The following is a 54,737-nucleotide window of genomic DNA, read 5'->3' on the forward strand; positions in this document are numbered from 1 at the left end:
TTGCGGTCTGAGAGGCGCTTCCGATGTCCCGCTTGCCCGCAAAATCAAACCCAGCGCCTCACCCTCTGCCGCCGCATTTTCAAGTTGACGGCGCTCATCTTCGTCAAGGTCATAAGGAATCCATGCCAGAACGACACTGTAATTTCCTGTGCGTAGTGCCTTGACCATCGCCTCCACCGCATTCAGACGTTCAGAATCGGCGATATGCATACTTTTATCCAGCGGTAATCCCGACTCCTGCATCCAGGTGCGATTCAGTTTATGTGCCGGTGTTAGCCACAACTGCCAGCGTGATTGCTGACTCAGCTGTTGTAATAATGGCAACAACAGCATCTGCATCATACCGGGCTGCTCACTGCAGCGTAACTCAGTAATTCCACCGCCCTGAGAGGCCGGAACGGAAGAGGACGCGTAATGATGAGCATAGCGTGCATTATCAGGATGTTGGGTTCGCATAAGTTAATCACCAGCAGTTGACTGTATGAATATACAGTACTGTCATCCTGGATAAAGATCAACCCAAATTTCTGAAAACGCCTCGCAAAAACGCGACAAGATTAGTTGAAGCACTATTTATTCATTGAACCAGCTGACACTTTTTTCTATCTTCTAATTACCTGATACTCAAGGTAATTTAAGAAATATTTCTGACATGGAGGTGGTGCAATGAAAAAGGTGAACCCAGTCGTAGAGCGCTCCAGAACGCGTCTGGCCCCGTTGGGACCGATAGAGTCCCGCACCCAGTTTGGGGGGTACGCTCTGGCTGTCGAAAGTGTGGTTTTTGCCTTAATTAATAAAGACGAACTCTATCTGCGGGCCAGTGAACCCCTGCGCGAGTATATTGCCGATCGCCCGCTGCAACCCTTAATTTTTCGCAAGCGGGGAAAACTGGTCAGCCTCAATTACTTTCGGGTTGATGAGGCATTATGGCGCGATTCTGACCATCTGCTGGCGCTCTCTGCCGCCTCTTTAGAGACGGCGCAGCTGGAGTTGCAGGACAGGCAAGCCTCTCCGCGGCTGAAAGATTTGCCTAATCTCAGCGTGCGCTTGGAAATGATGCTCTTTGAAGCGGGCGTGATGAGCGTCAATCATCTCTATCAGATAGGGGCCAAACAGTGCTGGCTGAAGCTAAAAGCGATCAACCAGCACGTGGGGTTTCAGACATTACTGGCACTGCAGGGGGCTATTATGGGCCACCATGCGGCTGCGCTGCCGCAGGCAACCCGGGCGGAGCTGAATGCATGGTTCCAGCGCACGCTTTTATCAAACCCGGACTTCAGAAGCAGTGACAGCTAGTCAGTAATAAGCGTGCGGCGCAGGCGAGCCACATCGGGCATTAATGCCACCAGCAGACCGAGTTGCTGGAGCACCAGCGGCGCACGCGTATCTGCATCTGCAGCCAGCTGGCTGATTCGCTGAGCCAGTTGCTGGCGCATCGCTTCAACATGTTCATCGCTGACCACGTCCGTCTGGAGCACATCTTCGACATAGCAAACCGTATCATCCAGTAAGGTGAGCAGGTCCGGCGCAGTAATTTTATCGCGGTGAGCGCCCAGCGCGGAAATGTAGCTCAGAAATGAGTGATTGGAGCAGAGCAACTGAAAAGCTGACTCACGCAGCTTCTGGCTGGTGCGACTTTCACTGCTCATGTTTGAGACGACAGAGGCGAGTTCAGCATCCGCATTATGCGCATCACGGCGGGCGATACGATAGGCAAGCCGGTTATCTTTACCCTGGTGATATTGCTCCATGATTGCATCCAGATAGCGACAGTTCGCTTTCAGAGTTCGCTCTGCCACCGCTGGCAGTTGACGAAAGCGCCAGTCAGGCCAGATAAAGGCGACAGCCAGCCAGGCCAGACCACAACCGAGTAAGGTATCCACGACGCGGGGCAGGGCGACTTCAAACCCTTCACCCAACAGGTTAAAGCAAAGCAGCACCAGCAGAGTGATAAACAGCGTAGCCTGCGCATACTGCACCTGTCTGAAAGCGAAGAACAGCACGCCGGTAATCACAATCAGGATTAACTGCCCTTCAATGGAGGGTACCAGCCATAAAACGGGTAAACCAATCGCAATCCCCGCCAGCGTTCCGCCGATGCGCAAGGCAAGACGTCGCTGCGTTGCGTTATAGTTGGGCTGGCAGACAAACAGGCTGGTCAGCAAAATCCAGTATCCCCGCTCCAGTCCGGTTATCTGAATGAAGCCGTATCCAATACAGAGCACCACTGACATGCGAACCGCATGCCGGAACAGCGCCGACGCGGGAGAGAGATGACGGCTGAAGCGCAGCCGGATATCACTCCAGCCACTTAACCCTTCGCGCGACAGCAAATTGTCACTGTGCTGTGGATCTTCCCCGGCCAGCGTCTGCTCTGATTCAATGGAAGCAAGCTGTGCGTCAATGGCGCGCAGGTTACGCAACAGCCAGAACAGCGCGCGGGTATGCGGGGCCTCAGGCTCATGCTGCTCAAGCCGTTCAATCGCTTTCTGCAAACGTTCGAACGCGCGCTCAAAGCGGCTGTCATGTACCCATCTTTCACGCATCAGGATGCAATGAGCCAACTGGCGACAGGCCTGTGCCTGCATATTCAGCAGGCGCTGAAAGCGAAACAGAATTTCGTTATAGCGCCAGTCGCCGCGCAGCAGGTGATATTGCAGATGAGAAGAGCTGGCGCGTTCATGAATATCCTGCGCTACAAAATAGTAGTGCAGACTGCGACGGGTGCCGCGCGACCCGCGATCGCCGCGCAGGCGACTCTGCAATGTCGTTTTGGTGAGGTTGAGCTGCGCCACCAACTGGCTGTTCACCATCGCTGCATCGATAAACGCCGCATCATCCTGCTCGCCCGCATCGGGATCGAACAGATTCGCCTTGGCATCAAGGTAGCGCGCCAGTTGTGAAAAGCTTCCTGCCAACTGTTCCTGGACCGGCCGGACCGGGAACATCAGATGACCCAGCAGGGTCAGTAGGTTGTACCACAGCGCACCGACCAGCAGCAGCATCGGCTGCATGTACCACTGGCTGAACAGCCCAATGCCGAGCATGGTATAGACCGCAATCAGCAGCGCACCAAAAGCGATAGTGGCGTAGCGCTGCCCCAGGGCACCCAGCAAAATAAAGCCCCAGGTCGAAATCGCCAGACCGATAATAAAAGCGAACGGCCAGGGAAACAGCAGCTCTACGGAAACCGAGGCGAAGCAGAAGCAGAGCAGGGTAATCAGCAGATTCTTCAGACGACCGGCCAGGCGATCATCAAGATCGGCCAGCGCAGCCGCGACCACCCCCAGCGTCAGGGGGATCGTCCACTCAATCTGATGCAGCCACCAGGGGATGGCAGCGCAGCCACTCAGCGCAAACAGGATCCGCAGCAGATAGCGCCAGGTACTGTTAAACAGATATTTCCGCCAGCCTGGCACGGCATCTGACATCGTATTAATAGCGACGGGCATTGGCTTCGCGCGCAGCACGCGCCTCTTCCACTGACACCACCCGGCGGCCAACCGGCCAGAGCGCGATGGCGGCGATCTTAAAGTTCGCAATCCCCACCGGAATACCAATGATGCTGATGCACTGCACAATCCCGACGGAGATATGCGAAAGGCAGAGCCACCAGCCGAAGAAAATCAGCCAGAAGATATTCAGGAAGGTCCCGCCGGTATTCATTATGTGGCTCTTACTTTCAGGGCGCAGCACATCAACATGTACCGCCTCGTTGCCAAATGGCAGCAGTGAAAGTTTGGTAATTTCCCAGCATGAGCGGGTCAGCGGCAGGGTAAAAACCAGCACGATGCTGATTAGGGTGGCAAACAGCCAGCTCAGGGTGGTGAAAAAGCCGCCCAGGACAAAGTTAAGAATATTTAAAACGGTGCGCATGATCTTCTTTTCCTTTTGCATTCCGCAAGATGTGACGCCAAGTTTAGCCTGTTTTAAGGCTGGAGCGCCAAGGGTCTGACAGGTAAACTCCCCCTAATCCTGTTATCTGACGTTGGTGTCGGCGTGGAACTGAAAGCAACCTCAATGGGCAAACGGCTTGCCCAGCATCCTTATAACCGTGTTCGTCTGCTGACAGCGGGTGTCGAAGTCAGTGGCGATAAGCATGAGTATCTGATCCCCTTTAACCAGTTACTGGATATTGCCTGCAAGCGCGGGCTGGTATGGGGCGAGCTGGAATTTTTGCTGGCCGATGAAAAGGTGGTCCGGCTGCACGGAACGGAATGGCAGGAGACGCAGCGCTTTCATCACTATCTGCTGCAGGCCTGGCAGAACTGGAGTCTGGAGATGAGTGCGGTGTGCCGCGAGGTGCTCCAGTCACTGCGCGACGAAATCGGAACGTTTAGCGCGCAGGATCGCTGGCTGAATCGCCACGAGCTGCAGGCGCTGAAGACAAAGATTCTCAAACAGTTCGACGCGTTACCGATGCCGCTCACCCGCTTAAACGATTTTCCTGACTGCCGCGATAATCTGGCATTTTGCCAGCGCTGGCTGGATCAGGGTGAGTCGGCCCTGAGGCAGCGAAACCGCGACTGGACTGCCGCCATGCTGACCCGCTATCAGTCGTTCTTCGCCAGCGTCGAGAGCACACCACTCAATCAGTCGCAGTGTGAGGCGGTGGTTAATGGCGAGGATTCTCTGCTGGTGCTGGCCGGTGCGGGCAGCGGTAAAACCTCTGTGCTGGTGGCCCGTGCAGGCTGGTTAATGGAGCGCAGACTGGCCAGCGCCGATCAAATTCTGTTGCTGGCGTTTGGCCGCCAGGCGGCTGAAGAGATGAACGCACGTATTCAGTCCCGGCTCTCTGCGGGTGACATCCAGGCACGGACTTTCCATTCTCTGGCTCTGCATATTATTCGTGAAGGCAGCAATAAGCAGCCGGTTATCAGTAAGCTCGAGAGCGATGCGGATGCGCGTCGTACGCTGCTACTCAGGGAGTGGCGGCAGCAGTGCCATGAGAAAAAGGCGATGGCAAACGGCTGGCGTCAGTGGCTCCGTGACGAACTGGAGTGGGAGGTACCGGAAGGGCCATTCTGGGAGGACGAGAGGCTGGCAAACCGGCTGGCGTCACGTCTGGAGCGCTGGCTCGGTCTGATGCGCATGCATGGCGGCGCACAGGCGGCCATGATCGCAGATGTGCCGGTAGAGATTCGGGATCACTTCAGTAAACGCATCAAACTGATGGCACCCCTGCTGAAAGCGTGGAAAAGCGCGCTGAAAGAGGAGGGCGCGGTCGATTTTTCAGGACTGATTCACCAGGCCATTGCGATTCTGGAAAAAGGACGGTTTATCAGTCCGTGGAAACACATTCTGGTGGATGAATTCCAGGATATCTCGCCTCAACGTGCCGCATTGCTCAGCGCACTACGCCAGCAAAATAAGCGCACCGCGCTGTTTGCGGTTGGCGATGACTGGCAGGCTATTTATCGCTTCAGTGGTGCAGAGATGACGCTGACCACCGCATTTCATCATTACTTCGGTGAGGGCGATCGGTGCGTGCTGGACACCACCTACCGCTTTAACGACCGCATTGGTGACATTGCTAACCGGTTTATCCAGCAGAATCCGCAGCAGCTGGCAAAACCGCTGAACAGCGTCACCAAGGGCAATAAAAAGTCGATTTCGCTGCTGGCGGAGGATCAGCTGGAAGCCCTGCTCAACAAACTCAGCGGTTACGCGAAGCCTGATGAGCGGATTCTGCTACTGGCGCGCTATCACTATCTGCGACCGGAATTACTGGATAAAGCCAGAACCCGCTGGCCGAAACTTAATCTGGAATTTATGACAATCCATGCCAGCAAAGGTCAGCAGGCGGATTACGTTATTCTGGTGGGATTGCAGCAGGGTAAAGAGGGCTTCCCGGCGGAAGTACGCGAGTCGATTATCGAACAGGGCCTGTTACCACAGCCCGAAGCATTTCCGGATGCGGAAGAGCGCCGTCTGGCCTATGTGGCGCTGACGCGCGCGCGTCAGCAGGTCTTTCTGATGTTTGATAAGGCCGCGCCGTCCTCGTTTGTCGATCACTTCCGCGAACTGGGCGTATCCGTACTGCGTAAAGCCTGAGTTATTTCAGACGATCGGCCAGATAGCGCTGATAGTCGGGGATCATAATCTCAACGTTTTGCGCAAACAGTGGCGACTGAATAATAAAATCCGCTGTGGAGCGGTTCGTGGCGACCGGGATATTCCAGACGGTCGCCAGACGCAGCAGAGCTTTCACATCCGGATCGTGCGGCACGGCGTTGAGCGGATCCCAGAAAAAAATCAGCACATCAATTTTTCCTTCCGAGATCAGCGCGCCGACCTGCTGATCGCCACCCATCGGGCCGCTCAGCATGGCTGTCACATTCAGACCGGTATGACGATTGATCAGATTTCCGGTGGTGCCGGTCGCATAGAGGATGTGTGGTTCAAGTGCGGGCTGGTTTTGTTTAACCCAGTCAAGCAGGGCAGTTTTGCAGTGGTCATGGGCGACCAGCGCAATATGTTTTGTGGTGCCAAGGGTACGAAAGGTCTGTTCCATAAAAGCGTCCTGATAAGGCTCATGCGCAAGAAGAGAAAGCACGAGTTTACCTCTGGCCCTTTAATGCTATCAACTCGTACGCAGCATTTTGACCAGTGTCAGAAATTGCTGACGCGTAGCTTCATCGAAGCGGTGAAACCAGCGATGCAGCGAATGCAGTTCGGCCTGGGTTGTCCAGTCCAGATCGGCGGTGAGGCGGGAAGAAGAGGGCGTAGCAGAAGCGGAATTTGCAAACCGGGGTACAGAGGCAATCTGATGGGTGCGATTGTAACTCAGCATCGCTTTTTCCATATCCGCTGTCGCGGTGGCCGGCAGGTGGTCACGCACGCTGGTGATCTCATTGCCTTTCTCATCCACCAGCTGAAAATTCAGACTGCGGTCAAAATGATAACGCTCACGTTTTGTCTCCAGCGCAGGCAACCGGATGGTGATGGTTTTGGCCACGGCAGTAAAGGTGACGATCATCGGCGCAGACTGATAAGCGATCACACTCTCTTTCTGCCCTTTGCGCTGCTGCTCTACCCGGAACAGAAACTGATGCTGACCGCGATCCAGCTCTAAGCTATCTGCTCCTTTGAGGAGCGAGCCTGAAATTTTTCGACCATCCAGCACCAACAGATCGATTTGGGGATCGAGCTTTAATGTGATGGCAGAACAGGACGCCGAAACAAGGAGTGTAAGTAACCCCGTTACGGCCAGCGACAGCTTCATTTCAACTCCGGTAAGTGGTGACGCAATGATGATGTGTAGCAAATTCTTACATTATGGCAGTTAATTTACATTTAAACATATTTATTCGTGCGCGGGTTCAATTAATTTCGTCAGGGACTTAACGGTTAAAGCATGCGCCAAACTACACTCAACACTGACCTGAAAGGAGATAAAGATGAACGACCAGACAATTCGCGATGTGCTGACGCGCACCCAACGTATCGCCTTAGTAGGGGCAAGCGATCGTCCCGACCGTCCCAGTTATGGTGTGATGAAATATCTGCTCGATCAGGGCTATGAGGTGATCCCGGTCAGCCCAAAACTGGCCGGCCAAACCCTGCTGGGACAGCAGGCTTACGCCAGCCTGGCGGAAGTACCGGGCGAGATTGATATGGTAGATGTCTTTCGAAATTCAGAAGCCGCGTGGGGCGTGGCGCAGGAAGCCATTGCCGCAGGGGCAAAAACATTGTGGCTGCAGCTGGGTGTGATTAATGAGCAGGCGGCGGTACTGGCACAGGATGCAGGCATGACGGTGATTATGGATCGCTGCCCGAAGATTGAGATTCCGCGTCTGGGGATAACGCGTTAAAAATTAGCGTGGCGGCAGAGCGTGCCGCCACAGATTAATGCCGCAGATGAGGTGCCTGTAATTGCTGACGTACTGATGCTGCCAGCTCATCCATTGATGGCTGCTCAGGATGCTCAATGCTGGTTTCACCAGAAAGCTGAATTTCGGCAACATAGGTATGCACCTGATCGCCTTCCTCATCTTCCATCACCACATGGTACCAGGGCGCAGTGCGCATTTTCTCTTCCGCGCCAACCTCTTCAATTTTAGGCTCATCTAACGAGTATTCAGGATCGACATCCACAATAACGCCCAGAACGCCGGACAAACGATGACGAACCTGCTGACCAATACCAAATTTACTGGCAATCATAGTGACCTCCGAAAAAAGCTCTCTTTCCAATATGGGGGCAGGAGCTGATTTTTCAAGTCACATCACGCGGCAGGCGAAACCTTTCAGATAGAGACCTTCCGGATAGCTGGCGATGACCGGATGATCTGCTGCCTGCCGGAACTGCTCAATAAACTGCACTTCGCGGCCCGCATCCAGCGCCGCATCGGCGATGATCTTCTGGAACAGATCGGTGGCCATCAGACCGGAACAGGAGAAAGTCAGCAGCACGCCACCTGGGTTCAGCAGCTGAATGGCAAGCATATTGATGTCTTTATAGCCGCGACAGGCACCCATTAACTGGCTTTTGTTTTCGACGAACTTTGGCGGATCCATAATGATCAGATCAAATTTCTCACCGCTGTCACGGTAGCGGCGCAGCAGTTTGAACACATCATCACGCTCAAAGCGTGCACGGGAAAGATCCAGCTCATTCAGTTCAACGTTCTGACGGGCAACGTCCAGCGCTTCCTGTGAGGTATCGACGCTGATCACTTCTTTACTGCCGCCCATCAGCGCAGAAACTGCGAACCCGCCGGTATAAGAGAAGCAGTTAAGCACGCGGGCATCCTGCGCGTAACGACGCGTGGCAAGACGGCTGTCACGCTGATCGAGGTAATAACCGGTTTTGTGGCCGCCCTGGATATCAACCAGCAGCTTCATGCCATGCTCGGTAATCGGCAGCAGTGGCGGGGGCAGTTCACCGGTGACGGTGCCCTGCGTCAGCTCCAGCCCCTCTTTCTTACGCACAGCGACGTCAGACCGGTCATAGATGGCACAATCAGGGAAGCACTGTTGCAGGGCAGTGATGATCGCCGCGCGCTGATATTCCGCGCCTGCCGAGAGCAGCTGAAGCACTAAAAAGTTGCCAAAGCGATCGATGGTGACGCCCGGTAAACCATCTGATTCACCAGCGATCAGGCGATAGCTATCCAGACCATCGCGGGCCGCCAGCCATTTGCGCCACTGTTGCGCCTGTTCAAAACGGCGCACAAAGAAGGCGATATCGATGGATTCATTGGCCTGCCAGCTCCAGACGCGGGCGCGGATCTGCGACTCGGGCGAATAAGCGGCACGCGCCAGCCATTTACCGTTGCTGTCACACACGTCAATGGTTTCACCCAGTTGCGCTTTACCTTCCAGACGTGCAACGGCACCTGAAAAGACCCATGGATGGCGACGGAGCAGGGACTTTTCACGTCCCTTTGCGAGAATCAATCTGACTGTCATAGTTTGCTATGCTTACCTGAAAAAATGAGGCGCCATTGTCCGGTGGATAACGGGAAATTGCAACGAACAGCAGCAGGAGAGAATAATGTCAGCAGCCTGTTTTAAAGCATGGGTTCATGGCCGCGTCCAGGGCGTCGGGTTTCGTTACAGTACGCAGGCCGAAGCCAGAACCCTGGGCGTACTGGGCTACGCGCGAAATCTGGATGACGGCTGCGTTGAGGTGCTGGCCTGGGGCGAGGCGGAGCAGGTCGAGGCACTGATTGCCTGGCTTAAAGCGGGCGGACCCCGCAGTGCGCGCGTGGATAAGGTGCTGGTGGAGCCACACCAGCCCGCAGAACCGCCCCGCGATTTTAAAACCGGTTAACTACAGGCATTTCGCCGGTTTAGGCAGACCGGCGATTTTCGTCGCCTGTTTAGCGGGGCCTTCCGGGAAGAGGCGAAACAGGTAGCGGCTGTTGCCTTTCTCTTCCCCATACTTCTGTGCCATTGCCTTTACCAGCATCCGCACGGCAGGTGAGGTGTTAAATTCCAGATAAAAGGCGCGCACGAAATGGACCACTTCCCAGTGTGCTTCAGTCATGGTAAGCCCTTCCTGTTCCGCGATGTGCGCCGCCAGCGCCTCACTCCAGTCGTCGATACTCTTCAGATAGCCTTCGGCATCGACGGCGATTTCGTTACCGTTAAAATTCACGTGACGTCCTCTCTATAAATGACGGCGCAGTTTAGCAAACCTGGCGGACAGTAAAAGCAAAAACCCCGCCGAAGCGGGGTTTTACAGGCTGACTGTCACTGCTGGTTAGTTGCTGCGGGCAAAACCCAGCAGGCTCAGCAGGCTGACGAAGATGTTATAGAGCGAAACATAGAGGCTGACCGTCGCCCGAATGTAGTTGGTTTCGCCACCATGAATGATGTTGCTGGTTTCCCACAAAATGGCACCTGCGGAGAACAGGATGAACAGGGCGCTGATAGCCAGATGCAGCGCAGGCAGCTGCAGGAAGATATTCGCGACCACCGCCACCAGCAGCACCACAAAGCCAGCCATCATCATGCCGCCCAGGAAGGACATGTCACGACGGGTCGTCAGCACGTAGGCAGAACAGCAGAAGAACACCAGCGCCGTACCGCCCAGTGCCAGCGCTATCACGTCGCCCATGCCTGCGGTCAGGAATGAACTCAGGATAGGACCCAGGCAATATCCCAGGAAGCCGGTAAACGCAAACGCGGCCAGAATACCCATCGGGCTGTTCGCCAGACGGTAGGTTAAAAACATCAAGCCATAAAAGCCGACCAGCATCAGAATCAGACCCGGCGCAGGCAGGGCCAGAAGGGTACTGGCTGTCGCCGTCATCGCGGAAAAGGCCAGGGTCAGTCCCAGCAGAAAATAGGTATTACGCAGAACTCTGTGCGTTGACAGCAGTGAGGACTGCGATGAGGTGACAATTCTTTCCATGTTGCGCTCCTTTAAGCAGAACACTAATCAGCAGAACACTAAATATGTGCCGAGAATACGCAGGCCATTAAAGAGGGAAAAGGCGTTTTACCCTTCTTTACGCGCTATTCTGCTAATTGTTTGAGCAGAGTGGCGATTTTCACAGCGAAAAATCACAATCTGGCTGTTTTTCAGGCGAATAAACAGATAGACGCTTTACATCGCTAAACGGGATGTTTATAGTGCGCGTCATTGCGGAGGGGTGGCCGAGCGGCTTAAGGCAGCGGTCTTGAAAACCGCCGATGGGAAACCATCCGAGAGTTCGAATCTCTCCTCCTCCGCCACTTTATCTGCCACGGGCAATAAAGCGGTAAAATCAGTAAGTTTACCGAAGCAGTACCGTTTCAAAACGGAGGGGTGGCCGAGCGGCTTAAGGCAGCGGTCTTGAAAACCGCCGATGGGAAACCATCCGAGAGTTCGAATCTCTCCTCCTCCGCCACATTTTACAGGCCAGCACATAGTGCTGGCCTGTTTCGTTTCTGCCATCCCTGTTTTTTCCTCCAGTCCGAAAAAAGCACGCCTCTTCAGATGACGCGTGGCTGCGCATTCATCTGCCCGATGCATCTCTGCTATAGTCCACTCACTGTTTTTGCAAACATCTGGCGCTTTTCTGAGGCGAGCTGAGTTACACTGTTAAATACATCGCTCTGAGGCGAGCTAATCGGTTGATAGCCAGAGTGTTTCTTTACTGAATGAATGGAATAGGCACAATGATCAAGAAACTGAGTCTTTGCGCATTGTCAGTGCTCGCTGCATTGCCGGTCGGAACGGTAGCATTTGCTGCTGATGGCGATATGCAGCTGCAACAGGTGCTGATGTTAAGCCGTCACAATCTGCGTGCGCCGCTGGCCGATAATGGCAGCGTGCTGGAGCAGTCGACCAAAAAGAGCTGGCCGCAGTGGGATGTTCCCGGCGGACAGCTGACCACCAAAGGTGGCGTGCTGGAAGTCTACATGGGTAACTACACCCGTCAGTGGCTGGCACAGCAGGGCCTGGTGAAGAACGGCAGCTGCCCTGACAGCAATAACGTCTTTGTTTACGCGAACAGCCTGCAGCGCACTGTCGCTACCGCGCAGTTCTTCGTGAATGGTGCCTTCCCTGGCTGTGACGTTGCCGTCACGCATCAGGATGAAATGGGCGCCATGGATCCCGTATTCAATCCCGTCATCACCGATGACAGTGAAGCCTTCAATAAAAAAGCGCTGGCCGCCATGGCCGCCGCCAATGAGAAACTGTCACTGAAGCCCGCCTTCCAGCGGCTGGAAAAGATTGTCGACTACAAAGCTTCGCCTGCCTGTAACAATAAAAAGCAGTGCGACCTCAGCAGTGGTCAGAACACCTTCAGCGCTGAAAACGGTAAAGAGCCAACGGTCAGTGGCCCGCTGAAAGTGGGTAATTCGCTGATGGATGCCTTTACGCTGCAATATTACGAAGGTTTCCCGCTGGACCAGGTTGCCTGGGGCCAGATCAAAACGCCTGAACAGTGGAAAGAGCTGTCAGCGATTAAAAATGGTTATCAGGACACGCTGTTTACCAGTCCGGACGTTTCCCGTGAAGTGGCAGCACCGCTGGTGGATTACATCCGCAGTCAGTTAGTGGATCAGGACAAAGCCAACGCGCCGAAAATTACGCTGATGGTCGGCCATGACTCGAACATCGCCTCGCTGCTGAGTGCGTTACAGGTCAAGCCTTATGAGCTGCCTGACACCTATGAAAAAACGCCAATTGGCGGTCAGGTTGTTTTCGAACGCTGGCATGATGCGAAAAACGATAAAGACCTGCTCAAGGTGGAGTATGTTTATCAGACCGCCGATCAGCTGCGCAATGCGGATGTACTGAGCCTGAAGAACCCACCGAAGCGCGTGACGCTGCAGCTGGCGGGTTGTGAGGCCGATGCGAATGGCTATTGCAGCTGGGATCAGTTCTCTCAGGTGCTGAATGCGGCACTGCAGGGTACACCGATGCAGCCTGCTGCGGCACCACAACCGGCAGCTCAGGCTGACGATGACAGTGCGAAAGCCGCCGCGACGCAGGATGCTGCAGCCGATAAAGCTGAAGCGGACAAAACGACCGCAGCCAAAGAGAAATCTGACGCAGATAAAGCTGCCGCTGAGAAGTCAGAGGCGGACAAAGCCGCAGCTGAAAAAGCGAAAGCGGACAAAGCCGCAGCCGATAAAGCTGCTGCAGAAAAAGCAAAAGCAGAAAAGGCAAAAGCGGATAAGGCTGCAGCTGATAAAGCCGCGGCTGAAAAGGCAAAAGCTGACAAAGCAGCAGCAGAAGAAAAAGCCGCCGCTGAGAAAGCAAAAGCCGACAATGCAGCAGAATCAGCCAGTGACAATAAAGCCACGACTGACAAAGCTGACGCCGCGAACGCGCCTGCAACGGCACACAATGACAATTCAACGTCAGCAGCTGTGGCCACACAGTAATTACGCTTTCCGGCCGATAATAAAAAACCCCGTCGCGACGGGGTTTTTTTATGGCTGCAGGACGATTAACCCGCCACGACCACCAGCTTCTGGTTAGCAAACTCTTTGATGCCAAGATCAGAAAGCTCACGGCCATAGCCTGAACGTTTCACACCACCAAATGGCAGCTCAGCAGAGGTATCGCTCTGGGAGTTGATAAACACCATGCCGGTTTCAATGGCAGACGCCAGTTTACGACCGCGTGCAATATCACGAGTCCAGACCGATCCACCCAGACCATAGTGCGAGTCGTTCGCCAGCGCCACAGCCGCCTAATCATCACCCACGACATAAACCTGCGCCACCGGGCCGAAGAACTCCTGATAATAGGCAGGATTATCCGGGGTAATGCCGGTCAGAATGGTGGGCTGATAGAAGCAACCTTCACCGTCAACGGCTTTACCGCCTGTCACCAGTTTTGCGCCATTAGCCACCGCTTCGTCTACCTGTTTCACCAGACGGTCGCGTGCGTCAGCGGAAGAGAGCGGGCCAAGCGTGGTTTTCTCATCCAGCGGATCGCCCAGCGTGGCGGCACTCAGCGCGGCACTGAACTGGCTGATAAAGCGATTGGCAATCTTCTCATGCAGAATAAAACGTTTTGCGGCGGTACAGACCTGGCCGCAGTTGCTGAGACGCGCCTGCACGCCCTGGCGGACGGCTTCGTCAAGATCGGCATCGTCCAGCACCACAAACACGTCATTGCCGCCCAGTTCCAGCGTCGATTTCTTAAGATGCTTACCGGCCTGCTCAGCCACGGCGCTGCCTGCGCGCTCGGAACCAGTCAGAGCAACACCCTGAACCCGGTCGTCAGCAATCAGATCGGCGACCTGATCGGTTGAGATGAACAGGTTAGTCCAGGCACCTTCAGGTGCACCCGCTTCACGTACCAGCTTTTCAAAGACATCGGCACAGTGCGGCACGATATTGGCATGTTTCGCCAGCACCGGGTTACCCAGCGCCAGGTTAGGGGCCAGCACGCGCATCAGCTGATAGTAAGGGAAGTTCCACGGCTCGACGGCGACTAACACGCCAATCGGATGATACTCAACCCAGGCTTCGCCCAGCTCGCTGGGATAGGACTGCGGCTGAAGAATACGTTCTGCATTCTCTGCGTAGTAGCGGGCAATCTGTGAACAGATTTTCACTTCGCCACGGCTCTGACCAATCAGTTTCCCCATCTCTTTACTGGCGATGGTGGCCAGTTCTTCCGCGCGGCTATCAATCAGGTCAGCCAGTTTTTTCAGTACCTGCAGACGTGGCTGGATCTCACCTTTGCTCCATGATGAATGAAACAGGCGATCGGCAACGTCCAGGGCATGGCTGACAGCGGCCTCATCATGCGACGGCCAGCTTTTCAGCAACTGGTTATTGGCGGGATTAATGCTTTGATAGGAAGACATAGCGTACTCCTTGGTGAGCTAAAAATGAGGGCGGGAAGGTCCCGCCACTGAATCAGACGTTCTTACGTTCTACGGGCTTGTCATCCCAGGTCAGGAGATCTTTATCGGTTTTTTCAAAGGCACGAATCAGCACGTCATCGCTGCCTTGCTGACGCCAGATCTCTTCTGCCAGTCTCTCATCGTAATTCGCCACTTCGAAAATGGCCTCGGCAATTTCAGGGGAGGTATGACGCAGACTGGCCCACTCGCCAACGTGGTGTGCTTTCGATTGTTCAGTAGACATACTTTTCTCCTTTGTTTAAATCAGTCCTGCAGTTTCACTGTCAGTCCGGCAACATGTTCACCCTGGAAACGGGCAATATTCAGTTCCGCTTCTGTCGGCTGACGCGAACCATCGCCGCCCGCCAGCGTGGTCGCACCATAAGGCGTGCCACCGCGAACCTGAGAAATATCGAACAGCTCTTTGGTGCCGTAGCCGATAGGCACAATGACCATGCCGTGATGCGCCAGCGTGGTCCAGACCGAGGTAATGGTCTGTTCCTGACCGCCGCCGGTGCCGGTTGAGGTAAAGACGCTCGCAACCTTGCCAAACAGCGCGCCTGACGCCCAGAGACCGCCGGTGCGGTCCCAGAACGTCCGCATCTGTCCGGACATATTGCCAAAGCGGGTCGGGGTGCCGACGATAATCGCGTCATACTGCGGCAGTACCTCAGGCGTCGCTTCTGCTGCCTGCTGATTGGTTTTGCCGCCTACCTGTGCAAAGCGATCGGCCTCCATCGTTTCTGGTACCCGCAGGATATCCACTTCCGCGCCGGGAACCCGACGAGCGCCTTCTGCAACCGCGTTCGCCATCGTTTCAATATGTCCGTACATCGAGTAATAGAGCACCAGAATTTTGGCCATAAATCTCTCCAGGTGGTTTTGACGTCCAGAAAAAGTATAGAAGAGCTTTCGTTTTACGCAGGCAATACGGAAACGGGGACGAGCCAGTCGGGCAATAAATCCGCAGCTAATCGGTTGTAAGTCGGCAGAATGTTCGTTGTTTAATCAAATTGCTGGTGATTACTCTGTTGCTAAATGTGACTGTCGGGCGAGTAAAAGAAGAATCTGGCTATTATTTAAGCATGAGTTGAACTCAGGCTTAAGGCCGTCAGCTCTCCGCTATTTCATTCTTATTTATCGCACTACGCGACAGGAGCTAATCATGACAACACATCGTGGAGGTTCAGGTAATTTTGCTGAGAACCGTGAACGTGCCGCAGAAGCGGGGCGTAAAGGAGGAAAAAACAGCGGCGGTAATTTCAAAAACGATCCGCAGCGCGCCGCGCGCGCCGGTGAGAAGGGCGGGCGCAGCAGTCCTAAAAAAGCGGACGCATAAACCCACTCTGCCGCCGGTTAAGGCCGGCGGTTAACGCCGTTGCTTTTCCCCCTCGCTCTCACCACAATATCGTCCGGACACATCATCAGGTGAATTATGTCGGACACACCTCGCGGTTTTACCCTGCGCCTGACGCGGCAGGAGCTGGTATTACTTTTTATCACCATGATCTGGGGCGGCACCTTCCTGGTGGTGCATCGTGCGATGCAGCATTCCGGCCCGTTCTTCTTTGTCGGACTGCGTTTCGCCACCGCCGCGCTGCTGCTGGCCCTGTTTTTCCGCCGTTATCTGGCCAGCATGACCTGGCTGGAGGTGAAAGCGGGTACGCTGATCGGCCTGTCTATCGCCGGGGGTTATGGTCTTCAGACCTGGGGCATGCAGACTATCTCCAGCAGCCAGTCTGCGTTTCTTACTGCGCTTTATGTTCCGGTGGTGCCGCTGCTGCAGTGGCTGTTTTTACGCCGTCCTCCGGGATTGATGTCGTGGCTGGGGATTGTGCTGGCATTTACCGGCTTGTTGCTGGTGGCCGGACCGCAGGATGGCCGCATCAACCTGAATGCAGGTGAAATAGCCACGCTGCTCAGCACCCTGGCGATTGCCGCCGAGATCATCTTAATCAGCCGCTATGCCGGTCAGGTTGATGTACGCCGCGTGACGCTAATCCAGCTGGCGGTGGCGTCGCTGTGTGCCTTTGTGCTGATGATCCCCAATGGGGAAACGGTGCCTGTAATCTCAACGCCGCTGCTGCTCAGCGCGCTGGGGCTGGGCGCGGCCAGCGCACTGATTCAGGTCACCATGAACTGGGCGCAACGCAGCGTTTCGCCAACCCGCGCCACGGTAATCTATGCCGGAGAACCTGTCTGGGCGGGCGTCGTGGGGCGTATTGCCGGTGAGCGCCTGCCTGCGCTGGCGTTGCTGGGTGGGGCGCTGATCGTCTGCGGCGTGATCGTCAGTGAGCTGCGGCTGAAACGGAAAAAAGCGGTGCAGCCAGCTGCCACACCGCTGGAGTAATTAACCCTGCTGTCGCGCCAGCGGTTTGTCCTGCTGCGCGCTGCGACGGCGCAGAATGGCATTGAGGATAATCGCGCCAAAGGTGGCAGTACCGATCCCGCCCAGCGTGAAAGAGCCGATCTTCAGCGCGAAATCCCCTGCGCCGAGCACCAAAGTGGTGGCGACCATAATCAGATTACTGTTCTGACCTAAATCGACATGGTTCTGCACCCAGATGCGTGCGCCCGCCACCGCAATCAGCCCGAAGACCACAATGGATGCGCCGCCAATCACCGGAGCCGGAATGGTGTGGATCAGCGCACCAAACTTCGGTGAGAAACCGGCGAGGATGGCAATGATGGCTGCAGCGACAAACGCCAGCGTGGAGTAGACCTTAGTCACGGCCATCACCCCAATATTCTCGGCATAGGTGGTTACGCCACTGCCGCCCATCGAGCCGGAAAGCATCGTGGCCAGTCCATCGCCCACAAAGGCACGTCCCATGTAAGGATCGAGGTTACGGCCGGTCATGCCCGCCACGGCTTTCAGGTGTCCCAGATTTTCCGCCACCAGAATGATCGCCACCGGGGCGATCAGTACCATTGCCTGCAGATCAAAGGTCGGTGCGGTGGTGTGCGGCAGGCCAAACCAGGCTGCCTGTGACAGCAGGGTAAAATCGACCGGCTTGCCCAGTCCCAGAACATTGGTCAGCAGCGCATAGATCGCCCAGGCCAGAATCAGGCCGACCAGAATCAGCAGGCGCTGTACCATCCCGCGGGTAAACACGGCAACCAGACCGATACAGAGCACGGTCATCACCGCAACCCAGCTGTCGAAGGAAGAGGCGGAGACGCTATGAACCGCAATCGGTGCCAGATTCAGCCCGATCGCCATCACCACCGCACCGGTCACTACCGGCGGCATCAAATTTTCAATCCAGCGCGTGCCTGACTTCATGACCACCAGCCCAATCAGCGTGTAGAGCAGGCCGCAGGCGATCACGCCGCCCAGCGCCACGCTGAGGTTGGGATTCAGTCCCTGACCACTGAAGCCGGTCACCGCAATCACTACGCCAACAAAGGCGGCGCTCGACCCGAGATAGCTGGGCACGCGACCACCGGTGATAAAGAAGAACAGCAGGGTGCCAATACCCGAGACCAGAATCGCCAGATTGGGATCCAGCCCCATCAGCAGCGGCATCAGCACCGTTGCGCCAAACATCGCCACCGCATGCTGCAAACCCAGCACCAGCGTCTGCCCCAGCGGCAGTGTTTCATCCGGGGCGATAATGCCGTTTTCTGTCAGTGCCGACTTCTTTTGCCATTGCGGAAACCAGGATCGTGCCATCGTCTACTCCAGAGCGTGATGAATGCCGGTAAGTTTCAGGGAAGAGTGATCAGGCATCCTGCCGCAACAGGGGATGGTAGCCCCGGTCAAACCACATAAGGCCATGGGTATCATCATTTCGCACTATGCCCACGACTTCACAGAACAGGGTGTCATGCGTACCGACGCTGACAGTCTGCGTAATGCGGCAGTCAAAGGAGGCAACCGCGCCGCTCAGTACCGGCGAGCCGGTGACGGCCGTCGACCACTCAGCGGCACTAAACCGCTCGGCCATCGTCGTTTTCCCGCCGAAAAGAGTAGAGAGCGCTTCGTGTCCCGCCGCCAGCGTATTGACGCAAAGCTGCATGTTGTCGCGAAACACCGGATAAACTGAGGCAGAACGGTTAAGGCAGACCAGCAGCGTCGGCGGCGAATCGGTGACGCTGCACACCGCCGAGGCGGTAAAGCCTGCACGTCCGGCCGGACCTTCTGTGGTGATGATGTTGACCGCCGCACCCAGCCGCGACATCGCATGACGAAATTCAGTTTTCTCAACGGCTGGGGTAAGGGTTTCCAGGCTCATAGTGTTCTCCACGAAAGGGTTATCCTGCGACGCGCTGCAGCGGCTGCACGTCATCCGTCTGATCCAGCCACTGCAGCAGCAGGGCATTAAATTTTTCGGGGTCGGTGACGCTCATGGCGTGGCCACCCCAGGCCATCATCTTTTCAGTGGCGTTCGGAAGCGCCCCGGCCAGCGCCACTGAGCAGCTCCATGGCACCAGCAGATCGTCCTGGCTGGCGATGACCAGCACCGGTTGTGGAATGGCGGCAGCCCGTGCGCTGAAGTCAGCGCTCATCAGGGCGTGCAGTCGTCGCATCAGGTTTTCCATCCCCTGAAAATGCGTCACATGATGGCTATCTTCCTGCTCCAGCCGTATCTGATGCTCTGCCATCCATTCAGCAGGATAGAGAAACAGCGGCTGAGCACGGACGAAGGCCTCGACGCCGACATTGAGCAGCAGATCCTGCCGGACCTGAAAGCAGCGACGGGTATGCTGATGCAGCGTCAGCCAGCCGTTGATCACCACGATCCGTTCGATCCGATCCGGATAATCCAGCGCCAGCTGCATCCCCATCAGACCGCCCAGCGCGTGACCGATCACGCTGAAGCGCAGGATGCCGTGTTGCGCCAGCGCGTCGGCCAGCTCTGCCGCCATCATCGCCATGCTATAGCCTTCCGGTAAGCTGTCCGCGCTGCGACCGGTGCCGCGCTGGTCATAGAGCACGACCCGATAGCGTGCCGTCAGCGTCGCCAGCTGTGGCTGCCAGAAACCCGCCACGCCGCCCAGACCGGAAGAGAGCACCAGCGTCGGTGCCTCAGGATTCTGAAGACCCAGAATATCGAGCTGCATCAGACCTCCGGCTTGCCGATATGCGCCACGCTGGCGATTTCAATCAGCGCGTCAGGCTTGACCAGGCCGCACTGAATGCAGAAGCGGGCAGGCTTTTCACCGGGAAAGTATTCGGCGTAAACCTGATTCACCACGGCGTAATTCGACCAGTCGGTGATAAAGATCGAGTTAAATGTCACATCGGCCATCGTGCCACCGGCGGTCTCAATCACCTTTTTAATCGTTTCCAGCACGTGACGGGTCTGCGCGGCGGCATCACCGACATGGACCACGTTGTTGTCACCATCAAACGGCAGCGTACCCGAGACATAGACCACACCATCCGCCAGCGTGCCGGGGACAAACGGGGCGATGGGTGTGGTGGTGCCTGGCGGCACAATAATACTTTTCGGCATAACGACGTCCTCTTCGTGGGTTAGCGGGCATTCAGGCTTTCGCAGAAGGTATCGACATCCGATACCCAGCCAAAAAAGGTTTCGATATTGAACAGCGCCGCCTGCTGAGCAAAGGGCGGGCCAGCCTGATAAGTGGCGTCTTCCAGCACCACGCCGAAGTACTCCAGAAAGAAGCCGTCACGCAGCGTCGATTCCACACAGACGTTGGTGGCGATGCCGGTGAAAATCAGATGACGGATCCCGCGACTGCGCAGCATGCTGTCGAGCGGGGTGTTGTAGAAGCCGCTGTAACGCGATTTTGGCAGTACGATGTCACCGGCCTGTGGCACCAGCTCATCGACCAGCGCGTAATCCCAGCCGCCTTTCGACAGCAGCGAGCCCTGCAGTTCGGGCCGTTTACGCATGGTTTTCAGCGCATTCGATTTGTGGAAGTTGGGGGAACCGGCATCACCGGCTTCAACGTAGTCACTGTCCCAGCCATTCTGGAACCAGATGATCTGCACGCCGGCCGCACGCGCCGCCGTTACCGCCTGATGGATCTTTGCAATCACCGGTTTCGTCGCGGAAACATCGAAGCCCGCCAGGTCGAGGTAACCCCCTTCGGTGGCGTAGGCGTTCTGCATATCCACGACAATCAGTGCCGTCTGGCCTGGCGGAAAGGCGATTGGCTCAGGACGAGCAGGCAGTTCAACCTGTGGAACATCCGGCGTGTGGGCACAATAAACGGTATTCATCATGCCACCTCCTGCTGTGCGTCGAGCAGGGCGCTGCGACAGGCCATCAGTGGCTGAATGTGCTGACCGAAGTTCTCAATACCTTCCAGGAAATCATCAAAGGTCAGCAGCACGCCGTGCGTGCCTTCGACCTGCGCCACTTCATCCAGCATCCGCGCTACATTGGCGTACGAACCTACCAGGGTGCCCATATTGATATTGACGGCTGAGGTCGGATCCGCCATCTGACGCACATTGGCGTCGCTGCCTGATTTAGTGTCCTGCTGACTCTGGGTAGTGAGCCACGAGAGCGCCTCTTCATCCGCACCGGCTTTGTAGTGTTCCCACTTAGCCCGTGCCTCTTCATCTGTTTCGGCGGCAATGATCATAAACAGCACATAGGAGCCGACATCACGGCCCGCTTTTTCGGCGGCCTGCTTCATGCGAATTGAAGTCGAACTGAACGCAGCAGGCGTATTCACCCCTTTGCCGAAGCAGAAGTTGTAATCGGCGTGCTGAGCGGAGAAGGCCATACCGGCATCGCTCTGTCCGGCGCAGATCACCTTCATCGCACGCTGCGGCTGTGGGCTGACGCGGCAGTCATTCATCGTGAAGAACTCACCTTTGAAGTCCGATTTTCCGGTGCCCCACAGGTCGCGCAGCACGGTAACGTACTCGGTCAGATAAGAATAACGGCTGCCGAAGTACTCGTCGCCCGGCCACATTCCCATCTGCTCATATTCGGGTTTCTGCCAGCCGGTCACCAGATTAACGCCGAAACGACCGCCTGAAATGGAATCAATCGTGGATGCCATGCGCGCCACAATCGCCGGAGGCAGCGTCAGGGTGGCCGCGGTGGCGTAGATTTCGATGCGTGAGGTGACGGCCGCCAGGCCCGCCATCAGGGTGAATGACTCCAGGTTATGATCCCAGAACTCTGTTTTTCCGCCGAAGCCGCGCAGTTTGATCATCGAGAGCGCAAAGTCGAAGTGGTAATGCTCTGCTTTCAGCACGATGGCTTTGTTCAGTTCAAAGGTCGGCATGTACTGCGGCGCGTTGGACGAAATCAGCCAGCCATTGTTACCAATCGGAATAAAGACGCCTATCTTCATGTGAAACCTCGTTGTGATGGGGGAAAGGTGTTTCACGCGCTGCACTGCATCCTGCTACGTCCGTATAAGCTGCGCTCAGTTACAATTCTGCAAATGGTGTGCCACATTTTTTATTGTTATAAATAACAAACAGTTAAAATTAACCCGGAAGAGGCAAGTGGAGTAACTGGTCCATTTCGGACCATCTGGTCAAAATTCACTGCACATTTTGCATGCAGGCTGAGCAAAAAAGGTGCAGGGCGCGGATTGGGCAGCGACTCATCCCTTTGCTATGATGCGCTGACACCAGAAGGATGAGGTAAACGTGTGAATAGCGATGAAAAAAAGCCAACGCGTCGTTCGCGTGCGGTGGCAGCGAAGCGGGCTGCCATACTGGAAGCGGCGTTAACCTTCTTCTCACAGTTTGGTATTCACGGCACCAGCCTTGATAAGGTGGCCGAGCTGGCCGATGTCTCTAAAACCAACCTGCTCTACTATTTTCCCTCTAAAGAAGTGCTCTACGTGGCGGTGCTGAAACAGATTCTGGATGTCTGGCTGGCACCATTGCGCGCGCTGGCGCACGATCAGGATCCGCTGGTGGCCATCCGGCGTTACATCCGGCTAAAGCTGGAAGTGTCACGCGATCATCCTCAGGCTTCCCGGCTGTTCTGCCTGGAGATGCTGCAGGGCGCACCCTTGCTGAAAGGGGAACTGGCGGGCGATCTCAAGCAACTGGTGGATGACAAAGCGGCTATTATTGAACGCTGGATTGATGAAGGACGGCTGGCGGGCGTACAGCCACAGCACCTGATCTTTATGCTGTGGGCCACCACGCAACATTACGCCGACTTTGCCACCCAGGTTGAGGCCGTGACTGGTCAGACGCTCAGCGATCCGGCGTTTTTCGATCAGACCGTCGAAAACGTCCAGCGCATGATCATTGAAGGGATTCGCGTACGCTAATTCAGGACACATTCACAGTTCGGTGACGGAGTGAATCAATGGATTCTGTTTCGCAGTTGGTGTTGGGTGCTTCGGTCAGCGTGGCGGTGATGGGACGTCGGGTGCCGATCTGGCAGGCTGTGCTGGTGGGTGGCGTCTGCGGCACCTTACCCGATCTGGATGTGTTTATTGACCATGGTGATGCGATACGCAACATGACGCTGCATCGCACGGAAACACATGCGCTGCTCTGGCTTACGCTGATCTCACCTCTGATGGCATGGGGGATTGCAGAACTCTTTCGTCAGCGGGTGAAGTGGGCGGTGTGGTGGCCCGCGATCTGGCTGGCGCTGATTACCCATCCGCTGCTTGATTTAATGACGGTGTACGGCACCCAGCTTGGTCTGCCAGTCACCGATTATCCCTATGCCATTGGCAGTATTTATATCGTCGATCCCCTCTATACGCTGCCGTTGCTGATAGGGCTGGGTGTGGCGTTGTGGCGTCGTGGTGACAAAGGCATGCGTGGGAACCGGATCGGCCTGGCACTGAGTACGCTTTATCTGGTCTGGAGTGTGGTGATTCAGGGCGTCGCAGGCTGGCAGATTCGTGATTCGCTGACGGCGCAGGGCATTGCGGCCAATAAAGTTCTGGTGACGCCCACTGCCTTTAATACGCTGGTCTGGCGCAGTGTGATCATCACGCCGGATCGCTACGGCGAAGCCTACTGGTCGCTGTTGTCGCCCTCGCGTCCGCTGCATGTGGCGTGGTATCCGCGACATCCTGAACTGTTCGACGCCTTCCGGGGCAGCTGGTATGCAGAACGTGTCGCCTGGTTCAGCCACGGCTTCTACGCTTTGCGCGAGCAGGATGGGCAGACCACGATAGCCGACCTGCGCATGGGCGAAGGCGATAACTATACCTTCACCTTTGGACTGGGCACGCCTCAGCAGCCCGATTCGCGGCCGCAGCGCTTACCTTATGAACGCCCCACGTTGTCCGCCATTTTCTCTGCGCTGGGTGAACGGCTGTAAAAAAAGCCCGGTCAGGTGACCGGGCTTTTTACATGCCGTCAGCGATTAGCGGCTGCGGCGATGACGCAACGTCCAGCCCACACCCAACAGCGCAAACCAGAGTGGCGTGACCATCAGCGCCTGGCGTGTATCTTCCTGCAGCGTCAGCAGCACCAGCACAAACGCAAAGAATGCCATGCAGACCCAGCACATGAATTTGCCCAGTGGCATCTTAAAGGCCGATTTGGCATGGCGCTCAGGATGCTTTTTACGGTAAGCCAGATAGCTGCACAGAATGATGGTCCAGACGAACATAAACAGAATGGCTGAAATGGTAGTCACCAGCGTAAAGACCTTCATCACATCCGGGATCAGGTAGATCAACGCCACACCGAGCAGCAGACACAGGCAGGAGAAGAACAGGCCGGTAGTCGGGACCGCTCGGGCAGAGAGACGACCAAACGCACGGCTCGCGACGCCCTGCTGCGACAGGCCATAGAGCATACGGCTGGTGGAGAAGATGCCGCTGTTGGCTGAAGAGGCAGCAGAGGTCAGCACCACAAAGTTAACGATACTCGCCGCAGCAGGCAGGCCAATCAGCACGAACATCTCAACAAACGGGCTGCGGTCGGCCATGACCTGGGTCCACGGCGTCACCGCCATAATCACCATCAGCGCCAGCACATAAAACATAATGACGCGCAGCGGAATCGCGTTAATCGCGCGCGGTAAGACTTTATGTGGATCGTGGGTTTCAGCCGCTGCCGTTCCGACCAGTTCAATGCCGACAAAGGCAAACACCGCAATCTGGAATCCGGCAAAGAAGCCGCTGAGTCCTTTCGGGAACATCCCGCCGTGATCCCAGATGTTGCTCAGCGCCGCGGTGCCACCGCCGGGTGAAGGGTAGTGAATCGAGACCAGTACAATCCCGGTGACGATCAGCGCGACAATGGCGACGATTTTGATTATCGCGAACCAGAACTCCATCTCACCAAACAGCTTAACCGTGGCGATGTTCAGTGCCAGAAAAACCACCACGCAGAGCAGGGCGCTCATCCAGATCGAGAAGCCCGGAAACCAGAGCTGGAAATAGGCGCTGATGGCCACGACGTCAGCGATGCCGGTTACCACCCAGCAGAACCAGTAAGTCCAGCCCGTAAAATAGCCTGCCCACGGCCCAAGCAGATCCGCGGCAAAATCGCTGAAAGACTTGTACTCAAGGTTAGAGAGCAGCAACTCGCCCATGGCGCGCATCACGAAGAACAGCATAAAGCCGATGATCATATAGACGAAAATGATCGAGGGCCCGGCCAGACTGATGGTTTTACCGGAACCCATAAAGAGGCCGGTACCGATAGCACCCCCTATGGCGATCAGCTGAATATGGCGATTATGCAGGTTGCGCTGTAGCTTGTCGGGCGCGTCGTGGGCGCGTGCGGTTTCTTTAGATTGATCAACCATAGAATTGTCTTTCCTGTCTTGATGTTGTGTCAGCTCTGCTGGCTGTTAGTAAACGCGTTTGCCCAGAGGGCGAGTGGGCATAAGATAGAGGAAGAGGGCCGGAATCGGGTAACGCTTTTTTATCAATTGTGAAGCCTGACGCTCCGTAAGCCGTAATAACGGACGGTTTCGTTCAATCCTGCGTCAGTCTGGGTAATTATTCATCACGTTTTGTCAGGCAGACGGCATGAAGCGGAATGTGCTTCTACACTTTTTAGTTATTAATCATTATGCTGCAAAGGGAATTATGCGTACGCTTATCCTGTTTCTGCTGTTAATTGCGCTGGGATGGGTCAGCTTACCCTGGCTTAAGCAGCATCTCCCGCCGCAGTTCAATCCCTTTACAGCACTCTCCGTCACCGATCCCCCTGGCTGGATGACGCAGATAAAGATGAAAAGGCTGACCCAGGATCCCGACGCATGTCTGGCGGTGATGCGTCGTGCCCAACAGGCGGGCTGGGTGAGTTTCAGCGAGCGTCCGGCCGTCACAGGCAACTGTCCGATCGGCCATCCGCTGCGAATTCAGAAATTTGGCCCGGTCAGCCTCAGCAGCAGTTTTCTCGCCAGCTGTCCAATGGCGGTCGCCAGCACCATGTATGCCCTGCGCAGTCGGGACCAGATCGCCCGGGATATGCATAGTCCACTGGTACGAATTACTCATGTTGGCAGCTATGCCTGTCGTAATATTTATCACCGCGCAGAGGGGCGGCTCAGTGAGCATGCCACCGCCGATGCCTGGGATGTGACCGGCTTCCAGCTGGATGATGGCCAGCGGCTTGAGGTCAGTCGTCACTGGCAACAGCCAGAAGAGAAAGCGGCTATGCTGCACACGCTATGGCGGGGTGGCTGTGACGTATTCGGCAATGTGCTGGGGCCGGACTACAACGCCGCGCATGCCTCACATTTTCATCTGGGTATGCGTGGCGCCGGCTACTGCCGATAAATCATCAGGCAGGATTAATACCGTGTTTGATTAAGAATTAAACAGCCGGTAAGGGAAAAACCACTCCAGTTATCATTGCCAGCGCGGCCACACCTGACAATGAACCAGCAGCAAATCAGGAGGCTGATCAGGCAGCCTTTTTCAGGTCCATCAATTACAAAAGAAAAGTGCTCATCAATGCAGTCAGAATTAAAATTTCGTCGTCTCATCTGAACAGTGCCAGCAACGTCAGGATGAAATTAATTCACGATGCTGAAAAGTGAATTAAGAGAAATTAATTGCATCGATAAAGCATGCAGCATCAAATAACAATCGGGAATTTACCCGTTGCAATTTTTTTCAGTGATTTAGTTGCGTGACTATCGGTAAAGTGATTTTCATGACTAAAATAGAGTCAGGGTTGAGCGTATTGCTGCCATAACGTACTGTCAGCATAAATAGTGATCTAAGCCACGTATTGCGTTCAGGCAGAAGATAAATAAAGCTGATTTTTTAATGCACCGCTTTTGGTTCAGATTATTCGCAGTCTAAAAAACTGCTTAAAGGCTGAGCGGGTCCACTCGTCCGCTAGTCGACGCAATCGGGCAGGATTTTCGCAGAATTTTGTTATTACTCAGCCCTTCGTTACGCCTGTCGGGCAGCAACGGCAAGAGGAGCAGAATCAGCATTGAGAGGTCGCAGGTACAGTCCGTGAACCCGTTAGCTTTTCCGGATTGTGAGGCGCGTGCTGCTGTGTAGGGGGACTCATCACAGGAATGCGGCATCGCCTGAAGAGCAGAGCTTATTTCCTGATAAAAAATATGTCAGCAGTTTTCCGCTGCCGCTTCGCTTATTGAGATGTAATTAACGCTTTGTTTACGCATTATTTACTCAATGTCTTGTAGACGATTTAATATTTCCAGCAGCTCTCCAGTTACTGAGATGAAATTCAATTCATCGGCAGGGATTGAATTTCTATCAGAAAAATCTTATTCTCCTGGGGTGATTGAAATTGCTGTGGCCGGCCTTACGTTACAGGGGCAGGGGCATTTTTTTACTCCGTCATAACGGTGAAGGACCTTATGCGCTGCAGAGGGTGAGGGATTCACCTCAACGATAAATAATTTTCTGCTGTTAATTTAATTTATCCGATGAATCCGAATGAATAATACCGGAAGGGCGAGTGAAATTAACGCTGAGGTAATATGAGTACTGAAAACTATTTCGCCTGGCGAAGTGAGGTGAAAGAGAAATTTCAGGCATTAACGGCTTCTTTTGAGTTGAAGACGTTATTGCAACAGTTTACTGAATCACTGGGCTTCGATTATTTTGCCTTTTTGATTCAGCATCCGGTGCCATTTACCCGGCCGCGTATTCATTTACATAGCACTTATCCCAAATTATGGGTTAAACGTTATGAGAAGCAGAATTATTACGCTGTCGATCCGGTGCTTACATTGTGTCAGCGACCGGGAAGAGGGATGGCCTGGATTGAGGAACAGTTCACTGACGCCGGCAATCTTTGGCATGAGGCGAGAGAATATGGGCTGCAGAGCGGATTTTCTTGCTCCGCAATGGCACCAAATCGCGTCATTGGTATATTATCTATATCATCGCAACAGCCCATTTCTGTCCAGCTCCGCCATGCTGAGCTGGAGGTGAAACTACACCTTTTAGCGGAACTAAGCCTGGATACGCTGGAGCGCTTTAGCGATGATGCAATGATGGTACTAAAAAAAGCGTTTAGTCAGCGCGAGCTGGAAATTCTGAAATGGACAGCCGAAGGAAAAACGGCGGTCGAAATTTCACTTATTTTATCCATCTCTGAACATACCGTTAACTTTCACCAAAAAAATATGCAAAAGCGTTTCAATGTTTCCAATAAAACGCAGATTGCCTGCTACGCAGCGGCAATCGGACTGATTTGAACATAATACAACTGCTACATTTGGCAGTTCCTTTGTACAGGTCTGTTGTCTACCCTGCGCCGGGGCTTTGCCAGGCTGGCGCAAAGAAATCATTGCAAACATGGGGATGTCAGAGGCGCATGATGAAAATAGTGCAAACGCAATTAAAGGATATGCCATCCTCTTTGCTTGCCGAACTCGGCAGCTACCGTTATAGCGTTTTTGCGCGTGGCGAAGGGTGGTCAATCCCTCCGCGCCTGAGCACGCCAGGACAGGAGTATGATCGCTACGATCGATCAGATGTCACCTGGCTAATCGCATGGAATGCGCGTGAGGGCATTAGTGGCTGCGCGCGTCTGATGCCCTGGTTCGAACCTGAGCAGAGTGAAGGCATTGTGTTGCCTTTCAGCCATGAGAAAGTGTGGGAGATGTCGCGCTTCTCGGCACGGCTGGAAGTCGACGCGGAACTGCCGCTGAACATTCTCTGGCACGCGGTACAGCTGGCAGAGCTGAACGGCATGGAATACATCATCAGTTCGGCAACGCCGATGCTGGAGAAGATGTTTGAAGAGCATGGCGTGGTGTATGAGCCGCTGACGCCGGGACTCATTCTGTCAGAAGATAATCTGTTTGCGATCCGTATTCCGGTCGTTCAGCCCGCTCTGGCAGAGAAATATCGGGGAACACGTCGTTTCAGCCCGGAAGAGGTGCTGCCAACGCTGGGCGTGTCGGTTAACTGGCAGGCGCACAGTTAGCGTATTTGCCCCCGCTGCTGGGGGCAAAAAAGCTTACTGACGGTAGGCTGTTTTGATCTGTTTGATGGTATTGCTGAACACTTCCGCCTGAGGCTTATCGCCCAGCGTCTGCACATAGCGTTCCATGTTAATAATCACTTTTCCGGCATCAGCCTGTCCCATACCTTTCAGAATCAGGGTGATCATCATCTTCAGGCCTGCGATTTCATCCGCTAATTTCCGGGCTTCCTGGGAAGTTGCAAAATCTTCATCGCTCATGCGTTTCTCCTTGGTGAATGACAACGTGTCGGCAATTTGTCCGAACAGCAGTGCGTGAGTATATCACAGGGGCAGTAAGTTGCTGAGACGGGCGCTTCGCTTCGCCTTCAAAGGCTGGTTTGTCCAGTACAACTAATCAATCGCTGAAAGTAATCACAGGCTTCATCAACTCAGCCGTGGCGAGGATGTACGGCACTAAACCTTAAAGTGAGACGGTGTTAATCAACTGAAAATAATAACATTTATTTATTTTTTCGCGATCCGATCTTTTATCATCACCGCCGGTTAATCTCTTCCGGACAGGCCTGGCAGCAATCATGTAATGCTTACACTGTTTTGCTTTGTTGATGTGCTTTTGAGGTAAAAGCGGGTATGATTAATGCCTGAAATCGTGAATTACTTCTTCTTTTTAGCCTCTGGAGTTTCCCCGTTGATCAGTGTGCTTCTTGTTGATGACCATGAACTTGTCCGCGCGGGTATCCGTCGCATCCTGGAGGATGTGAAAGGTCTGGCCGTGGTCGGAGAGGTCAACTGTGGCGAGGATGCCGCCAGATGGTGCCGTGCCAATCAGGTTGATGTGATCCTCATGGATATGAACATGCCGGGGATCGGCGGACTGGAGGCGACGCGCAAAATCGTGCGTTATAATCCTGATATCAAAATTATCATGCTGACCATTCACACGGAAAATCCGCTGCCTGCTAAGGTTATGCAGGCGGGTGCAGCAGGCTACCTCAGTAAAGGGGCGGCGCCACAGGAAGTGATTAATGCGATTCGCTCGGTGAATGCCGGTCAGCGCTACATCGCGTCAGACATTGCTCAGCAGATGGCGCTGAGCCAGATTGAGCCGCAAAAAGCGGAATCGCCTTTCAGCTGTTTGTCGGAAAGGGAATTGCAGATTATGCTGATGATCACCCGGGGACAAAAGGTGACGGAAATTTCCGAGCAGTTAAATCTCAGTCCTAAAACCGTTAACAGTTACCGCTACCGGATGTTCAGTAAGCTGAATATCAGTGGCGACGTAGAGTTAACGCATCTGGCCATTCGACATGGCCTCTATAATGCGGAGCCGTTAATCAGTAGTGAATGACGTTTTTGATTCCAAAGCCTTTCTGAGTACGGTAACCAGCAAACCCGGTGTTTACCGCATGTATGACGCCTCAGGCACCGTCATCTATGTGGGCAAAGCCAAAGACCTGAAGAAGCGTCTCACCAGCTACTTCCGTACCCAGGTCGGCAGCCGCAAAACCGAAGCGCTGGTCAGCAATATCCAGCACATCGATGTCACCGTTACCCACACCGAAACCGAAGCGCTGCTGCTTGAGCATAACTACATTAAGCTCTATCAGCCGCGCTATAACGTACTGCTGCGCGACGATAAATCATATCCCTACATTTTTCTCAGCAGCGATACCCATCCGCGGCTGGCAATGCACCGTGGTGCAAAGCATGCCAAAGGCGAATACTTTGGCCCGTTCCCCAACGGCTATGCGGTGCGCGAGACGCTGGGCCTGCTGCAAAAAGTCTTTCCTGTCCGCCAGTGTGAAAACAGCGTCTACCGCAATCGCTCCCGGCCCTGTCTGCAATATCAGATCGGTCGCTGTCTTGGACCCTGTGTCGCGGGCCTGGTCAGTGAAGAGGAGTATGCGCAGCAGACGGATTACGTACGCCTGTTTTTAGCCGGTAAAGACGATCAGGTTCTCAATCAGCTGGTCAAACGTATGGAAGAGGCGAGCATTGACCTGCGCTTCGAAGAAGCGGCACGACTGCGCGATCAGATTCAGGCTGTGCGCCGTATCACCGAAAAGCAGTTTGTCTCCAATCAGGGTGATGACCTGGATGTGATGGGTGTGGCATATGAAGCAGGCATGGCCTGTCTTCACGTGCTGTTTATCCGTCAGGGCAAAGTGTTGGGCAGCCGCAGCTATTTCCCGAAAGTGCCGGTGGATACCGACCTGGCCGAAGTGGTTCAGACCTTTGTCGGGCAGTTCTATCTGCAGGGCAGCGAGGCACGCACGCTACCGGGTGATATTCTGCTGGACTTTACCCTGCCGGAGCGTGAGCTGCTGGCGGAGTCGCTCAGTGCACTGGCAGGACGCCGGGTGAATATCCAGAGCAAGCCGCGCGGCGATCGCGCCCGTTATCTTAAGCTGGCGCGCACTAACGCCGCGACGGCATTAACCACACGTCTGTCGCAGCACTCCACGATTCATCAGCGGCTGATGGCCCTGGCAGAGTTTCTTGAGCTCGACCGGATCACGCGCATGGAGTGTTTCGATATTAGCCACACCATGGGTGAGCAGACCATCGCCTCCTGTGTGGTGTTCGACCAGAATGGTCCGCTGCGTGCTGACTATCGTCGCTATAACATCACCGGCATTACGCCGGGCGATGATTATGCTGCCATGAATCAGGTGTTACGACGCCGGTATGGTAAAGCGATTGAAGAAGATAAAATCCCGGATGTGATTCTGATCGATGGCGGTAAAGGCCAGCTCTCTCAGGCGAAGCAGGTTTTCGCGGAGCTGGATGTGCCCTGGGACAAAAAACGGCCTATTTTACTCGGTGTCGCCAAAGGCAGCGACCGTAAAGCCGGATTGGAAACGCTGTTCTTTGAGGCGGAAGGTGAGGGTGTTTCGCTGCCACCGGATGCGCCAGCACTGCATGTAATTCAGCACATTCGTGATGACGCTCACAATCATGCCATTTCAGGTCATCGTAAAAAACGAGCCAAAGTAAAGAACACCAGCGCACTGGAAAGCATCGAAGGCGTAGGGCCGAAACGGCGTCAGCAACTGCTTAAGTACATGGGGGGCCTGCAGCCGCTGATGAATGCGTCAGTGGAGGAGATCGCCAATGTACCTGGCATCTCACACGCGCTGGCAGAAAAAATATACTACTCGTTGAAACACTAGCATTGAAACAGGGGGGGCAATGTAGGAACATAGGCTAAATTTTACCTATATCCAGACAGTTACCGGCATATGCAATTAAACATCCCGACGTGTCTCACCCTGTTTCGAGTCGTGCTCATTCCGTTCTTTGTGCTGGCTTTCTATCTGCCGTTCACCTGGGCGCCGCTGGCTACCGCACTGATTTTCGTTTTTGCTGCCATCACCGACTGGTTTGATGGCTTTCTGGCGCGCCGCTGGAAGCAGACGACGCGCTTTGGTGCGTTTCTCGATCCGGTAGCGGATAAAGTGATGGTGGCGATTGCACTGGTGCTGGTGGCGGAATATTTCCACGCCTGGTGGATTACGCTGCCTGCAGCCACTATGATTGCCCGCGAGATCATTATCTCTGCGCTGCGTGAATGGATGGCGGAGATTGGCAAACGCAGCAGCGTGTCGGTTTCCTGGATTGGTAAAGTGAAAACCACCGCTCAGATGTTCTCCCTGTTTGCCTTACTGTGGCGTCCTGATGCTACCGTTGTGGCGGTTGGCGTAGTCGCGTTATACATTGCTGCAGTGCTGACTTTCTGGTCTATGTTCCAGTATTTAAGCGCTGCGCGCGGCGATCTGCTCGAACCGTGATCGATACGATTTAAAAAGCAGCAAACGGACACGCTGTGAGGATAATTTTATTGACTCATTGCGTCATCTAAGTAGAATGCAACGCATCGAACGGCAGCCAGGCTGCCAGAAGATAAATAAAATCAGCAGGTTCGACGAAATTGCTGAAAATTGCGGGAATAGCTCAGTTGGTAGAGCACGACCTTGCCAAGGTCGGGGTCGCGAGTTCGAGTCTCGTTTCCCGCTCCAGATTCGCAGGTCAGGTTAGCCTGACGGCACATCAGTTTAAGGCGCGTTGGCAGAGTGGCTATGCAGCGGATTGCAAATCCGTGTACCTCGGTTCGACTCCGGGACGCGCCTCCAGTTACACCCTGCCCGGGTGGTGAAATCGGTAGACACAAGGGATTTAAAATCCCTCGGCTGTAAGGCTGTGCGGGTTCAAGTCCCGCCCCGGGCACCATATTTCTGCCGCAGAAAAAGAATAAAACAAAGTAATATGCAGTAATGTCGTAACCGCCCAAGGGCGGTTTTTTTGTGTCTGTTATCTGGCGCGACGGTGACGAAACATCCGACTGGTGGTATCAGCCGCCGTCAGCCGCGGGAGCTGAACACCAGCTCATCAGCTGTATCACTTACCAGCACCATTCTTTGCGCCTCTCCACTGGATGAAACAAAGGTCACTTCATGCCCGATGCTGATAGCATCGAATGCATCTGTTGGCTGCGACTGCTTCTGAATCTCCAGAACCATCCGCGAGGCAAAGGGTTTGTCATTGACCTTATCCAGACGATAGTTGGCGGTAAAACTCAGTTCGGGCTGATCAACCACGTAGAATTGTCCTGAAGGCATAGTCTTGACCTCTATATAAGTTTGGCCATACGTCCCGGGCGGGACAGGCTGCCTGAAATTTAAGGTTAGCGGAATAATCAATGTCTGCAGGTGCCCGCGCCTGGTTTATGGGTTTAAGCAGCGATTGCTGAATAAACACGCCGCTTGCGCTTGTCAGTTCTGAAAGGAGCACTAACCTTGTCTACAGTCTACACAGTGTGCTTTCCAGGCAAACTTTTCGGGCATGGTATAAAGGTATTACTGCAACTCTTAATGGGTTGACGATGCGGGTTCAATTCCTGCTGCCCGGTCCTTCTCTCGCCTCTTCTTAACGCCTGCTGCTCTGCCTCCGCAAACTCAGTTACATCTGATTTCACTCATTTTTGCGGCCCACATCGAACTCTGTAACCTGTTGAAACACCCTGGCTTATCGTAAAGTGGAGGATTGTTTGCCGTCTCAGAGAAGCTAACGCCAATGAGTACACCGTCTATTCCTGACTTAACGGAATCGGCTTTACCCCCGATTATCGGCGTTGTCGCCAGCCAGCTGCGCAATCCCTCTCAACAGAAAATACTGGATGAGGTCACGCGCCAGCTCAATGCGCGCGGGGTTATCACGGTGCTGCTGAATGCCGAAACTGACGTGGCACTGACAGCTCTCATCCAGCAGGCGACGCCCCTTGCGCTGCGGGGTCTGCTGCTGTTGCCCGGAAACAAGGCCATCAGTGCCTGTAATCTGCCGGTGCTGGAGATTGACGCAGAGCCTGAATGGCAGGCGGATGCGCTGCGGGCGGGCGAAGTGACAGCAGCGTTACTGCTCGCACAGGGGCATCAGCGGTTTGGCTTTTTGCAGATCCAGCCCGGTGACGTGGCGCAGAAGCAGAGCTACTGCACCACATTACAGGCGGCAGGCATGACGCTGGATGCAGAACTCACTGCTGCCGCTGACGACCGTGACGGCGCTTATCAGGCGATGATGCAGTATCTGAAAAAGACCCGTGCCGCTGAGCGCATTCAGGCACTTTTCTGTGAAAGCGATCTGCTGGCGTTTGGTGCGATACAGGCAGTACGCGATTTTGGTCAGGGTACGCATCTGGCGGTGGCAGGGTTTGGTGACACTGAGGAAGCCCGCAGTCCGACCTGGCATCTTACCACCTGGTCACCGGACGTCAGACAAATCATCGGCCGCGCATTAGATCGCTGGCTGGGTCAGCAGGCAGAAAACAGCGATGAAGAGGGGCAATTACACCAGCGTCACTCTCATTCTGGCAAAGTCATTCCGGGTGAGATGTCAGCCTGCGGCTGCGCCTTTCGGCACTAGCCAGCCTGCGAGACAGGCTGGCCTGAAATACATTATCCCTGCGGTTGTCCTGCCGGACCGACACCACCCGGTGCGCCAACCGGCTGCTGTCCGCCTGGCGGTGGTGGGGCATCTCTGCCCGGCGGTGGCGGTGCACAGGCGGTGAGGGTAGCAAGAATAGCCAGCGTCGATAACAGATAAGCCGTACGTTTCATCGTAATTCCCTGATCAGGTAAGCGGAACGTAAAGTATAGAGAATCGACAAAAAATCGCGCAGTCAGCGTCGGGCGTCCGCTGCATAACGTAAATTAATGGCGATTATTTGAGACGCCTCTCAACTCCTGCAAGCCGGGAATGCGTTGCGGGCAGGAGCACGCTAAGGTAGCGCTTCATTTAAGAGGAGTTGTTATGAATGGCATGATGAAGTTCGTCCGCGGCTGGCTGGTATTCTCTGTTCTGTGGGGCGTATTCATGTGGTTTATGTCATGGCAGCAGCAGGGCAAGGAGCCTGGACTGGCGGTTCTGACAAGTCTCTACGCCGGTTTAATCTATCAGGCGCTGATTACGATGGTGGGCCGTTACCGGGCGCGCCGACAACAGGCTGAGTAAATTCTGCTGCCGGAGAGGCAGCAGAACGCACCCTCTTAGCCGAAATTACCGGTCAGGCGCTGATGGAAATCAGTACTGCGTGGATCCAGCCCCTCAATGGTCACCTCTGCACCATAACGCTGATAGCGATACTCAATGCCATCCAGTGCCGCGACGCTGGATGCATCCCAGATTTGTGCGTGGGTTAAATCGATCGTCACTTTTTTCGGGTCATGGGCATAATCGAAATGCTCAAACAGATCGTTGCTGCTGGCAAAGAACAGCGGACCACGCACCACATAGCGCACTGAGCTGCCATCGTCGCTCAGCTGGCGTTCCGCATGGATAACGTGCGCAATACGACGGGCAAACAGCAGCATCGCGAGGATCACCCCAGCCAGCACGCCCAGCGCCAGATTACCTGTCCAGACCGTCACAGCCACCGTCAGCACCATAATCAGCGTTTCTGACCACGGCATACGTTTCAGGGTAGCGGGCTGCAGGCTATGCCAGTTAACGGTTTTCACCGCCACCACCATCATGATCCCGGCCAGCACCACCATCGGGATTTGCGCCATAATCCGGCTGAGTCCGGTCACCAGCAACAGCAGCACCAGACCGGCGGCCAGGGTGGAGACACGGCTGCGTGCCCGGCCCAGCTCAACGTTAACAATCGTCTGACCTATCATCGCGCACCCGGCGATGCCGCCATAAAAACCGGCAAAAATATTTGCTACCCCAAGGCCCCAGGCTTCACGTCGCTTACTGGAGGGAGTATCGGTCAGGTCATCAACCAGTTTGGCGGTAAGCAGTGACTCCATCAGCCCGACAAAAGCGATGCTGAGTGCGGTGGGCCAGATAATCTGCAGGGTCTGCAGGTTAAGCGGCACCAGCAGACTGTTAAAACCGGGCAGGCCGGGACTCATTGGCCCTTCATCGCCCACGTTCGGCATGCGATAACCCATTAACAGTGCGACCGCAGTCACCACCACAATGGCGACCAGAGGTGAAGGAACACTCTTTAACAGGCGCGGCAACAACAGCACGATAGCCAGGGTGACGGCAAAGAAGATCCACACCAGGGATGACTGACCCCAGACGTGCGGCACCTGAGCAAAGAAAATCAGCACGCCAAGTGCATTCACAAATCCCAGCATGACCGAGCGGGGGATATAGCGCATCATGCGCGCCAGCCCGGCGACGCCAAACAGAATCTGAATCACACCGCCCATCACCACTGCCGGCAGAATATATTCGACACCGTGCAGATGGACCATCGGCCCGATCACCAGCGCCACGGAACCCGCTGCTGCCGTGACCATTGCCGGACGACCGCCCAGTATCGACAGCGTCAGGCAGAGTACCACCGAGGCGACCAGACTGACTTTCGGATCGACACCGGCAATAACGGAAAAAGAGATCACTTCAGGGATCAGCGCCAGCGCGGTAATCACACCGGCCAGGCATTCACGGGTCAGCAGCGCAGGCGAACGCAGAACGCGCCCCACACTGATATCGCCCGCCACAACGTCGGTTGCAGCAACATCATTGGTCTGAGTCATAAAGTCTTGCAGGCTCTTTAGTTGTTTTGCTCCCGCGCGAGGGGCGGGAAGATTGGGACAATGGTGAGGGGCAGATAGTACCGGGCGACTGGCGAAGTTGCCAGAAAAAGACGGGTGACTCCCTCCGTGGAGTCGCGATTACAGTGAAAAATCGTCCGGGGTTTTATGGACCACCAGGTCAAGCAGCTGCCGGTGGATGTCCAGCATCTCCCTGTCGCTTTCCAGTTCCAGCCGGTGAATAAGCTTTGAGATAATGGCTTTATTATTCACTGGCATGCCTGATTGCAGGATTTCTGCAACAAGGATACCCAGCATTTCCATCTCGCTGGCTGGCTTATTGGCGGCAGGATTAAAGTAATCAGCAATTTCCTGATTGGTCCGGGGAAGAATATATTGCATGTGTAAGCCCTTCAAAACAGCCCGATTCCGGTTCGGATGTCAGGACAAAATCGATCAAAAAACCATCACATGGACAGATGCGATGGTGCCAGCTGCAAAAACTGAGCAGATAAAAAATAACCTCTGAAGGTGGAAATCCACTGACACCTTCAGAGGCGACGCAAGTGCATCATTCGTTACAGAGTCGCATGACAACTCATGGCAGTAAACTTATACAATGAAGGGCAATCTGTACAATCGGATCCTTTGGCAAAACGTGCTATTAGTAACTTATCAGCAGCTTATAAGGATTAATCCGAACCAAAATCTGTACAAATAACCTATACAAACGATGGGTTCGGCTGATGAAACGGAGGAGTAGGGGAAGTTTTAGCCTGCTCCCCGCTGAAAAACTAACTGAAAAGCGCCAGTTTTCCCGTCAGTTTGCGCAGCGCTTTCTTATCGCCGACGATAGCCAGCCCCAGCAGACGCCACTGCTGTCGGGGTTGTTGCCGCAGTACCTCACCTAGCGCCTGATAATCGGTAGTACTCTGGCCTGCTTCCGGAAACAGCACCAGATCGTACTCTGCCTGTTCGCACTGTTCCCGCAAAGCATTAAGCTCCTGGTCGGAGGCAGCCAGCACCGGAATGCCGGTAGTAATCAAACCGGGTGAGGGGTGTTTCTCTGCATCCTCCAGCGCGTCACCAACCAATGTCGGATGGCGCTGTCCCAGGGTTAAGGCGATCACGGCGGCGGCGTTGGTCGCTTTGCCTGGCGGCAGAGCGGCATTAAGTATCATCACACATCGTTTGTCCTGCATTGCGCTTCTCCTGACGAAAAAAACGCATTGTGGCAAGTGACTCAGCTCGGGTCTGGAAGATTTGTGCAGGCGTGCTGATAACGGGCGGGGGAAAGCTGGCAGGCGCGCTTAAACCAGCGGCCCAGATGACTCTGATCGGCGAAACCTAGCGCAGCGGCCACATCGGCGACAGGCTGGCCCTGCGCCAGCTGGCGTCGTGCCTGGCTCAGTCGCCACTGCACCAGCCAGGCGTGGGGCGGCAAACCCCAGTGCGTCTGAAACAGGCGGGACAGCCGGAAGCGATCTGTCTGCAGATGCTGTGCCATCTGCGCCAGACCGGGATTATCCGCATGGTGGGCAATCAGCCAGTCACGTGCCTGCAGCGCCAGCCGGGCATCTCTGTCTGTGGGCTGCGCGGGCAGAGACCACTGCTGGTGCGGGGTGAGCTGACTCAGCATCCTATCCATCGCCGCCTCTTTGATGATGGCAGGATGGTTGTGCCACAGCGCATCAAATGCGTGCCAGACGGCATACGCCAGCGGGCGGTCATCGCGCAGCGTGGCGGCAAACCGCAGCTCACGCGGTGAGGGTGCATCAGTCTGCTCAGGGGCGCGGTGGCGGGCAATCTGCTGTGGCGTAAGATAGAGCATCCGATAGGTAAAACCGCTGTCGTTGATGGCATCACCATCATGCAGCTCCTCCGGCTCAAGCATAAAGACCGTTCCGGGACGACTCTGATGCTGTTTGCGTCGCGAATGAAACTGCTGTACACCTTGCTCGGTCACGCCAATCAGATAACTGTCGTGCCAGTGCGGGTCATAGGCGTGGCCGGTAAAATGGGCGCGCAGGGCCTCGATACCACTCACGGCGTCGCGACGCAGATCGACCCAGTTTGGTGATGCCTGTTTCATGTTATCCGGCTCCCGGTTACGGCCTCTGGACATTCTGACGTGTTCCACTAATTTTTAACAGACCGGACGCTTTTCAATCGTGTTTCGCTTTGCGTATAATAACGCTTCCACTCAATTAGATGTCTTACTATTAGGCTGCTAACATTTGTCTCAGCATACGCGTACCTTTACCCATTTATTGCATCTGACCGCCCACGCCTGGCGGCTGGCGGTGGATCGTCACCTCAAAGATAGCGGCTTAAGCATGAGCAGCTGGATGGCCATCGGGCTGATTGCCAGTGAACCGCAACGCATGACTCAGACCGAACTGGCGCAGCTGCTGGGACTGGAAGATGCCAGCATGGTGCCGCTGGTGGATCGGCTGGTCAAACAGTCACTGCTGACGCGGGTACAGCCGCCGGAAGATCGCCGTAAACGTCACCTGGTGCTGACCGAAAAGGGCAACGAAGCGTTCGCTAAAGTGAAAACCGAAGCTGATGCACTCCGTACTGAAATGCTGGCCGATATCGATCCGCAGGATCTGGCCGTCACCGAGCGTGTACTGCAACACCTGCTGAGCCGCATGGGAAGTATGTAGCAGTGGCAAAGCGAAATCCCTACGCTGCACGCGAGTGGTTGCCGCATGAAAAACCGATGCTGCCGGGTTCGCCCTCGACCCCGCTGCATCCGATGCCAAAACGCCTGGCGTTTGGCCTGATAGGCTTACTGATCTCGCTGACTGGTGCGCTGAGTAATGCGCTGGTTACGGCGAACCTGGTTAATCTGCAGGGCACCTTTGGGGCCTGGTCAAATGAAATTGCCTGGCTGCCTGCGGTTTACGTGATGGGCAATATCTCCATTAACCTGCTGCTGGTGAAGTTCCGTCAGCAGTTTGGTCTGCGTGTCTTTACCGAAGCGTTTCTGGTGCTCTATGTGCTGGTGGCGTTCTTTCATCTGTTCGCCAACGATTTAAGCTCTGCGATCGTTGTGCGCACGGCCCACGGCATGGTAGCTGCGGCGCTCAGCTCGCTGGGTATCTACTATCAGGTACAGGCGTGGCCTGCGAAACACAGGCTGAAAGCGCTGGTGATAGGCCTGACGGTCTCGCAGCTGGCTATCCCGCTGGCCCGCTTATTCTCGTCGGAATTACTGCAGCTCAATGAGTGGCGCGGTCTCTATCTGTTTGAACTCGGTCTGGCGCTGATTGCGCTCGGTGGAGTTCTGCTGGTGAAACTGCCTCCGGGCGATCGCATCAAAACGTTTGAGAAGATGGACTTCGTCACCTTTATCCTGCTGGCGCCCGGCATGGCGCTGTTGTGCGGTGTACTGACGCTGGGCCGTATTGAGTGGTGGTTTACCACGCCCTGGCTCGGTATCTGTACTGCGATTGCCCTGACGCTGATTGTCGCGGCTATCGTCATTGAACATAACCGGCGCAACCCGCTGATTAATACCCGCTGGCTCAGCAGCGGCATGATGGTGCGGCTGGGCATTGTGATGATCATGATCCGTATTGTGCTGGCGGAGCAGAACACCGGTGCGGTCGGCTTTCTGCAGCAGATCGGTCTGCAGAACGATCAGATGCGCGGTCTGGCGCTGGCGATCATGGCCGGGGTTATCGTGGGCATCGCTGCCAGTGCGCTGACCATCAAGCCTGCGCATCTTAACTGGCCGATTGTCGCGTCGCTGGTGGTGATGATTATCGCCTCGCTGATGGATGCGCAATCCAGTCCACTGACCCGTGGCCCCGAGATGTATTTCAGCCAGTTTCTGCTGGGCTTCAGCAGCGCATTTTTCATGGCTCCCGCCATGCTGATGGGCATTGGCAGCGTGGTCACGCAGCCGAAAAATCTGGTGAGCTTTGTGGTGCTGTTTGGCATGAGTCAGAACCTGGGCGGGCTGATTGGCTCGGCGATTCTGGGCACGTTTCAGGTCTGGCGGGAAAAATATCACTCCAGCCTGCTGGGTGATCAGCTCTCACTGCTCGATCCCAATGTTACCGAGCGGCTCAGCCAGTACAATGCGCTGTTTAATTCGCTGGTGGGGGACGACGTTCTGCGCGGTGCGCAGAGCACCAGCCAGTTACAGACGGTTGCCACGCTGCAGGCTAACGTGCTCGCTTATAACGACACCTACCTGTTAACTGCCGCGCTGGCCCTGGTCACGCTGATGTGGGTGATCTGGCGTTTAACCCGACGTCGCTATCTTGACTGGCGTCAGGCGCAATTTAACCTGCGCGAGCAGCAACAGCTGGCCGCGTTACAGGAATCAACGGAGAAACAATGAGTCAGCAGGATGAGCTTCAGGCGGCGGAACGTGAGCGCGCGAATCGCCGCCGTATTCTTTCTATTGCCGCAGGCAGCGGCATTGTGGTGATTGGCGTACTGGTTATTCTCTACGCCTGGCAACTCTGGCCCTTCACCAGCGCCATACAAAGTACCGAAAACGCCTATGTGCGCGGTCAGGTAACCTTTATCAGTCCGCAGGTTAATGGCTATCTCACTTCGGTAGAAGTGATTGACCTGCAGCCGGTGAAAAAAGGGCAGCTGCTGATGACGATTGACGACCGTATCTATCGCCAGCGGGTGCATCAGGCGCAGGCGCAGCTGGCGATGAAGCAGGCTGCACTCAACAATAATCTGCAGCAGCGGCGCAGCGCTGAAGCGACGATTCAGAGCAATAAAGCGGCGCTGGAGAATGCCAAAGCCCAGGCGCTGAAAAGCGGCTTTGATCTGAAGCGCGTTGAAAATCTTACGGCGGATGGATCGCTGTCGGTGCGCGAGCGTGACGCCGCCCGCGCTGCAAACGCCCAGGCCCAGGCGCAGGTGCGTCAGGCGGCGGCGCAGATCGCTGTCGCCGAACAGAATCTGCAAACCGTCATCGTTAACCGCGACGCGCTGGAAGGCGATGTCGACAGCGCCCGCGCTGCGCTGGAGCTGGCAGAGATCGATCTGGCGAATACCCGGATTACTGCGCCCGACGATGGCCAGCTTGGTCAGCTGTCGGTTCGCACCGGTGCTTATGTCACGGCCGGTACGCGCCTGACCTCGGTGGTACCCAATCACAAATGGATCATCGCGAACCTGAAAGAGACCCAGCTGGCCAATATTCGTCCCGGCCTGCCCGCAACAATTCGGGTCGATGCGCTGGATGGCAAACGCTTTAACGGGCAGGTGGAATTTATCTCACCAGCAGCAGGCTCGGAGTTCAGCGCCATTTCGCCTGATAACGCTACCGGCAACTTCGTTAAAATCGCACAGCGTATTCCGGTTCGCATCCGCATCAACGATCAGGATATGCATCAGTTGCGTCCGGGTATGTCGGTCGAAGTAAATATCGACACCGCCGCCCAGCCCGCTGCTGAGGGCGCACCATGAGGGTTCGTTTACTGATCGGTGTGATGGCGCTGCTGCTGACAGGCTGTGCCACCCAGGTTGAAAAGGCACCGTCCTCTCTGCCGATCCCCGACGCGTGGCGTAATAGTGTCGGTCCTTCTGCCGCACCGGAGGCGGCGTGGTGGCGCGCGTTTCATGATGAATACCTCAACCGGCTGGTGACCCAGGCGCTGCGCAATAATCCCGATATTCTCACGGCACGATCCCGGGTCGATCAGTATCGCGCACAGCTGCGCGCCACGCAGGGCGATAACTTTCCGACGCTGAGCGCCGGGGTGGCTGCGACCCGCGAGCGCACGCTCTCTTCAGTGACGGGTCAGCCGTATGAAACCGATGTTTTCCAGGGCTTACTACAGGCGAACTATGAGGTCGATCTCTGGGGAGCGCGCAGCAGTAGCATTTCGGCGGCACAGGCGACCTTAGCGGCGCAGCAGGCTGCCGCGTCTGCCGCCGAGCTGACCATCGCCAGTTCGGTGGCGTCAGGCTATCTCAACCTCTGCGCGCTGGATGAACAACTGCGGGTGACGGAGGCCACGCTGGCGACCCGCAACAACTCCCTGAAGCTGGCACAGCGTCAGTTTGAAACCGGCTACACCTCCAGACTGGAGTGGATGCAGGCCGCCTCGGAGTATCAGTCAGCCAGAGCGCAGATGCCGCAGCTGCAGCATCAGATCACCCAGCAGGAGAACGCGCTGAGCATTCTGGTGGGCATGAATCCGCGCAGCATCGCCCGTCGTCAGCAGTTCGACCAGATCTTACCGCAGCAGATGCCGTCACTGTTACCCTCAGAGCTGCTCAATCGCCGTCCGGACATTGTGCAGGCACAGCGTCAGTTACTGGCCGCAGATGCGAGCCTGGCATCGTCGCGGGCGAAGCTGTTGCCAGGGCTGAATCTCACCGCCACCGGCACCCTGCAGAGTTCGGTGTTGCATCAGCTGGCGGATGACCCGTTCCGGCTGTGGAGCGTCGGCGGCAGCATTCTGGCGCCGCTGCTGAACCGTGAAGCGCTGACGGCGCAGGTGGATGTCTCCATGGCGACGCGCAATCAGGCACTTTATGGCTATGAAAAAGTGGTACGCAACGCCTTCGCGGAAGTCAGCGATGCCATCGATGCCATCAGACGGGGTGAGGAACAGCTCCAGGAGCTGCAAAAGCAGGAAGCCTATGTAACGGAGGCGCTGCGCATTGCCCGCAATCGCTATCAGAACGGCTACGCTTCTTATCTGGATGAACTGGATGCGCAGCGAACCCTGTTCTCAACTCAGCTCAATCGGGTGACGGTCAAAAATAACCTGCTGCTGGCGCAAATCGATCTCTACCGCGCGCTGGGCGGTGGCTGGACACCGGCCTCCACACCGTAATTGCCTGGTCCGATCCAGCCGCAGCCAGAGTTTCTGCGGCCAGGATCGGCCTCTGCGCTGTGGCTATGACTGCGCATCTTACCCCGCTTTAATCCCCCAAATAACCACTAAAAACCCATGCATACTTCTGCTTACCTGTCTTTACATTCGATGGTATCATGCGCGGGTTTTAAGCCAGCCAGACGGAAAAGCGCACGAAAAGTTCAGGCTGCGCACGACAAGTTATTCACATAACTAATTAATATAAATAATAAAAGAAGGGATTCATCATGAATAAAAATACATTTTTTACATTAGTCGTCGCTGCTGTGTTATTAACCGGCTGCGCGCGTACGGCACCGATTCATAACGTGAATCAGACCCTGACTCAGCGCTACACCGATAACCAGATGAAACTGGCGATCATTGAAGCGGGCATTGGCCGTAAATGGGTGATGACGCCTGTTTCTCCTGGCGTGATCAATGGCCGTCTGGCCCAGCGTGATTTCGTGGCGACCATTCGCATCACCTATACCAGCCAGAACTACCGCATCGATTATGTCAGCAGTGAAAACCTGAAAGCGGGACAGGGTGAGATCCACAATAACTACAACCGCTGGATTGCCAATCTCGATCAGGATATTCAGTTACGACTCTCGGCCCTGGCCGCTCAGTAATGCGTGCGCTGTCGCAATGATTTGCCAACAGACGATCGGAGCATAAAGATCGCCTGCATCCGGCCGACAAATCAGATGAGCTGCTATTGCTGAACCACCAAATAAACCTCTACCGTGAATCCCCGATGCGGGATCGGCAGAGGATTTCCGGTACGCACTTTTTTGCTGAGGGTAGGGGTGACGATCCGATGAACGCCGACTCCACACGTATGACGAAAAGAGTGTTGAGATGAGACTCGCTTACTCGCTGGTCGACTGGCAGGCTCTGGCTCCGGGATTAAGCGGGAGCGAGACCTGGCGGGACTGGGCGCAACAGGACACCGCTATTGACCCAGACGGGGCAATGGCAAAGCCGCAATTTTTACCGATGATGACGGCGCGTCGTCTGGGCGGCGGCAGTCGTGCGGCGGTAGAGTGCGGGCTGGCACTGCTGGCGCGTCAGTCGGTGGACGCGATCGTGTTTACCAGCCGTCACGGTGAACTGGAGCGCAATCTGCGTATCCTGAAAACACTGGCGGATCAGCAGTCGATGTCACCCACGGATTTTGCTATGTCGGTTCACAATTCGGCGGTCGGCAGCCTGACTATCGCAGCTAAAGCGCCACTGGTTTCCACCTCCATCTCGGCAGGTGTGGACTCTTTTCAGCAGGGGCTGATTGAAGTCAGCGCCCTGCATCAGGCGGGTTATCAGCAGGTGCTGCTGGTCGATTTTGACGGCATCGTGCCTGGCTATTATCTGCCGTGGCTGTCGGAACCGTGCGTGAATGTCCCCTACGCGGTGGCACTCCTGCTGCGGGCAGGCGACCAGCTGGTCTGCACGGGCCGCGCTGGCGGAGAGAAGAGGGCAGAGTCCCGATTACCACAGAGCCTGCATTTTCTGCAGCAGTGGCTGGCGGTATCGCCCACCTTTAGCCTGCCGGGCGAACGCCTGACATGGCACTGGGAGAGGAAACATGGCTGATTGTTCACAACCGATGCACTACGCGGGCAGTCGCGTTAACTACTGCTGGCGGCTGGTGATGACGGCGGTGAGTTTTACGCTGTTTGGCCTCGGCGGACTGCTGCTGTCACTGATTGGCTTCAATCTGCTGCTGCTGGTACAGCGCGACTCGCTGCGCCGCCGTCAACTGGCCCGGCGCGCTATCGCCTTCAGCTTTCGTTGCTTTTTGCGGTTCTGCCGGATGACCGGCGTCTACGACTACCGCATTGAAGGGGCAGAGCAGCTGCAACAGGATCGTGGATGCCTGATTGTCGCTAATCATCCGTCACTGATCGACTACGTGATGATCGCCTCGGTACTGCCGGAGATGGATTGTCTGGTCAAAGCCGATTTGCAAAAGAACCCCTTTATGCGTGGGGTGATCCGCGCCGCCGACTATCTGATCAACAGTGAAGCGGAGACGCTGCTGCCGGACAGTCAGCAGCGACTGGCGCGCGGCGACAATATCCTGATTTTTCCGGAAGGCACTCGCACCCGCTATGGTCAGCCGCTGACCCTGCAGCGCGGGGCCGCCAACATCGCGGTACGCGCCGGATGCGATCTGCGCGTGGTTCACATCACCTGCAGCCAGCGCATGCTCGATAAGCAGAGCCGCTGGTATCAGATTCCGCCGGTCAAACCGCTGTTTACCATACGCGTACAGGCGCGAATCGACAGTCAGTCATTTTTTGAAAGCAATCCCGACGCGCAGCCGCTGGCCGCGCGTCGCCTGACCCGCCATTTAGAGAAGGCGCTGGTCCCCCAGAACAGGTAAGACGAAAACCGGTATGGATTTATTAATTAACGATATCAAACAGATGATTATCGACACGCTGAACCTTGAAGACCTTAGCTCCGATGATATAGAGACCGACGCGGCGCTGTTTGGCGACGGACTGGGGCTGGACTCCATTGATGCATTGGAACTTGGCCTGGCAGTGAAAAATCGCTATGGCGTGGCACTTTCTGCGGAGAGTGAAACCCTGCGTGCCCACTTCTTCTCTGTTGCGACGCTGGCAGCGTTCGTCAACCAACAGCGCGGCTGAAAGCGGAGACAACCTTATGATGAACAAACAAGAGATTTATCAGGAAGTGGCTTCGCTGCTTACCAGCCTGTTCGAAATTGCCCCTGAGGATATCCATCCTGAGGCACGGCTCTATGAAGATCTTGAACTCGACAGCATTGATGCCGTCGATATGGTGGTTCACCTGCAAAAACGTACCGGCCGTAAAATTAAGCCGGAAACCTTCCGCACGGTACGTACCGTCCAGAATGTGGTGGATGCAGTAGAACAACTGATCCGCGAAGACGCCTGATCCCCTGTGCCTGCTGCCACTCTTCGTCTGCTCAATCTGCTTACGCTGCTGACCTGGCCACTGCTGGTCTGGCTGGCACTGACTCAGCCGCACTGGCAGGGGCTGTTCTGGCTGCTGGCGCTGCTGTTTGGTCTGCGCTGGCTGCAGCTGCGTCGTCAGCAGAATGCTATGAGTGCGGTCATGGGCTGGCTGGCGCTACTCGGCGCGCTGCTCTGTGTCAGCAGCCAGCTGTTACGCGCTCAGCATCTGCTGCTCTGGTATCCGGTGACGGTTAATCTGGCGATGCTGCTGGTGTTTGGCGCCTCACTCTGGAGTGCGATGCCGCTGGTGGAACGCATTGCCCGGCTACGTGAGCCTGAGCTGCCTGCTGCCGCGATACTTTATACCCGCCGCGTGACTCAAATATGGTGCCTGTTTTTTATCGGCAACGGCAGCATGGCGCTGTTTACCTGTCTGCATGGCGATCTGCGGCTCTGGACGCTGTGGAACGGCGGCATCAGCTATCTGCTCATCGCCGCGCTGATGGGGGCTGAATGGCTGATTCGTCAGCGCGTGAGGCGGAAAGCATGAGGGTGGCTGACTGGCTGACAGGAGATGAGCGCGAGGTCGCCTGGCGCGGCGATCAACCGCTGATGCTCAGCACGATGTATCGTCAGGTGCTGGCACTCAGCCAACGCTTAACGGCACAGCCGGGCAGGCACTGGGCGCTCTGTTTCGATGACAGTTACCGATTTTGTGTCGCGCTACTGGCATGCTGGTACGCCGGTAAAACGCCGGTGATGCCGGGACACAGCCGTGCCGCGCTGCTGGATGAGATGGCTGATCGGCTGGATGGCGTACTGTGTGACATGCCGCTGGCGGTCAGTCTTCCGCTGCTGGCGAGTGACGACGCAGAAGCGCAGGGGCAGTTACCGCCGCTGCCGGCACGTTCAGCGCTGGTGCTCTTCACTTCGGGATCCACCGGCGCGCCGCGTCAGGTGGTGAAGTCGCTGGCGGTGATGGAGCAGGAGAGCCAGTGGCTGCGCAACCTGTGGGGCGAGCAGTTGCGAGGGTGCCGGTTCATCGCTTCGGTCAGCCATCAGCATCTCTACGGTCTATCGTTCCGGATTTTTTTGCCGATGATGCTCAGGCTGCCGTTTTCCGCCCAGCCACTGTTTTACGGTGAACAGCTGGCTCAGCTCCTGCACGACTGTCGTTATGCGTTTATCAGCAGCCCGGCCTTTTTATCGCGGCTGGACAGCGGGCTTGTCGCGCCCGCCTGTGAACTGATTGTCTCTGCCGGTGGCGCACTGCGCGGTACCGATGCGGAACGGGTGTGGCAGTGCTTTGGCTGTCCGGTCAGTGAGATCTATGGCAGCACCGAAACCGGCACGCTGGCCTGGCGTCAGTGTGATAGAACCAACGCGCCGTGGCGCTGCTTCCCGGCAGTCAGGCTGGAGCAGGTGACGCCCGATCGCTGGCAGGTCTGGTCGCCACTGATTGTGGGTGAATGCGGCCTTTCGCTTGACGATCGGTTGAATATGCAGCCGGACGGCGGATTCCAGCTGGCAGGACGTCACGATCGCATCGTAAAAATCGGCGATAAGCGCATCTCGTTAAGTGAAGTGGAGCGACGTCTGACCGACCTGCCGGAGATAGACGATGCTGCGGCGCTGGTGGTCACGCGTCATGAGCGTCAGGCGATTGGCGTCGTGTTGTCGCTGAACAGCACGCTGGACGAAGCAGCATTGCATCAGCGCAGACAGCAGTGGAAGCGCCAGCTGCAGCGCTGGCTGGAACCGCTGGCGATGCCGCGCTACTGGCGTGTTGTCGCCACCATTCCGGTCACCACCCAAAGTAAACGCGCCTGGCCGCAAATAGAGGAACTTTTCCATGTTGCCGATTGAACGCAGCCGGGAGCTGCAGGCGGACAGCGTGACGCTGACCCTGCAGATTGAAGCCGGACTGTTCTGGTTCCAGGGCCATTTCGCGACCCTGCCGATTCTGCCTGGTGTGGCACAGCTCGACTGGGTCATGCACTACGGGATATTGCTGCTTGCGCCCGGAAAACAGTTTGCCGCCATTGAAAACATAAAATTTCAGCAGCCGGTCACACCCGACTCCCTGTTACAGCTCCATCTTGACTGGGACGCTGAAAAGTCGCGTCTGAGCTTCCGTTACAGCCTGCTGAGTGACAACGGCGAGCAGAGTGCCAGCAGCGGGAAGATTGCACTGTGTTAAACACCGCATTTTCGCCCTGCGTGGTGATCCCCTGCTACAACCACGGCGCAATGATGGCGTCAGTGCTGGCGCGGCTGGCGCCGTTTAATCTGCCGGTGATCGTGGTGGATGACGGCAGCGATGCCGCCACCCAGCTTCAGCTGGCGACGCTGCACGCTCCGCAGCTCAGCCTGCTGCGGCTCGACAGTAATCAGGGCAAAGGCGCGGCAGTGATCCACGGCCTGCGGGCCGCGGCGGCACGTGGTTTCACTCATGCAGTGCAGCTCGACGCGGACGGCCAGCATCAGGCAGAAGATCTGCCGCTGATGCTGGCAGAAGCTGAACGTTATCCCGATGCGCTGATTTCCGGTCAGCCGCTGTATGACGACTCGATCCCCAAATCACGCCTTTATGGTCGCTACATCACGCATTTCTGGGTCTGGATTGAAACGCTGTCGCTGTCGATCCGCGACAGCATGTGCGGCTTCCGCGTCTATCCGCTGGCCGCGACGCTGGCGCTGTGCGATCGCCGTGCTATCGGCCAGCGCATGGATTTCGACACCGAAATTATGGTGCGACTCTACTGGCAGGGCATCCACAGTCGCTTTATCCCGACCCGCGTAACCTATCCCGCCAGCGGGCTGTCTCACTTCGATGCACTCTATGACAACCTGCGCATCTCCTGGATGCACACCCGGCTCTTCTTTGGCATGCTGCCGCGCATTCCCCGGCTGCTGACGATGCGTAAACCGCCAGCGCACTGGTCAGTGGAAACAGAACGGCGCGGACAGTGGGGATTACGCTTTATGCTGGCGGTCTATCGTTATGGCGGCCGACTGCCTTTTACGCTGCTGCTCTGGCCGGTGGTGGCGATTTACTGGCTGAGCGGTCAGCGCGCACGCACGGCCTCCCGGCAGTGGCTGGCGCAGGTGACGGCCGCCGCACAGCAGCGGCAGGTAGCGTTACCGCCCCGGCTTAACAGCTATCGCCATTTCCTGCGCTTTGCCGGGGCGATGCTGGATAAAGTGGCCAGCTGGCGCGGCGATCTGCGCTGGGGACGGGATATCGATTTTGCGCCGGGCGCGGAAGCGGTAATCCGCGCGCCTGCCGGTCAGGGCAAGCTGATTCTTGCTTCTCATCTTGGCGACATTGAAGCCTGTCGCGCCATGGCGCAGCAGGTTAGCGGGCTGGTGATTAACGCGCTGGTGTTTACCGACAACGCCCGGCGTTTTCGGGCGGTGCTGGAAACCATCGCCCCACAGGCGGGCGTCAATCTGATGCCGGTCAGCGATATCGGCCCGGAGACGGCGATCCTGCTGCAGCAGAAGCTGGATGCAGGCGAATGGGTGGCGATTGTCGGGGATCGCACGGCGGTGAATCCGCAGCGCGGTGGCGAGCGACGGGTGATCTGGAGCGACTTTCTGGGTCGTGCTGCCCCGTTTCCTCAGGGGCCGTTTGTGCTGGCGGCCGCATTGCGCTGTCCGGTGCTGCTGATGTTCGCCCTGCAGCAACAGGGTAAGCTGCGCATTCACTGTGAGCCGTTTGCCGATCCGCTGCTGTTGCCACGTGCGCAGCGTCAGCAGGCGCTGCAACAGGCGGTCGATCATTACGCGGAACGGCTGGCCCATTATGCGCTGCTGGCACCGCTCGACTGGTTCAACTTTTTCGATTTCTGGACGCTGCCTGAGCAACAGGCGCACCACAAGGAGTCTGACCATGACTGAACATCATGCTGAAGTCGTGCTGACCGTCTCATTCCACGACTGCGACCCGATGGGCGTGGTCTGGCACGGTAACTATTTCCGCTTTTTCGAAGTGGCGCGCGAAGCCCTGCTGCGCAGCATTAATTACAGCTATGCCGAAATGGCCGCCAGCGGCTACGTCTGGCCGGTGGTCGATACCCGGGTCAAATATCGTCAGCCCCTGCGCTGCGAAGAGACGATTCGCGTCAGCGCACGGATTACTGAATATGAGAACCGCCTGCGCATCGACTATGAAGTGCGCAACGCTGCCGATCAGATCACGACCAAAGCGCATACCCTACAGGTAGCGGTGGAGAAGGAAAGTCAGGCGTTATGCTTTGTATCGCCCGACATTTTACTGGAACGTTTAGGAGTGAAAGGATGCTGAAAATAGTGCTTACCAGCCTGTTGCTGTGGGCCGGTGCCGCCAGTGCGGTCACACTGGATCAGCTTCAACAGCGTTTTTCCAGCCAGCCGGTGATCCGGGCAGACTTCACCCAGACGCGCACCATCGCAGGCATGCGTCAGCCGCTGGTGTCGCACGGAGAGATGCTAATCGCCCGCGAACAGGGACTGTGGTGGCATCAACAGACGCCGTTTGTGATGACCCTGCTGCTGGATGATAAACGAATGGTGCAGAGCCTCAGCGGTCAGAAGCCGCAGGTGATCACCGCCGACAGTAATCCGCAGATGTTCCAGTTCAACCATCTGCTGCGGGCGCTGTTCCAGGCCGATCAGAAGGTGCTGAATGAGAACTTCAGCGTGGCCTTCAGCGATCGTGGCAATGGCGCCTGGACGCTGGAACTGACGCCGAAAGCCGCGCCGCTCAACAAAATCTTCAACCGTATCTCACTGGCGGGCAGCGCCTTCCTGGATAGTATCAACCTGGATGATAAGCAGGGCGATAAGACGCAGATTCAGCTCAGCAACACCCGTATTGAACCGCCGCAGTTAAGCGACGAGGAGCAGGCGCGTTTTGCCGGGCCGTAATGACCGTCTGCTGGCTCTGGCGTGGCTGGCGATCTGCCTGCTGCTTGCTGCCGCGCTCGCTTTTCTGTTGCCGCGCAGTCAGCTCAACAGCAGCGTGCTGGCGCTTCTGCCGCAGCAGAATCTGGGCGCGGCACCGCCTGCGCTGCAGCAGGGCTTTATGCAGCGGCTGGATCGCCAGATGGTGTGGCTGGTTTCACCCGGTGAGCAGGACGAACCCCAGGTCGCCGCCTGGTGGCTGGCTCAGCTGCGCGCGTTGCCTGATCTGAAACAGGTGCAGGGCGATCTTGATGGACAACAGCAGCAGCAGTGGGGCCGCTTTGCCTGGCAACACCGTAACGGCCTGATTGATGAGGCGACGCGCAGCCGGTTGCAGAACGGCGGCGAAGCGCAGGCCGACTGGCTGCTGGCGCAGCTCTTCTCAGCCTTCTCGGGCGTCAGCAGCAAAGAGTTGCAAGGCGATCCTTTGATGCTGGTGCGCGGTTCGCAGCTGGCGCTGGCGCAAAACGCCGGGCGGATGACGTTGCATGATGGCTGGCTGACCGTAAAAGATGAGCAGGGTCAGCAGTGGTATTTTCTGCATGGCGAGCTGGCAAATAACGCCTTCAGTATGCAGCAAAGTCATGCGCTGGTGACCCGGCTCAGCGCGCTGGAACAGCAGCTTAAAAGCCGCTGGCCGCAGGCGAAACTGCTGACGCGGGGCACGGTGCTGTTCAGCGACAACGCCAGTCAGCGTGCTCAGCATGATGTCAAAACGCTGGGCAGTGTGACGCTGGCTGGCGTCGTCCTGCTGGTGCTGCTGGTCTTCCGCTCACTGCGTCCGCTGCTGCTGACGGTGACCTCCGTGGCCATTGGCGCAATGGCGGGCACGGTGATGACGCTGCTTTGCTTCGGCGAGCTACATCTGATGACGCTGGTGATGAGCCTGAGTATTGTCGGCATCTCGGCAGATTACACACTCTATTATCTTACCGAGCGCATGGTGCACGGCGATCAGCAGACACCGTGGCAGAGCCTGCGTAAAGTGCGCGGCACGCTGCTGCTGGCGCTCGCGACCACGGCCATTGCCTGGTTGCTGATGCTGCTGGCGCCGTTTCCGGGGCTGCGTCAGCTGGCGGTGTTTGCCGCCAGCGGCTTAACCGCCTCCTGCCTGACGGTGATTCTGATCTACCCGTGGCTGGTTCCTGGATTACCGGTGCGTCCGGTGCCGCTGATGGTGCCCCTGGCGCGCTGGCTTGCTGCCTGGCGTCGTCAGCGTGGGCTGCGTGTCGGATTACCCGTATTGATGGCTATCTTCGCCGTGTCCGGGATCGCTCAGCTAAAAGTGGATGATGACATCGCGCATCTGCAAAGTGCGCCTGCGCAGCTGCTGGAGCAGGATCGCCAGCTGGCAACCCTGACCGGCCAGCGCGCCGATCAGACCTGGTTTGTGGTCTGGGGCGATGATGCACAGCAGACGCTGCAGCGGCTGGAAAAACTGGCACCGGACCTGCACCAGGCGCAGCAGCAGGGCTGGTTGCAGCGCTATCGTCTGCTGCCGCTGTCGTCACTGGCGCAGCAACAGCAGGATCTGCAGTTGCTGCAGCAGGCCGCTCCAACGATTACGGCTCGCGTGCAGCAGGCGGGGATAGCGCTGGCCGCGCCGGATCTGACCCCGATGCCGGTGACGCCAGAGGCCTGGCTGGCGAGTCCGCTGAGTGAAGGCTGGCGACTGTTGTGGCTGACGCTGCCGGACGGGCAGAGTGGCGTTCTGATCCCCACCAGCGGCGTCAAAAACAGCGCCGCACTCGCAGAGCTGGCTAAGCAGCATCCGGGCGTCGCCTGGATTGACCGCAAAGCGAGTTACGATTCGCTGTTCAGCTTCTGGCGGACGTTACTGAGCGGATTACTGGCGCTGGCGCTGCTACTGATTACCCTGAGTTTTGTCGTGCGGCTGGGATTAAAGGCGGGCTTACGCAGCGCGCTGCCGTCGCTGCTGTCGCTGGCGATGGCGATGGCCACGCTGGGCTGGATCGGTGCATCGCTCAACCTGTTCGCGCTGCTGGCGCTGATTCTGGTGCTGGGCATCGGCATTAACTACACGCTATTTTTCAGCAACCCACAGGGGACGCCGCTGACCTCGCTGCTGGCGGTATCGCTGGCGATGATCACTACCTTACTGACGCTGGGAATGCTGGTATTCAGCAGCACCAGCGCGATTGCCAGTTTTGGCACCGTATTATGCAGCGGCATCTTCAGCGCGTTCCTGCTGTCGCCGCTGGCGATGCGACCCACCCGATCAAGGAGTAAACGATGATCCGCGCCGCCTTTATTCTGCTGACGGCTCTGCTGCTCAGCGCCTGTGCCGGCCATGCACCCGACAGCAGCCGACCCTCTGCCTGGCTGAAACCAGGCGTGAAAGTGACGCTGCCACCGCCGGGCATCCGTCCCGCCTTCCAGCAACAGCAGTTGCTGACCGGGCAGGTTAAAGGTCAGAGTCAGTCACTGCTGGTACTGCTCAGCGCCGATGAACAGCAAATCGATCTGGCCGGGCTCTCTTCAGTGGGTATCCGCCTGTTCAGCCTGCGCTACGATGCCAGCGGTATTCACACTCAGCAGCTGATGCCGCTGCCGCACATGCCACCCGCCAGTCAGGTGCTGGCGGACATCATGCTCAGCTACTGGCCGCTGGAGGTGTGGCAAAAACAGCTGCCGCCAGGCTGGACGCTGCAGGATCAGGGGTTAAAGCGCCTGCTGATCGATGCCGATAACCAGCTGGTGACCGAAATTGATTATCTGCAACGCGGTAATCAGCGCCAGCCGATTAGCATTCAGCAGCATGCCTTTGGCTATCAGATCCGCATTCAACATCTGGACGCCTCATGATTTAT

The 54,737-nt window shown here is 56.2% G+C and carries 60 protein-coding genes, 6 tRNA genes and 1 pseudogene (2 of these 67 only partly in view); 41 read left to right on the forward strand and 26 right to left on the reverse strand.

Features of this window, described 5'->3' with window-relative positions:
* Window positions 1-456, reverse strand: the 5' portion of a protein-coding gene (gene sulA / locus BY447_RS17300; RefSeq protein WP_013357355.1) for an SOS-induced cell division inhibitor SulA. 36 nt of this gene lie to the left of the window's left edge; only the first 456 of its 492 coding nucleotides appear in the window; its start codon is at window positions 454-456; its stop codon lies off the left edge, out of view.
* A 210-nt stretch (window positions 457-666) separates the two neighbouring features.
* On the opposite strand from sulA, the gene BY447_RS17305 reads away from it, so the two are divergent.
* Entirely contained in the window at window positions 667-1,296 is a 630-nt protein-coding gene (locus BY447_RS17305) for a TfoX/Sxy family DNA transformation protein (RefSeq protein WP_110331648.1), read from the forward strand.
* Here BY447_RS17305 and yccS read toward each other — a convergent pair.
* Window positions 1,293-3,452 (reverse strand): YccS family putative transporter, encoded by a 2,160-nt coding sequence (yccS, locus tag BY447_RS17310; RefSeq protein WP_110331649.1) that lies wholly within the window; start codon window positions 3,450-3,452, stop codon window positions 1,293-1,295. The genes BY447_RS17305 and yccS overlap by 4 nt on opposite strands.
* Complete coding sequence (locus BY447_RS17315; RefSeq protein ID WP_013357358.1) at window positions 3,436-3,876, reverse strand: YccF domain-containing protein; 441 nt, start codon at window positions 3,874-3,876, stop codon at window positions 3,436-3,438. Before BY447_RS17315 ends, yccS begins: the two co-directional genes overlap by 17 nt.
* Before the next feature lie 123 nt (window positions 3,877-3,999).
* Between BY447_RS17315 and helD the strand changes: the two genes are divergently transcribed.
* Entirely contained in the window at window positions 4,000-6,054 is a 2,055-nt protein-coding gene (gene helD / locus BY447_RS17320) for a DNA helicase IV (RefSeq protein WP_110331650.1), read from the forward strand.
* 1 nt (window position 6,055) lies between these two features.
* Here the strand turns inward: helD and mgsA are convergent, their stop codons facing one another.
* Window positions 6,056-6,514 carry a methylglyoxal synthase gene (mgsA, locus tag BY447_RS17325; protein WP_033782546.1) on the reverse strand — a complete coding sequence of 153 codons (459 nt, stop codon included), beginning with the start codon at window positions 6,512-6,514 and terminating at the stop codon, window positions 6,056-6,058.
* A 69-nt stretch (window positions 6,515-6,583) separates the two neighbouring features.
* Window positions 6,584-7,225: a DUF2057 family protein gene (locus BY447_RS17330; protein WP_110331651.1), complete on the reverse strand. Its 642-nt coding sequence runs from the start codon at window positions 7,223-7,225 to the stop codon at window positions 6,584-6,586.
* A 175-nt stretch (window positions 7,226-7,400) separates the two neighbouring features.
* Between BY447_RS17330 and BY447_RS17335 the strand changes: the two genes are divergently transcribed.
* Window positions 7,401-7,814 (forward strand): CoA-binding protein, encoded by a 414-nt coding sequence (locus BY447_RS17335; RefSeq protein ID WP_033732185.1) that lies wholly within the window; start codon window positions 7,401-7,403, stop codon window positions 7,812-7,814.
* A gap of 34 nt (window positions 7,815-7,848) precedes the next feature.
* Here the strand turns inward: BY447_RS17335 and hspQ are convergent, their stop codons facing one another.
* Both hspQ and rlmI read right to left on the reverse strand, forming a co-directional pair.
* Complete coding sequence (gene hspQ / locus BY447_RS17340) at window positions 7,849-8,166, reverse strand: heat shock protein HspQ (protein ID WP_013357363.1); 318 nt, start codon at window positions 8,164-8,166, stop codon at window positions 7,849-7,851.
* 57 nt (window positions 8,167-8,223) lie between these two features.
* The gene (gene rlmI, locus BY447_RS17345; protein WP_110331652.1) at window positions 8,224-9,414 is read right to left on the reverse strand and encodes a 23S rRNA (cytosine(1962)-C(5))-methyltransferase RlmI; all 1,191 of its coding nucleotides are present in this window, start codon (window positions 9,412-9,414) and stop codon (window positions 8,224-8,226) included.
* An 85-nt stretch (window positions 9,415-9,499) separates the two neighbouring features.
* Between rlmI and yccX the strand changes: the two genes are divergently transcribed.
* Window positions 9,500-9,778, forward strand: coding sequence for an acylphosphatase (yccX, locus tag BY447_RS17350; RefSeq protein ID WP_110331653.1), 279 nt, complete (start codon window positions 9,500-9,502; stop codon window positions 9,776-9,778).
* On the opposite strand, the gene tusE is transcribed toward yccX, so the two are convergent.
* Window positions 9,779-10,105, reverse strand: coding sequence for a sulfurtransferase TusE (gene tusE / locus BY447_RS17355; protein ID WP_033732189.1), 327 nt, complete (start codon window positions 10,103-10,105; stop codon window positions 9,779-9,781).
* A 105-nt stretch (window positions 10,106-10,210) separates the two neighbouring features.
* On the reverse strand, window positions 10,211-10,864 hold the full coding sequence (gene yccA / locus BY447_RS17360; RefSeq protein ID WP_110331654.1) for an FtsH protease modulator YccA: 654 nt from the start codon (window positions 10,862-10,864) through the stop codon (window positions 10,211-10,213).
* Window positions 10,865-11,099: 235 nt separating this feature from the next.
* On the opposite strand from yccA, the gene BY447_RS17365 reads away from it, so the two are divergent.
* The 3 genes from BY447_RS17365 (at window position 11,100) to agp (ending at window position 13,332) form a co-directional block, all read left to right on the forward strand.
* A tRNA-Ser gene (locus tag BY447_RS17365) sits at window positions 11,100-11,187 on the forward strand.
* A 67-nt stretch (window positions 11,188-11,254) separates the two neighbouring features.
* Window positions 11,255-11,342, forward strand: a tRNA-Ser gene (locus tag BY447_RS17370).
* Between the two features lie 271 nt (window positions 11,343-11,613).
* On the forward strand, window positions 11,614-13,332 hold the full coding sequence (agp, locus tag BY447_RS17375; protein ID WP_199226935.1) for a bifunctional glucose-1-phosphatase/inositol phosphatase: 1,719 nt from the start codon (window positions 11,614-11,616) through the stop codon (window positions 13,330-13,332).
* Between the two features lie 65 nt (window positions 13,333-13,397).
* On the opposite strand, the pseudogene BY447_RS17380 reads toward agp, so the two are convergent.
* From BY447_RS17380 to wrbA, 3 genes and pseudogenes are all read right to left on the reverse strand, one after another.
* Window positions 13,398-14,771, reverse strand: a pseudogene (locus tag BY447_RS17380) (NAD-dependent succinate-semialdehyde dehydrogenase).
* Window positions 14,772-14,823: 52 nt separating this feature from the next.
* A complete protein-coding gene (locus BY447_RS17385) occupies window positions 14,824-15,054 on the reverse strand; it encodes a YccJ family protein (protein ID WP_003850006.1) in 231 nt (76 codons plus the stop codon).
* A 20-nt stretch (window positions 15,055-15,074) separates the two neighbouring features.
* A complete protein-coding gene (gene wrbA, locus BY447_RS17390; protein ID WP_033732193.1) occupies window positions 15,075-15,674 on the reverse strand; it encodes an NAD(P)H:quinone oxidoreductase in 600 nt (199 codons plus the stop codon).
* 301 nt (window positions 15,675-15,975) lie between these two features.
* Between wrbA and BY447_RS17395 the strand changes: the two genes are divergently transcribed.
* Together BY447_RS17395 and BY447_RS17400 are read left to right on the forward strand one after the other, a co-directional pair.
* Complete coding sequence (locus BY447_RS17395; protein ID WP_013357370.1) at window positions 15,976-16,149, forward strand: general stress protein; 174 nt, start codon at window positions 15,976-15,978, stop codon at window positions 16,147-16,149.
* A 96-nt stretch (window positions 16,150-16,245) separates the two neighbouring features.
* Window positions 16,246-17,160, forward strand: coding sequence for a DMT family transporter (locus BY447_RS17400; protein ID WP_110331656.1), 915 nt, complete (start codon window positions 16,246-16,248; stop codon window positions 17,158-17,160).
* Here the strand turns inward: BY447_RS17400 and rutG are convergent, their stop codons facing one another.
* Genes rutG through rutA form a run of 6 tightly spaced genes read right to left on the reverse strand, consistent with a single transcriptional unit; the run spans window position 17,161 to window position 22,097 of the window.
* The gene (rutG, locus tag BY447_RS17405; protein WP_013357372.1) at window positions 17,161-18,486 is read right to left on the reverse strand and encodes a pyrimidine utilization transport protein G; all 1,326 of its coding nucleotides are present in this window, start codon (window positions 18,484-18,486) and stop codon (window positions 17,161-17,163) included.
* A gap of 49 nt (window positions 18,487-18,535) precedes the next feature.
* Window positions 18,536-19,048, reverse strand: coding sequence for an NADH-dependent FMN reductase RutF (gene rutF / locus BY447_RS17410; RefSeq protein WP_033782556.1), 513 nt, complete (start codon window positions 19,046-19,048; stop codon window positions 18,536-18,538).
* Between the two features lie 19 nt (window positions 19,049-19,067).
* A complete protein-coding gene (rutD, locus tag BY447_RS17415) occupies window positions 19,068-19,877 on the reverse strand; it encodes a pyrimidine utilization protein D (RefSeq protein WP_110331657.1) in 810 nt (269 codons plus the stop codon).
* The gene (rutC, locus tag BY447_RS17420) at window positions 19,877-20,272 is read right to left on the reverse strand and encodes a pyrimidine utilization protein C (RefSeq protein WP_110331658.1); all 396 of its coding nucleotides are present in this window, start codon (window positions 20,270-20,272) and stop codon (window positions 19,877-19,879) included. Before rutC ends, rutD begins: the two co-directional genes overlap by 1 nt.
* 20 nt (window positions 20,273-20,292) lie before the next feature.
* Window positions 20,293-21,006 carry a pyrimidine utilization protein B gene (rutB, locus tag BY447_RS17425; RefSeq protein WP_033732201.1) on the reverse strand — a complete coding sequence of 238 codons (714 nt, stop codon included), beginning with the start codon at window positions 21,004-21,006 and terminating at the stop codon, window positions 20,293-20,295.
* Window positions 21,006-22,097 carry a pyrimidine utilization protein A gene (gene rutA, locus BY447_RS17430; protein WP_110331659.1) on the reverse strand — a complete coding sequence of 364 codons (1,092 nt, stop codon included), beginning with the start codon at window positions 22,095-22,097 and terminating at the stop codon, window positions 21,006-21,008. Before rutA ends, rutB begins: the two co-directional genes overlap by 1 nt.
* A 306-nt stretch (window positions 22,098-22,403) precedes the next feature.
* Here rutA and rutR point away from each other — a divergent pair, with 306 nt between their 5' ends.
* Together rutR and BY447_RS17440 are read left to right on the forward strand one after the other, a co-directional pair.
* Window positions 22,404-23,039 carry an HTH-type transcriptional regulator RutR gene (gene rutR, locus BY447_RS17435; RefSeq protein WP_013357377.1) on the forward strand — a complete coding sequence of 212 codons (636 nt, stop codon included), beginning with the start codon at window positions 22,404-22,406 and terminating at the stop codon, window positions 23,037-23,039.
* A 38-nt stretch (window positions 23,040-23,077) separates the two neighbouring features.
* Complete coding sequence (locus BY447_RS17440) at window positions 23,078-24,052, forward strand: metal-dependent hydrolase (protein ID WP_110331660.1); 975 nt, start codon at window positions 23,078-23,080, stop codon at window positions 24,050-24,052.
* Between the two features lie 45 nt (window positions 24,053-24,097).
* On the opposite strand, the gene cycA is transcribed toward BY447_RS17440, so the two are convergent.
* The gene (gene cycA / locus BY447_RS17445; RefSeq protein ID WP_110331661.1) at window positions 24,098-25,492 is read right to left on the reverse strand and encodes a D-serine/D-alanine/glycine transporter; all 1,395 of its coding nucleotides are present in this window, start codon (window positions 25,490-25,492) and stop codon (window positions 24,098-24,100) included.
* A 286-nt stretch (window positions 25,493-25,778) separates the two neighbouring features.
* Here cycA and BY447_RS17450 point away from each other — a divergent pair, with 286 nt between their 5' ends.
* The 3 genes from BY447_RS17450 to BY447_RS17460 all read left to right on the forward strand — a co-directional run bounded on the left by BY447_RS17450 (window position 25,779) and on the right by BY447_RS17460 (window position 29,115).
* Entirely contained in the window at window positions 25,779-26,474 is a 696-nt protein-coding gene (locus BY447_RS17450) for an extensin family protein (RefSeq protein WP_110331662.1), read from the forward strand.
* Window positions 26,475-27,658: 1,184 nt separating this feature from the next.
* The gene (gene sdiA, locus BY447_RS17455; RefSeq protein WP_095707412.1) at window positions 27,659-28,381 is read left to right on the forward strand and encodes a transcriptional regulator SdiA; all 723 of its coding nucleotides are present in this window, start codon (window positions 27,659-27,661) and stop codon (window positions 28,379-28,381) included.
* Between the two features lie 122 nt (window positions 28,382-28,503).
* Window positions 28,504-29,115 carry an acyl-homoserine-lactone synthase gene (locus BY447_RS17460; protein ID WP_033782566.1) on the forward strand — a complete coding sequence of 204 codons (612 nt, stop codon included), beginning with the start codon at window positions 28,504-28,506 and terminating at the stop codon, window positions 29,113-29,115.
* A gap of 33 nt (window positions 29,116-29,148) precedes the next feature.
* On the opposite strand, the gene BY447_RS17465 is transcribed toward BY447_RS17460, so the two are convergent.
* Complete coding sequence (locus tag BY447_RS17465; protein WP_003849983.1) at window positions 29,149-29,373, reverse strand: DUF2594 family protein; 225 nt, start codon at window positions 29,371-29,373, stop codon at window positions 29,149-29,151.
* Window positions 29,374-29,803: 430 nt separating this feature from the next.
* Here BY447_RS17465 and uvrY point away from each other — a divergent pair, with 430 nt between their 5' ends.
* From uvrY to BY447_RS17495, 6 genes are all read left to right on the forward strand, one after another.
* Window positions 29,804-30,463: a UvrY/SirA/GacA family response regulator transcription factor gene (gene uvrY / locus BY447_RS17470; RefSeq protein WP_013357383.1), complete on the forward strand. Its 660-nt coding sequence runs from the start codon at window positions 29,804-29,806 to the stop codon at window positions 30,461-30,463.
* A complete protein-coding gene (uvrC, locus tag BY447_RS17475) occupies window positions 30,456-32,288 on the forward strand; it encodes an excinuclease ABC subunit UvrC (RefSeq protein ID WP_110331663.1) in 1,833 nt (610 codons plus the stop codon). Before uvrY ends, uvrC begins: the two co-directional genes overlap by 8 nt.
* Window positions 32,289-32,357: 69 nt before the next feature.
* Window positions 32,358-32,906 carry a CDP-diacylglycerol--glycerol-3-phosphate 3-phosphatidyltransferase gene (gene pgsA / locus BY447_RS17480; protein WP_013357385.1) on the forward strand — a complete coding sequence of 183 codons (549 nt, stop codon included), beginning with the start codon at window positions 32,358-32,360 and terminating at the stop codon, window positions 32,904-32,906.
* Between the two features lie 152 nt (window positions 32,907-33,058).
* Window positions 33,059-33,134 (forward strand) — tRNA-Gly (locus tag BY447_RS17485).
* 40 nt (window positions 33,135-33,174) lie between these two features.
* Window positions 33,175-33,248, forward strand: a tRNA-Cys gene (locus BY447_RS17490).
* A 10-nt stretch (window positions 33,249-33,258) separates the two neighbouring features.
* A tRNA-Leu gene (locus BY447_RS17495) sits at window positions 33,259-33,345 on the forward strand.
* Window positions 33,346-33,476: 131 nt separating this feature from the next.
* Here BY447_RS17495 and BY447_RS17500 read toward each other — a convergent pair.
* Window positions 33,477-33,734: a hypothetical protein gene (locus BY447_RS17500; RefSeq protein ID WP_013357386.1), complete on the reverse strand. Its 258-nt coding sequence runs from the start codon at window positions 33,732-33,734 to the stop codon at window positions 33,477-33,479.
* Window positions 33,735-33,951: 217 nt separating this feature from the next.
* On the opposite strand from BY447_RS17500, the gene BY447_RS23265 reads away from it, so the two are divergent.
* Window positions 33,952-34,024, forward strand: a tRNA-Lys gene (locus BY447_RS23265).
* 164 nt (window positions 34,025-34,188) lie between these two features.
* Window positions 34,189-35,034 (forward strand): substrate-binding domain-containing protein, encoded by an 846-nt coding sequence (locus tag BY447_RS17505; protein ID WP_110331664.1) that lies wholly within the window; start codon window positions 34,189-34,191, stop codon window positions 35,032-35,034.
* Window positions 35,035-35,066: 32 nt separating this feature from the next.
* On the opposite strand, the gene BY447_RS23395 is transcribed toward BY447_RS17505, so the two are convergent.
* The gene (locus BY447_RS23395) at window positions 35,067-35,228 is read right to left on the reverse strand and encodes a hypothetical protein (protein ID WP_199226936.1); all 162 of its coding nucleotides are present in this window, start codon (window positions 35,226-35,228) and stop codon (window positions 35,067-35,069) included.
* 193 nt (window positions 35,229-35,421) lie between these two features.
* Here BY447_RS23395 and BY447_RS17510 point away from each other — a divergent pair, with 193 nt between their 5' ends.
* Window positions 35,422-35,622, forward strand: a complete 201-nt coding sequence (locus tag BY447_RS17510; RefSeq protein WP_013357389.1) for a DUF6404 family protein — start codon at window positions 35,422-35,424, stop codon at window positions 35,620-35,622.
* A gap of 35 nt (window positions 35,623-35,657) precedes the next feature.
* Here the strand turns inward: BY447_RS17510 and BY447_RS17515 are convergent, their stop codons facing one another.
* The 4 genes from BY447_RS17515 to BY447_RS17530 form a co-directional block, all read right to left on the reverse strand.
* A complete protein-coding gene (locus BY447_RS17515) occupies window positions 35,658-37,163 on the reverse strand; it encodes a SulP family inorganic anion transporter (protein ID WP_179291175.1) in 1,506 nt (501 codons plus the stop codon).
* Between the two features lie 138 nt (window positions 37,164-37,301).
* Window positions 37,302-37,562, reverse strand: a complete 261-nt coding sequence (locus tag BY447_RS17520) for a biofilm/acid-resistance regulator YmgB/AriR (protein WP_033782572.1) — start codon at window positions 37,560-37,562, stop codon at window positions 37,302-37,304.
* Between the two features lie 392 nt (window positions 37,563-37,954).
* A complete protein-coding gene (locus BY447_RS17525) occupies window positions 37,955-38,362 on the reverse strand; it encodes a DUF2000 domain-containing protein (protein WP_110331665.1) in 408 nt (135 codons plus the stop codon).
* Between the two features lie 41 nt (window positions 38,363-38,403).
* Complete coding sequence (locus tag BY447_RS17530) at window positions 38,404-39,252, reverse strand: AraC family transcriptional regulator (protein ID WP_110331666.1); 849 nt, start codon at window positions 39,250-39,252, stop codon at window positions 38,404-38,406.
* A 145-nt stretch (window positions 39,253-39,397) separates the two neighbouring features.
* Between BY447_RS17530 and BY447_RS17535 the strand changes: the two genes are divergently transcribed.
* The 18 genes from BY447_RS17535 to BY447_RS17620 form a co-directional block, all read left to right on the forward strand.
* Window positions 39,398-39,829, forward strand: coding sequence for a MarR family winged helix-turn-helix transcriptional regulator (locus BY447_RS17535; protein WP_110331667.1), 432 nt, complete (start codon window positions 39,398-39,400; stop codon window positions 39,827-39,829).
* A gap of 2 nt (window positions 39,830-39,831) precedes the next feature.
* Window positions 39,832-41,517 (forward strand): MFS transporter, encoded by a 1,686-nt coding sequence (locus tag BY447_RS17540; protein ID WP_033732217.1) that lies wholly within the window; start codon window positions 39,832-39,834, stop codon window positions 41,515-41,517.
* On the forward strand, window positions 41,514-42,608 hold the full coding sequence (locus tag BY447_RS17545; RefSeq protein ID WP_110331668.1) for an HlyD family secretion protein: 1,095 nt from the start codon (window positions 41,514-41,516) through the stop codon (window positions 42,606-42,608). Before BY447_RS17540 ends, BY447_RS17545 begins: the two co-directional genes overlap by 4 nt.
* Window positions 42,605-43,987 (forward strand): efflux transporter outer membrane subunit, encoded by a 1,383-nt coding sequence (locus BY447_RS17550; RefSeq protein ID WP_110331669.1) that lies wholly within the window; start codon window positions 42,605-42,607, stop codon window positions 43,985-43,987. Before BY447_RS17545 ends, BY447_RS17550 begins: the two co-directional genes overlap by 4 nt.
* 269 nt (window positions 43,988-44,256) lie before the next feature.
* Window positions 44,257-44,643 carry a hypothetical protein gene (locus BY447_RS17555; protein WP_013357398.1) on the forward strand — a complete coding sequence of 129 codons (387 nt, stop codon included), beginning with the start codon at window positions 44,257-44,259 and terminating at the stop codon, window positions 44,641-44,643.
* 229 nt (window positions 44,644-44,872) lie between these two features.
* Window positions 44,873-45,604 carry a beta-ketoacyl synthase chain length factor gene (locus BY447_RS17560; protein WP_110331670.1) on the forward strand — a complete coding sequence of 244 codons (732 nt, stop codon included), beginning with the start codon at window positions 44,873-44,875 and terminating at the stop codon, window positions 45,602-45,604.
* Entirely contained in the window at window positions 45,597-46,397 is an 801-nt protein-coding gene (locus BY447_RS17565; protein ID WP_110331671.1) for a lysophospholipid acyltransferase family protein, read from the forward strand. Before BY447_RS17560 ends, BY447_RS17565 begins: the two co-directional genes overlap by 8 nt.
* Before the next feature lie 13 nt (window positions 46,398-46,410).
* Window positions 46,411-46,668 carry a phosphopantetheine-binding protein gene (locus tag BY447_RS17570; protein ID WP_033782584.1) on the forward strand — a complete coding sequence of 86 codons (258 nt, stop codon included), beginning with the start codon at window positions 46,411-46,413 and terminating at the stop codon, window positions 46,666-46,668.
* 16 nt (window positions 46,669-46,684) lie between these two features.
* Window positions 46,685-46,939 carry an acyl carrier protein gene (locus BY447_RS17575; protein ID WP_110331672.1) on the forward strand — a complete coding sequence of 85 codons (255 nt, stop codon included), beginning with the start codon at window positions 46,685-46,687 and terminating at the stop codon, window positions 46,937-46,939.
* A 6-nt stretch (window positions 46,940-46,945) separates the two neighbouring features.
* Window positions 46,946-47,509, forward strand: coding sequence for a hypothetical protein (locus BY447_RS17580; RefSeq protein ID WP_110331673.1), 564 nt, complete (start codon window positions 46,946-46,948; stop codon window positions 47,507-47,509).
* Window positions 47,506-48,825, forward strand: a complete 1,320-nt coding sequence (locus BY447_RS17585) for an AMP-binding protein (RefSeq protein ID WP_110331674.1) — start codon at window positions 47,506-47,508, stop codon at window positions 48,823-48,825. The genes BY447_RS17580 and BY447_RS17585 overlap by 4 nt, the downstream gene beginning before the upstream one ends.
* Entirely contained in the window at window positions 48,812-49,159 is a 348-nt protein-coding gene (locus tag BY447_RS17590; protein ID WP_095707404.1) for a 3-hydroxyacyl-ACP dehydratase FabZ family protein, read from the forward strand. The genes BY447_RS17585 and BY447_RS17590 overlap by 14 nt, the downstream gene beginning before the upstream one ends.
* A complete protein-coding gene (locus BY447_RS17595) occupies window positions 49,153-50,862 on the forward strand; it encodes a glycosyltransferase family 2 protein (protein ID WP_095707403.1) in 1,710 nt (569 codons plus the stop codon). The genes BY447_RS17590 and BY447_RS17595 overlap by 7 nt, the downstream gene beginning before the upstream one ends.
* The gene (locus BY447_RS17600) at window positions 50,855-51,268 is read left to right on the forward strand and encodes an acyl-CoA thioesterase (protein ID WP_110331675.1); all 414 of its coding nucleotides are present in this window, start codon (window positions 50,855-50,857) and stop codon (window positions 51,266-51,268) included. Before BY447_RS17595 ends, BY447_RS17600 begins: the two co-directional genes overlap by 8 nt.
* Window positions 51,262-51,870: a LolA family protein gene (locus BY447_RS17605; RefSeq protein ID WP_110331676.1), complete on the forward strand. Its 609-nt coding sequence runs from the start codon at window positions 51,262-51,264 to the stop codon at window positions 51,868-51,870. The genes BY447_RS17600 and BY447_RS17605 overlap by 7 nt, the downstream gene beginning before the upstream one ends.
* Window positions 51,857-54,163 carry an MMPL family transporter gene (locus tag BY447_RS17610; RefSeq protein WP_110331677.1) on the forward strand — a complete coding sequence of 769 codons (2,307 nt, stop codon included), beginning with the start codon at window positions 51,857-51,859 and terminating at the stop codon, window positions 54,161-54,163. Before BY447_RS17605 ends, BY447_RS17610 begins: the two co-directional genes overlap by 14 nt.
* Window positions 54,160-54,732, forward strand: coding sequence for a DUF3261 domain-containing protein (locus tag BY447_RS17615; RefSeq protein WP_013357409.1), 573 nt, complete (start codon window positions 54,160-54,162; stop codon window positions 54,730-54,732). Before BY447_RS17610 ends, BY447_RS17615 begins: the two co-directional genes overlap by 4 nt.
* Window positions 54,729-54,737 carry the 5' end (the start) of a beta-ketoacyl-[acyl-carrier-protein] synthase family protein gene (locus BY447_RS17620; protein WP_110331678.1) on the forward strand. The gene runs 1,152 nt beyond the window's last position, so the window shows 9 of its 1,161 coding nt (coding positions 1-9); its start codon is at window positions 54,729-54,731; its stop codon lies beyond the right edge, outside the window. Before BY447_RS17615 ends, BY447_RS17620 begins: the two co-directional genes overlap by 4 nt.

The organism is Pantoea sp. JKS000250 (assembly GCF_003201065.1).
Taxonomy (GTDB): domain Bacteria; phylum Pseudomonadota; class Gammaproteobacteria; order Enterobacterales; family Enterobacteriaceae; genus Pantoea; species Pantoea vagans.

What these genes read in the sequence shown, in the direction of transcription:
- rutA (WP_110331659.1), bottom strand. Translation starts at nt 22,097, where the DNA reads ATGAAGATAGGCGTCTTTATTCCGATTGGTAACAATGGCTGGCTGATT.
- BY447_RS17555 (WP_013357398.1), top strand. Translation starts at nt 44,257, where the DNA reads ATGAATAAAAATACATTTTTTACATTAGTCGTCGCTGCTGTGTTATTA.
- BY447_RS17600 (WP_110331675.1), top strand. Translation starts at nt 50,855, where the DNA reads ATGACTGAACATCATGCTGAAGTCGTGCTGACCGTCTCATTCCACGAC.
- BY447_RS17330 (WP_110331651.1), bottom strand. Translation starts at nt 7,225, where the DNA reads ATGAAGCTGTCGCTGGCCGTAACGGGGTTACTTACACTCCTTGTTTCG.
- BY447_RS17545 (WP_110331668.1), top strand. Translation starts at nt 41,514, where the DNA reads ATGAGTCAGCAGGATGAGCTTCAGGCGGCGGAACGTGAGCGCGCGAAT.
- yccX (WP_110331653.1), top strand. Translation starts at nt 9,500, where the DNA reads ATGTCAGCAGCCTGTTTTAAAGCATGGGTTCATGGCCGCGTCCAGGGC.
- BY447_RS17335 (WP_033732185.1), top strand. Translation starts at nt 7,401, where the DNA reads ATGAACGACCAGACAATTCGCGATGTGCTGACGCGCACCCAACGTATC.
- BY447_RS17305 (WP_110331648.1), top strand. Translation starts at nt 667, where the DNA reads ATGAAAAAGGTGAACCCAGTCGTAGAGCGCTCCAGAACGCGTCTGGCC.
- BY447_RS17560 (WP_110331670.1), top strand. Translation starts at nt 44,873, where the DNA reads ATGAGACTCGCTTACTCGCTGGTCGACTGGCAGGCTCTGGCTCCGGGA.
- BY447_RS17450 (WP_110331662.1), top strand. Translation starts at nt 25,779, where the DNA reads ATGCGTACGCTTATCCTGTTTCTGCTGTTAATTGCGCTGGGATGGGTC.
- BY447_RS17520 (WP_033782572.1), bottom strand. Translation starts at nt 37,562, where the DNA reads ATGCAATATATTCTTCCCCGGACCAATCAGGAAATTGCTGATTACTTT.
- rutG (WP_013357372.1), bottom strand. Translation starts at nt 18,486, where the DNA reads ATGGCACGATCCTGGTTTCCGCAATGGCAAAAGAAGTCGGCACTGACA.
- BY447_RS17500 (WP_013357386.1), bottom strand. Translation starts at nt 33,734, where the DNA reads ATGCCTTCAGGACAATTCTACGTGGTTGATCAGCCCGAACTGAGTTTT.
- BY447_RS17465 (WP_003849983.1), bottom strand. Translation starts at nt 29,373, where the DNA reads ATGAGCGATGAAGATTTTGCAACTTCCCAGGAAGCCCGGAAATTAGCG.
- BY447_RS17530 (WP_110331666.1), bottom strand. Translation starts at nt 39,252, where the DNA reads ATGAAACAGGCATCACCAAACTGGGTCGATCTGCGTCGCGACGCCGTG.
- BY447_RS17570 (WP_033782584.1), top strand. Translation starts at nt 46,411, where the DNA reads ATGGATTTATTAATTAACGATATCAAACAGATGATTATCGACACGCTG.
- BY447_RS17400 (WP_110331656.1), top strand. Translation starts at nt 16,246, where the DNA reads ATGTCGGACACACCTCGCGGTTTTACCCTGCGCCTGACGCGGCAGGAG.
- BY447_RS17575 (WP_110331672.1), top strand. Translation starts at nt 46,685, where the DNA reads ATGATGAACAAACAAGAGATTTATCAGGAAGTGGCTTCGCTGCTTACC.
- agp (WP_199226935.1), top strand. Translation starts at nt 11,614, where the DNA reads ATGATCAAGAAACTGAGTCTTTGCGCATTGTCAGTGCTCGCTGCATTG.
- BY447_RS17395 (WP_013357370.1), top strand. Translation starts at nt 15,976, where the DNA reads ATGACAACACATCGTGGAGGTTCAGGTAATTTTGCTGAGAACCGTGAA.
- sdiA (WP_095707412.1), top strand. Translation starts at nt 27,659, where the DNA reads ATGAGTACTGAAAACTATTTCGCCTGGCGAAGTGAGGTGAAAGAGAAA.
- BY447_RS17550 (WP_110331669.1), top strand. Translation starts at nt 42,605, where the DNA reads ATGAGGGTTCGTTTACTGATCGGTGTGATGGCGCTGCTGCTGACAGGC.
- BY447_RS17615 (WP_013357409.1), top strand. Translation starts at nt 54,160, where the DNA reads ATGATCCGCGCCGCCTTTATTCTGCTGACGGCTCTGCTGCTCAGCGCC.
- BY447_RS17505 (WP_110331664.1), top strand. Translation starts at nt 34,189, where the DNA reads ATGAGTACACCGTCTATTCCTGACTTAACGGAATCGGCTTTACCCCCG.
- BY447_RS17605 (WP_110331676.1), top strand. Translation starts at nt 51,262, where the DNA reads ATGCTGAAAATAGTGCTTACCAGCCTGTTGCTGTGGGCCGGTGCCGCC.
- yccS (WP_110331649.1), bottom strand. Translation starts at nt 3,452, where the DNA reads ATGCCCGTCGCTATTAATACGATGTCAGATGCCGTGCCAGGCTGGCGG.
- BY447_RS17385 (WP_003850006.1), bottom strand. Translation starts at nt 15,054, where the DNA reads ATGTCTACTGAACAATCGAAAGCACACCACGTTGGCGAGTGGGCCAGT.
- yccA (WP_110331654.1), bottom strand. Translation starts at nt 10,864, where the DNA reads ATGGAAAGAATTGTCACCTCATCGCAGTCCTCACTGCTGTCAACGCAC.
- pgsA (WP_013357385.1), top strand. Translation starts at nt 32,358, where the DNA reads ATGCAATTAAACATCCCGACGTGTCTCACCCTGTTTCGAGTCGTGCTC.
- BY447_RS17525 (WP_110331665.1), bottom strand. Translation starts at nt 38,362, where the DNA reads ATGCAGGACAAACGATGTGTGATGATACTTAATGCCGCTCTGCCGCCA.
- BY447_RS17315 (WP_013357358.1), bottom strand. Translation starts at nt 3,876, where the DNA reads ATGCGCACCGTTTTAAATATTCTTAACTTTGTCCTGGGCGGCTTTTTC.
- rlmI (WP_110331652.1), bottom strand. Translation starts at nt 9,414, where the DNA reads ATGACAGTCAGATTGATTCTCGCAAAGGGACGTGAAAAGTCCCTGCTC.
- BY447_RS17565 (WP_110331671.1), top strand. Translation starts at nt 45,597, where the DNA reads ATGGCTGATTGTTCACAACCGATGCACTACGCGGGCAGTCGCGTTAAC.
- BY447_RS17440 (WP_110331660.1), top strand. Translation starts at nt 23,078, where the DNA reads ATGGATTCTGTTTCGCAGTTGGTGTTGGGTGCTTCGGTCAGCGTGGCG.
- wrbA (WP_033732193.1), bottom strand. Translation starts at nt 15,674, where the DNA reads ATGGCCAAAATTCTGGTGCTCTATTACTCGATGTACGGACATATTGAA.
- BY447_RS17510 (WP_013357389.1), top strand. Translation starts at nt 35,422, where the DNA reads ATGAATGGCATGATGAAGTTCGTCCGCGGCTGGCTGGTATTCTCTGTT.
- cycA (WP_110331661.1), bottom strand. Translation starts at nt 25,492, where the DNA reads ATGGTTGATCAATCTAAAGAAACCGCACGCGCCCACGACGCGCCCGAC.
- hspQ (WP_013357363.1), bottom strand. Translation starts at nt 8,166, where the DNA reads ATGATTGCCAGTAAATTTGGTATTGGTCAGCAGGTTCGTCATCGTTTG.
- mgsA (WP_033782546.1), bottom strand. Translation starts at nt 6,514, where the DNA reads ATGGAACAGACCTTTCGTACCCTTGGCACCACAAAACATATTGCGCTG.
- BY447_RS17515 (WP_179291175.1), bottom strand. Translation starts at nt 37,163, where the DNA reads ATGACTCAGACCAATGATGTTGCTGCAACCGACGTTGTGGCGGGCGAT.
- BY447_RS17585 (WP_110331674.1), top strand. Translation starts at nt 47,506, where the DNA reads ATGAGGGTGGCTGACTGGCTGACAGGAGATGAGCGCGAGGTCGCCTGG.
- rutB (WP_033732201.1), bottom strand. Translation starts at nt 21,006, where the DNA reads ATGAATACCGTTTATTGTGCCCACACGCCGGATGTTCCACAGGTTGAA.
- BY447_RS17460 (WP_033782566.1), top strand. Translation starts at nt 28,504, where the DNA reads ATGAAAATAGTGCAAACGCAATTAAAGGATATGCCATCCTCTTTGCTT.
- rutF (WP_033782556.1), bottom strand. Translation starts at nt 19,048, where the DNA reads ATGAGCCTGGAAACCCTTACCCCAGCCGTTGAGAAAACTGAATTTCGT.
- BY447_RS17590 (WP_095707404.1), top strand. Translation starts at nt 48,812, where the DNA reads ATGTTGCCGATTGAACGCAGCCGGGAGCTGCAGGCGGACAGCGTGACG.
- rutD (WP_110331657.1), bottom strand. Translation starts at nt 19,877, where the DNA reads ATGCAGCTCGATATTCTGGGTCTTCAGAATCCTGAGGCACCGACGCTG.
- BY447_RS23395 (WP_199226936.1), bottom strand. Translation starts at nt 35,228, where the DNA reads ATGAAACGTACGGCTTATCTGTTATCGACGCTGGCTATTCTTGCTACC.
- rutC (WP_110331658.1), bottom strand. Translation starts at nt 20,272, where the DNA reads ATGCCGAAAAGTATTATTGTGCCGCCAGGCACCACCACACCCATCGCC.